General features: G+C 68.6%; 54 protein-coding genes and 3 pseudogenes. 17 read left to right on the plus strand and 40 right to left on the minus strand.

The window, feature by feature from the left end; all coding sequences use genetic code 11:
* Window positions 1-485: 485 nt before the first annotated feature.
* A complete protein-coding gene (gene hemC / locus FHS42_RS27280) occupies window positions 486-1,421 on the plus strand; it encodes a hydroxymethylbilane synthase (protein ID WP_184576507.1) in 936 nt (311 codons plus the stop codon).
* A gap of 63 nt (window positions 1,422-1,484) precedes the next feature.
* On the opposite strand, the gene FHS42_RS27285 is transcribed toward hemC, so the two are convergent.
* Window positions 1,485-3,191 carry an AMP-binding protein gene (locus FHS42_RS27285; RefSeq protein ID WP_184576509.1) on the minus strand — a complete coding sequence of 569 codons (1,707 nt, stop codon included), beginning with the start codon at window positions 3,189-3,191 and terminating at the stop codon, window positions 1,485-1,487.
* Between the two features lie 193 nt (window positions 3,192-3,384).
* On the opposite strand from FHS42_RS27285, the gene FHS42_RS27290 reads away from it, so the two are divergent.
* Together FHS42_RS27290 and FHS42_RS27295 are read left to right on the plus strand one after the other, a co-directional pair.
* The gene (locus tag FHS42_RS27290) at window positions 3,385-3,666 is read left to right on the plus strand and encodes a hypothetical protein (RefSeq protein WP_246495470.1); all 282 of its coding nucleotides are present in this window, start codon (window positions 3,385-3,387) and stop codon (window positions 3,664-3,666) included.
* 397 nt (window positions 3,667-4,063) lie between these two features.
* A complete protein-coding gene (locus FHS42_RS27295; RefSeq protein WP_184576513.1) occupies window positions 4,064-4,252 on the plus strand; it encodes a hypothetical protein in 189 nt (62 codons plus the stop codon).
* On the opposite strand, the gene FHS42_RS27300 is transcribed toward FHS42_RS27295, so the two are convergent.
* Entirely contained in the window at window positions 4,209-6,074 is a 1,866-nt protein-coding gene (locus FHS42_RS27300; protein WP_184576515.1) for a hypothetical protein, read from the minus strand. The genes FHS42_RS27295 and FHS42_RS27300 overlap by 44 nt on opposite strands.
* Window positions 6,075-6,804: 730 nt before the next feature.
* Here FHS42_RS27300 and FHS42_RS27305 point away from each other — a divergent pair.
* Both FHS42_RS27305 and FHS42_RS27310 read left to right on the plus strand, forming a co-directional pair.
* Entirely contained in the window at window positions 6,805-7,701 is an 897-nt protein-coding gene (locus FHS42_RS27305) for a DUF5655 domain-containing protein (RefSeq protein ID WP_184576518.1), read from the plus strand.
* Between the two features lie 262 nt (window positions 7,702-7,963).
* Window positions 7,964-8,146 (plus strand): hypothetical protein, encoded by a 183-nt coding sequence (locus FHS42_RS27310; RefSeq protein WP_184576520.1) that lies wholly within the window; start codon window positions 7,964-7,966, stop codon window positions 8,144-8,146.
* Window positions 8,147-8,494: 348 nt separating this feature from the next.
* On the opposite strand, the gene FHS42_RS27315 is transcribed toward FHS42_RS27310, so the two are convergent.
* From FHS42_RS27315 to FHS42_RS27330, 4 genes are all read right to left on the minus strand, one after another.
* A complete protein-coding gene (locus FHS42_RS27315; RefSeq protein ID WP_184576522.1) occupies window positions 8,495-9,613 on the minus strand; it encodes a DnaB-like helicase N-terminal domain-containing protein in 1,119 nt (372 codons plus the stop codon).
* Entirely contained in the window at window positions 9,613-10,884 is a 1,272-nt protein-coding gene (locus FHS42_RS27320; protein WP_246495494.1) for a DNA cytosine methyltransferase, read from the minus strand. Before FHS42_RS27320 ends, FHS42_RS27315 begins: the two co-directional genes overlap by 1 nt.
* Window positions 10,881-11,741 carry an adenine nucleotide alpha hydrolase family protein gene (locus tag FHS42_RS27325; RefSeq protein ID WP_184576527.1) on the minus strand — a complete coding sequence of 287 codons (861 nt, stop codon included), beginning with the start codon at window positions 11,739-11,741 and terminating at the stop codon, window positions 10,881-10,883. The genes FHS42_RS27320 and FHS42_RS27325 overlap by 4 nt, the downstream gene beginning before the upstream one ends.
* Before the next feature lie 253 nt (window positions 11,742-11,994).
* Window positions 11,995-12,417: a hypothetical protein gene (locus FHS42_RS27330; RefSeq protein ID WP_184576529.1), complete on the minus strand. Its 423-nt coding sequence runs from the start codon at window positions 12,415-12,417 to the stop codon at window positions 11,995-11,997.
* Between the two features lie 292 nt (window positions 12,418-12,709).
* Here FHS42_RS27330 and FHS42_RS27335 point away from each other — a divergent pair, with 292 nt between their 5' ends.
* The 3 genes from FHS42_RS27335 (at window position 12,710) to FHS42_RS27345 (ending at window position 16,592) form a co-directional block, all read left to right on the plus strand.
* Window positions 12,710-15,049 carry a hypothetical protein gene (locus FHS42_RS27335; RefSeq protein ID WP_184576530.1) on the plus strand — a complete coding sequence of 780 codons (2,340 nt, stop codon included), beginning with the start codon at window positions 12,710-12,712 and terminating at the stop codon, window positions 15,047-15,049.
* Complete coding sequence (locus FHS42_RS27340; RefSeq protein WP_184576532.1) at window positions 15,046-15,999, plus strand: hypothetical protein; 954 nt, start codon at window positions 15,046-15,048, stop codon at window positions 15,997-15,999. Before FHS42_RS27335 ends, FHS42_RS27340 begins: the two co-directional genes overlap by 4 nt.
* A 77-nt stretch (window positions 16,000-16,076) precedes the next feature.
* Complete coding sequence (locus tag FHS42_RS27345) at window positions 16,077-16,592, plus strand: hypothetical protein (protein ID WP_184576534.1); 516 nt, start codon at window positions 16,077-16,079, stop codon at window positions 16,590-16,592.
* Between the two features lie 451 nt (window positions 16,593-17,043).
* Here FHS42_RS27345 and FHS42_RS27350 read toward each other — a convergent pair whose 3' ends face one another.
* On the minus strand, window positions 17,044-18,045 hold the full coding sequence (locus FHS42_RS27350) for an esterase/lipase family protein (RefSeq protein WP_184576536.1): 1,002 nt from the start codon (window positions 18,043-18,045) through the stop codon (window positions 17,044-17,046).
* A 1,260-nt stretch (window positions 18,046-19,305) separates the two neighbouring features.
* Between FHS42_RS27350 and FHS42_RS27355 the strand changes: the two genes are divergently transcribed.
* On the plus strand, window positions 19,306-19,548 hold the full coding sequence (locus FHS42_RS27355; RefSeq protein ID WP_184576538.1) for a hypothetical protein: 243 nt from the start codon (window positions 19,306-19,308) through the stop codon (window positions 19,546-19,548).
* Between the two features lie 422 nt (window positions 19,549-19,970).
* Here the strand turns inward: FHS42_RS27355 and FHS42_RS27360 are convergent.
* Both FHS42_RS27360 and FHS42_RS27365 read right to left on the minus strand, forming a co-directional pair.
* A pseudogene (locus tag FHS42_RS27360) lies at window positions 19,971-20,111 on the minus strand (DUF6192 family protein); the annotation flags it as partial.
* Window positions 20,112-20,169: 58 nt separating this feature from the next.
* Complete coding sequence (locus FHS42_RS27365; RefSeq protein WP_246495472.1) at window positions 20,170-20,532, minus strand: hypothetical protein; 363 nt, start codon at window positions 20,530-20,532, stop codon at window positions 20,170-20,172.
* 233 nt (window positions 20,533-20,765) lie between these two features.
* On the opposite strand from FHS42_RS27365, the gene FHS42_RS27370 reads away from it, so the two are divergent.
* The 4 genes from FHS42_RS27370 (at window position 20,766) to FHS42_RS37525 (ending at window position 22,903) form a co-directional block, all read left to right on the plus strand.
* Window positions 20,766-21,134 (plus strand): SPDY domain-containing protein, encoded by a 369-nt coding sequence (locus tag FHS42_RS27370; RefSeq protein ID WP_184576540.1) that lies wholly within the window; start codon window positions 20,766-20,768, stop codon window positions 21,132-21,134.
* Between the two features lie 85 nt (window positions 21,135-21,219).
* Window positions 21,220-21,510, plus strand: coding sequence for a hypothetical protein (locus FHS42_RS27375; protein ID WP_184576542.1), 291 nt, complete (start codon window positions 21,220-21,222; stop codon window positions 21,508-21,510).
* A 15-nt stretch (window positions 21,511-21,525) separates the two neighbouring features.
* Window positions 21,526-22,347, plus strand: a complete 822-nt coding sequence (locus FHS42_RS27380; protein ID WP_184576544.1) for an SPDY domain-containing protein — start codon at window positions 21,526-21,528, stop codon at window positions 22,345-22,347.
* A 196-nt stretch (window positions 22,348-22,543) separates the two neighbouring features.
* Window positions 22,544-22,903 carry a hypothetical protein gene (locus FHS42_RS37525; protein ID WP_246495474.1) on the plus strand — a complete coding sequence of 120 codons (360 nt, stop codon included), beginning with the start codon at window positions 22,544-22,546 and terminating at the stop codon, window positions 22,901-22,903.
* Window positions 22,904-22,964: 61 nt separating this feature from the next.
* On the opposite strand, the pseudogene FHS42_RS27385 reads toward FHS42_RS37525, so the two are convergent.
* From FHS42_RS27385 to FHS42_RS27425, 10 genes and pseudogenes are all read right to left on the minus strand, one after another.
* Window positions 22,965-23,653: pseudogene (locus FHS42_RS27385) on the minus strand (hypothetical protein).
* A 79-nt stretch (window positions 23,654-23,732) separates the two neighbouring features.
* Window positions 23,733-24,221, minus strand: coding sequence for a hypothetical protein (locus tag FHS42_RS27390; RefSeq protein WP_221476922.1), 489 nt, complete (start codon window positions 24,219-24,221; stop codon window positions 23,733-23,735).
* A gap of 376 nt (window positions 24,222-24,597) precedes the next feature.
* Window positions 24,598-26,331, minus strand: a complete 1,734-nt coding sequence (locus tag FHS42_RS27395; RefSeq protein WP_184576548.1) for a relaxase/mobilization nuclease domain-containing protein — start codon at window positions 26,329-26,331, stop codon at window positions 24,598-24,600.
* Window positions 26,328-26,678, minus strand: coding sequence for a plasmid mobilization protein (locus FHS42_RS27400; RefSeq protein WP_246495476.1), 351 nt, complete (start codon window positions 26,676-26,678; stop codon window positions 26,328-26,330). The genes FHS42_RS27395 and FHS42_RS27400 overlap by 4 nt, the downstream gene beginning before the upstream one ends.
* 263 nt (window positions 26,679-26,941) lie before the next feature.
* Window positions 26,942-27,178, minus strand: a complete 237-nt coding sequence (locus FHS42_RS27405) for a hypothetical protein (RefSeq protein ID WP_184576550.1) — start codon at window positions 27,176-27,178, stop codon at window positions 26,942-26,944.
* An 87-nt stretch (window positions 27,179-27,265) separates the two neighbouring features.
* Window positions 27,266-27,457: a hypothetical protein gene (locus FHS42_RS37530; protein ID WP_246495478.1), complete on the minus strand. Its 192-nt coding sequence runs from the start codon at window positions 27,455-27,457 to the stop codon at window positions 27,266-27,268.
* Complete coding sequence (locus tag FHS42_RS27410) at window positions 27,454-29,049, minus strand: hypothetical protein (RefSeq protein ID WP_184576552.1); 1,596 nt, start codon at window positions 29,047-29,049, stop codon at window positions 27,454-27,456. Before FHS42_RS27410 ends, FHS42_RS37530 begins: the two co-directional genes overlap by 4 nt.
* Window positions 29,046-29,678 (minus strand): WhiB family transcriptional regulator, encoded by a 633-nt coding sequence (locus tag FHS42_RS27415; RefSeq protein ID WP_184576554.1) that lies wholly within the window; start codon window positions 29,676-29,678, stop codon window positions 29,046-29,048. Before FHS42_RS27415 ends, FHS42_RS27410 begins: the two co-directional genes overlap by 4 nt.
* Window positions 29,679-29,840: 162 nt before the next feature.
* Window positions 29,841-30,554: a zinc finger domain-containing protein gene (locus tag FHS42_RS27420; protein WP_184576556.1), complete on the minus strand. Its 714-nt coding sequence runs from the start codon at window positions 30,552-30,554 to the stop codon at window positions 29,841-29,843.
* A 2-nt stretch (window positions 30,555-30,556) separates the two neighbouring features.
* The gene (locus tag FHS42_RS27425; RefSeq protein WP_184576558.1) at window positions 30,557-31,450 is read right to left on the minus strand and encodes a helix-turn-helix domain-containing protein; all 894 of its coding nucleotides are present in this window, start codon (window positions 31,448-31,450) and stop codon (window positions 30,557-30,559) included.
* Between the two features lie 686 nt (window positions 31,451-32,136).
* Here FHS42_RS27425 and FHS42_RS27430 point away from each other — a divergent pair.
* Window positions 32,137-33,024, plus strand: a complete 888-nt coding sequence (locus FHS42_RS27430; RefSeq protein WP_184576560.1) for a helix-turn-helix domain-containing protein — start codon at window positions 32,137-32,139, stop codon at window positions 33,022-33,024.
* 38 nt (window positions 33,025-33,062) lie between these two features.
* Here FHS42_RS27430 and FHS42_RS27435 read toward each other — a convergent pair whose 3' ends face one another.
* From FHS42_RS27435 to FHS42_RS27450, 4 genes and pseudogenes are all read right to left on the minus strand, one after another.
* Window positions 33,063-33,533, minus strand: coding sequence for an NUDIX domain-containing protein (locus FHS42_RS27435; RefSeq protein ID WP_281392875.1), 471 nt, complete (start codon window positions 33,531-33,533; stop codon window positions 33,063-33,065).
* Window positions 33,530-33,916: pseudogene (locus FHS42_RS27440) on the minus strand (DUF6545 domain-containing protein); the annotation flags it as partial. The pseudogene FHS42_RS27440 and the gene FHS42_RS27435, both read right to left, overlap by 4 nt.
* Before the next feature lie 22 nt (window positions 33,917-33,938).
* Window positions 33,939-34,838 (minus strand): hypothetical protein, encoded by a 900-nt coding sequence (locus FHS42_RS27445; protein ID WP_184576564.1) that lies wholly within the window; start codon window positions 34,836-34,838, stop codon window positions 33,939-33,941.
* The gene (locus FHS42_RS27450; RefSeq protein WP_184576566.1) at window positions 34,831-35,340 is read right to left on the minus strand and encodes a toxin; all 510 of its coding nucleotides are present in this window, start codon (window positions 35,338-35,340) and stop codon (window positions 34,831-34,833) included. Before FHS42_RS27450 ends, FHS42_RS27445 begins: the two co-directional genes overlap by 8 nt.
* A gap of 471 nt (window positions 35,341-35,811) precedes the next feature.
* Here FHS42_RS27450 and FHS42_RS27455 point away from each other — a divergent pair, with 471 nt between their 5' ends.
* The gene (locus FHS42_RS27455) at window positions 35,812-36,564 is read left to right on the plus strand and encodes an MmyB family transcriptional regulator (RefSeq protein ID WP_184576568.1); all 753 of its coding nucleotides are present in this window, start codon (window positions 35,812-35,814) and stop codon (window positions 36,562-36,564) included.
* Between the two features lie 134 nt (window positions 36,565-36,698).
* On the opposite strand, the gene FHS42_RS27460 is transcribed toward FHS42_RS27455, so the two are convergent.
* Window positions 36,699-36,905 (minus strand): hypothetical protein, encoded by a 207-nt coding sequence (locus tag FHS42_RS27460; RefSeq protein ID WP_184576570.1) that lies wholly within the window; start codon window positions 36,903-36,905, stop codon window positions 36,699-36,701.
* A gap of 142 nt (window positions 36,906-37,047) precedes the next feature.
* Here FHS42_RS27460 and FHS42_RS27465 point away from each other — a divergent pair, with 142 nt between their 5' ends.
* A complete protein-coding gene (locus tag FHS42_RS27465) occupies window positions 37,048-37,578 on the plus strand; it encodes an NUDIX domain-containing protein (RefSeq protein WP_312867056.1) in 531 nt (176 codons plus the stop codon).
* A gap of 560 nt (window positions 37,579-38,138) precedes the next feature.
* On the opposite strand, the gene FHS42_RS27475 is transcribed toward FHS42_RS27465, so the two are convergent.
* From FHS42_RS27475 to FHS42_RS27510, 9 genes are read right to left on the minus strand one after another with little or no spacing between them, the layout of a single operon-like run.
* Window positions 38,139-39,005, minus strand: a complete 867-nt coding sequence (locus FHS42_RS27475) for a class I SAM-dependent methyltransferase (protein ID WP_312867057.1) — start codon at window positions 39,003-39,005, stop codon at window positions 38,139-38,141.
* A 41-nt stretch (window positions 39,006-39,046) separates the two neighbouring features.
* Window positions 39,047-39,970 carry a DUF2797 domain-containing protein gene (locus tag FHS42_RS27480; RefSeq protein WP_184576572.1) on the minus strand — a complete coding sequence of 308 codons (924 nt, stop codon included), beginning with the start codon at window positions 39,968-39,970 and terminating at the stop codon, window positions 39,047-39,049.
* Window positions 39,971-40,011: 41 nt separating this feature from the next.
* Window positions 40,012-40,704 (minus strand): dTMP kinase, encoded by a 693-nt coding sequence (locus FHS42_RS27485; protein WP_184576574.1) that lies wholly within the window; start codon window positions 40,702-40,704, stop codon window positions 40,012-40,014.
* Window positions 40,701-41,105: an exonuclease/endonuclease/phosphatase family protein gene (locus FHS42_RS37535; RefSeq protein WP_246495480.1), complete on the minus strand. Its 405-nt coding sequence runs from the start codon at window positions 41,103-41,105 to the stop codon at window positions 40,701-40,703. Before FHS42_RS37535 ends, FHS42_RS27485 begins: the two co-directional genes overlap by 4 nt.
* Window positions 41,063-41,779 (minus strand): hypothetical protein, encoded by a 717-nt coding sequence (locus FHS42_RS37540; protein ID WP_246495482.1) that lies wholly within the window; start codon window positions 41,777-41,779, stop codon window positions 41,063-41,065. The genes FHS42_RS37535 and FHS42_RS37540 overlap by 43 nt, the downstream gene beginning before the upstream one ends.
* Entirely contained in the window at window positions 41,776-42,603 is an 828-nt protein-coding gene (locus tag FHS42_RS27495; RefSeq protein ID WP_184576576.1) for a hypothetical protein, read from the minus strand. The genes FHS42_RS37540 and FHS42_RS27495 overlap by 4 nt, the downstream gene beginning before the upstream one ends.
* Window positions 42,600-43,229 carry a GTP cyclohydrolase I gene (gene folE, locus FHS42_RS27500; protein ID WP_184576578.1) on the minus strand — a complete coding sequence of 210 codons (630 nt, stop codon included), beginning with the start codon at window positions 43,227-43,229 and terminating at the stop codon, window positions 42,600-42,602. Before folE ends, FHS42_RS27495 begins: the two co-directional genes overlap by 4 nt.
* 56 nt (window positions 43,230-43,285) lie before the next feature.
* Complete coding sequence (locus FHS42_RS27505; RefSeq protein ID WP_184576580.1) at window positions 43,286-44,032, minus strand: 7-carboxy-7-deazaguanine synthase QueE; 747 nt, start codon at window positions 44,030-44,032, stop codon at window positions 43,286-43,288.
* Window positions 44,029-44,439, minus strand: a complete 411-nt coding sequence (locus FHS42_RS27510; RefSeq protein ID WP_184576582.1) for a 6-pyruvoyl trahydropterin synthase family protein — start codon at window positions 44,437-44,439, stop codon at window positions 44,029-44,031. Before FHS42_RS27510 ends, FHS42_RS27505 begins: the two co-directional genes overlap by 4 nt.
* A gap of 309 nt (window positions 44,440-44,748) precedes the next feature.
* Between FHS42_RS27510 and FHS42_RS27515 the strand changes: the two genes are divergently transcribed.
* Window positions 44,749-46,059 carry a helix-turn-helix domain-containing protein gene (locus FHS42_RS27515; protein ID WP_312867059.1) on the plus strand — a complete coding sequence of 437 codons (1,311 nt, stop codon included), beginning with the start codon at window positions 44,749-44,751 and terminating at the stop codon, window positions 46,057-46,059.
* Window positions 46,060-46,714: 655 nt separating this feature from the next.
* On the opposite strand, the gene FHS42_RS27520 is transcribed toward FHS42_RS27515, so the two are convergent.
* From FHS42_RS27520 to FHS42_RS27550, 7 genes are all read right to left on the minus strand, one after another.
* Entirely contained in the window at window positions 46,715-49,858 is a 3,144-nt protein-coding gene (locus FHS42_RS27520; protein WP_184576584.1) for a lantibiotic dehydratase, read from the minus strand.
* A gap of 49 nt (window positions 49,859-49,907) precedes the next feature.
* The gene (locus FHS42_RS27525) at window positions 49,908-50,114 is read right to left on the minus strand and encodes a hypothetical protein (RefSeq protein ID WP_184576586.1); all 207 of its coding nucleotides are present in this window, start codon (window positions 50,112-50,114) and stop codon (window positions 49,908-49,910) included.
* Between the two features lie 94 nt (window positions 50,115-50,208).
* A complete protein-coding gene (locus tag FHS42_RS27530; protein ID WP_184576588.1) occupies window positions 50,209-51,096 on the minus strand; it encodes an endonuclease/exonuclease/phosphatase family protein in 888 nt (295 codons plus the stop codon).
* A gap of 26 nt (window positions 51,097-51,122) precedes the next feature.
* Window positions 51,123-51,755, minus strand: a complete 633-nt coding sequence (locus tag FHS42_RS27535) for a hypothetical protein (RefSeq protein WP_184576590.1) — start codon at window positions 51,753-51,755, stop codon at window positions 51,123-51,125.
* A 35-nt stretch (window positions 51,756-51,790) separates the two neighbouring features.
* Window positions 51,791-52,783, minus strand: coding sequence for a threonine ammonia-lyase (locus FHS42_RS27540; protein ID WP_184576592.1), 993 nt, complete (start codon window positions 52,781-52,783; stop codon window positions 51,791-51,793).
* Between the two features lie 171 nt (window positions 52,784-52,954).
* Window positions 52,955-55,075, minus strand: a complete 2,121-nt coding sequence (locus FHS42_RS27545; RefSeq protein WP_184576594.1) for a tetratricopeptide repeat protein — start codon at window positions 55,073-55,075, stop codon at window positions 52,955-52,957.
* Window positions 55,072-55,884 (minus strand): zinc-dependent metalloprotease, encoded by an 813-nt coding sequence (locus tag FHS42_RS27550; protein ID WP_184576596.1) that lies wholly within the window; start codon window positions 55,882-55,884, stop codon window positions 55,072-55,074. The genes FHS42_RS27545 and FHS42_RS27550 overlap by 4 nt, the downstream gene beginning before the upstream one ends.
* Window positions 55,885-56,155 lie beyond the last annotated feature (271 nt).

Raw genomic sequence — 56,155 nt, forward strand, 5'->3', positions numbered from 1 at the left:
GCGACGTAGCGGCAATCCGATTGCACCAACCCGGCGGAGATCACAGCTCTGACCGACCTCGCCGCCGAATGCACAGATGAAGGCCTCACCGTGGAACTCGCCCGCTAAGTCACCGGACCCGCCCTCGCTCGCCCGGGCCGGGAGCACTCGTTGACTGGTGGCAGCGGTGGCAGCGGTGGCAGCGGTGGCAGACGCGGTAGTCCACGGCGAAGGGGTGGTCCTCCTCGCTCTCCAGGTTCGCCGCGCGCTGGCGCCAGCCGTCCCGCGGGTAGGGGTGCTGGGCATTGGGCTTGCAGCCCAGGACGTTGCCTTTGGTCGGGTGGTTGCGGGTGGCGAGCGGTTCGGTGACGTCGGCCGTGGCGGGGTGAGCCGTGGCGAGGAAAAGTACAGTCGCGAGTGCCCCAACGCCCCTCTGTCGGAGACCACCCGAATGACTGTCTGGTTTTGCCGCTTACATGCGACTATCCATCTTTATGGTGAGTGCTATGGCAACCCTTGAGCTCATCCGCATCGCTACCCGTGACTCGCCGATGGCCCTGGCTCAGGCAGAGCGTGTACGTACCGAACTGGGCGTGCTGGCCCCTCATCTGGTGACCGAACTGGTCCCGGTCACCACGACCGGCGACACCTGGCTCGGCGACCTTTCCGAGGTCGAGGGCAAGGGCGCGTTCACCAAGGAAGTCGACGCGGCCGTGCTGGCCGGCAAGGCGGACCTGGCGGTGCACTGCGCCAAGGACATCCCCGCCGACCGGCCGCTTCCCGAGGGCACCGTCATCGCCGGGTTCCTCAAGCGCGATGACATGCGCGACGCCCTCATCCACCCCGACGGCCGCACCTTGAACGACCTCCCCCCGGGCACCAGGATCGGGACCTCCTCGGTCCGTCGCATCGCCCAACTCGCGGCATCTCACCCCCACCTGCACTGCGTACCGCTGCGCGGCAACGCCAACCGCCGCCTGGACAAACTCGCGGCGGGCGAGGCAGACGCGCTGCTGCTGTCCGTCTGCGGCCTGCAACGCATCAACCACACGGAGGTGATCACCGAAATCCTCTCCCCCGAGACGATGGCCCCGCCCATCGGCGCGGGCGTCTTGGCCCTACAGTGCCGCGAGGACGACACCGCCACCCTCACGGCCGTCAGCAGCCTCAACGACCCCGACACCTTCCGCGAGACCACGGCCGAACGCACGCTCCTGCACGTCCTACGCGGACACTGCAACAGCCCCGTGGCCGGCTACGCCACCTCCCACCGCAACGGAGACCTCTCCCTGCGCGCCAGCGTCTTCACCCCGGACGGCAAGACCGTCCTCAACGCCCACGAGTGGGCCGGCCAACTCGATCCGGCCACCTTGGGCACGTCCGTCGCCGTCGCGCTGCTGCGCCAGGGCGCCAGAGAACTGATCGACAACATCGCCCACTGAGCCCCCGACCACCGCACACGGGCACACGGGCACACGCTGTCAGGCCCGCCTGGCGGCGTGCGCCTATTGCGTCGTGCGCAGCCGGTCCGCCAGCACACGCCGGCGCACCTTGCCCAGTTCGGTCAGGGGAAAGGCATCGACCCTCGCCACCCTGACGGGCAGGTACGACTCGTGAAAGCCGTATCGGGCCCTTAGATGGGCGCGTAGGGCGGGCAGATGGGGGAGGGTGGTGGAGATGACGATGGCGCACGGAACCTCGTGGCCGTCGGGATCGGTCCACGGCACGAGCACCGCGTCGCGAATGCCGGGGTAGGTGAGCAGCGCGTGCTCCACGTCGGCCACCGGGATCAGCCACCGGTCGCCGATGCGTTCGGCCACCCGCCCCACGAAGCGCAGCCCGCCACTACCGTCGTGGCTCACCAGGTCGCCGGTGTCCAGCCAGCCATCGTCGTGCGCCGGCGACCAAAGAACCCGTCCGGTATCGCGGTCCAAGGTGGCCAGGCACACCTGCGGCCCGCGCACCCATAACCGCAAGACCTCGCCTGATCGCTCGGCCGCCGCCCCGACCCCCGCCTCGGCCCGCGGCCTGCTCCCGGCGCTGGCCTTGGTCTGCGTCTCGGCGTCGGTCTCGGTCTCGGGTAGCAGCCGGGTCTGCGCGCAGATGTGCGGCAGACCTATGCTGTGCCCCGCCCAGTGCGCGGGATCGGCTGGGCCGGTGGAGATCAGGCTGCTGGTCTCCGTCATCCCCCAGGTGTTGAGTACCACCGGACACAGCGTCTCTTGCACCGCCGTCAGGAGCACAGGTGGCAGCGGGCCGGCCAGACTGTGCACGACGCGCAACCGGGACAGATCTCGCGGGCGGCGGCGCTGCTCGTCGGTGAGGGTGCGCAGCTTGCGAGGAGAGGTCCGCACGTCGGTGACGCCCGTGTCGGCGATGAGGTCCAGCCACCGGCCCGGGTCCCGGCAGTCGCTGTAGAGGGCGGGCACCCGCAGCTCGAGGATGCGCATGAGTTGGCGCAACCCGCTGGAGTAGTTCAGCCCGCCGGTCGTCGCACATACGCGACCATCGGAACCGAGGGTTTGCGCCCGGTCATCCAAACCAGCCAGCAGCGTGTTCGAACTGTGCGCGACGATGTGGCTGCGGCCGGTGGTTCCCGAGCTGAACAGCAGCGCGCACACCGCATCGGGGCCAAGCGGTTCGCCGCGCTCGGCCGCCACCCGCTCGCCGTTGAAACTCGCCCGCAGGCTCACCCCGCCGGTATCACTCGCGTCGCCGATGATGATGCGATGGCGCAGCCGTGGCAGTCGGCTCGCCTGTTCGGCCAACACGCGCGCATGGGGCACGCCGCCCCACTCGTCGGGTACGGCACACGCCACCGCACCGGTAGTGGCCAGAGCGCGCTCGGTCTCATACGGACCGAACAACAGCGGCAGCGGGGCCACCACCGCGCCCGCCCGCAGGCAGGCGACCATCAACACAGCCGTCTCCCACCACGATGGAAGCCGACAGGCCACCACCTCACCACGACGCACTCCAAGCCCGCGCAGCGCCTCGGCGACCGCATCGGCCCGAAGGTCGAGCTCGGCGAACGACAGTCGCACCAGCCGGTTCTCACGCCGTCGCCAGGTGAGCAGGGCGGTGCTTTTGGGCTCCTGTCGGGCGGCGCAGCGCAAGCTGTCAGAAAACGTCGTATCGCGCCACCAGCCCTGTTCCCGGTAGCGGCGGGCAGCCTCCGGGGCCGGCCCCACCGCATCCAGCGCACCTGTCACAAAACGACCCTAGCGGTGCCACTCGCTCACGACACCACTCATCCACTCACGCCGCGACCCACGCCGACTGCGCCGTCCAGGATCTAATCACGTAAGAGGGCCGGGGCGGAGCCTTGTTCGTCCCCGGGTTTCGACCGGACAGCACCGGTGCCCCGGTCGAAACCCGCACGGTCCGGCAATGGACACTGACCCGGTGACTACCGCACCGTCCTCACGTGCCCTCGGCCGGGGAGTCAGTCAGCTCATCCCGTCCTCCACCGTGACCACTCCGGCGAACCAAGCATCCGCAGCCCTGGCCGCACTACGCCCGGTCCCCGTACACATCGGAGTCCTACAGGCCGCCGTGGTGCTCTTGGAAGACACCGAGCAAAGGGCCGAAGACGAAGGGACTCTGGCCGCGACGCGCGAAACGGTGACACTGCTACGCGCCGCGATGGACCGCGGCGTCGAATCAGTGGAGGACGACACGAGATAGCCCGCTCGCGTGGACACCACGGTAGGAATGGTTGCCGGCGCCTGCCACGTCCCCGCCTCGGCCCCCGCCCTCGCGACGTCGTCGGCGGGCGCCAGCTCGGTCCTGGTCGATGGTGGGCCAGCCCCTCAGCGAGCGTCAGCCCCGCGCCGACCGACGCTCTGGTCGGCGGTGGGCCCGCACCGACTTTGGCTGTGCCGGCCGTGCCGGAGCGTTCGGCGGATGAGTCGGCTGGCCCCGCGCGCGGCAGGAGGCCAAGGAAGCGGCGCGCCGCGCACGCCAGGCGCAGGAAGCGGCGGAGTGCGACCGGCGCGGTTTCAGCACCTCGTCGTTCAGAGAGACGGCCGGTTGACCCCTGTTAGAGGCTCAACTCGCCCTCATACGCTTCAGGTTGCGACCCATGCGCCTGTTTCAGGAGGTTGTCGTGCCACCAGGCATCAAGTTCTGTTACACCTGCGACACCGACGAACCGCACCGGCCTCTCACCGACAACGAGAAGATCTGGCTCAAGAACCAAACGGGCCACAAGAACGTCGATGGGTACTTCATGTGCGAGGCACCGAAGTGCCAAAGTGCGCACCGGATTTAACAAACACCTGTTGAAGACCTGACAGATGACTCTCTAGGTGGGCACCAACCGGGCCCGCCGTTGAGAGGGCAATCAGTTGGGCGAGTAGGGACAGTTGGCTTTCCGTAAGGGGAGCGGCGACGGGAGCCCGCGCTGCCGGCGAAAGGCGCTCGTCCTGAATCAACTGAAGCACCAGGGCCCGGATGTCCGCGTTCACCCTGCCCGAGACGGCGGCGGCGAGTTCCTCGCGTCGGGTGGGATCAGCGGCGCCGGGCTCGGTGTTCCGTCGCTCCGCGTACGGATCGCGAAGCTGCGCAGCGATCAACTCGTCGGCCAGGTGCCTCATGTCCGTGCTCGAGGGATTCTCCGGCACGGAGAGGCGCAGTCTTTTCGCCAGGTCGTACCGGTACACGTCGATCGCGTCCGCCTTGGCCTCGTACACCTCGACGAGCGACCTGCGCGCCTGCGCCAACGCCAGGGCCGCCACCGCCAGGGGTCCCACGACGGGCAGTACGGCCACCCCCTGCTCAACGGGAATACCGCCAAGGCCGGTGAGCGCGACGAGCAGCCAGACCTCCGTCGTGCACACGGCGCTCGCGACGGTGATCCGGCAGACGAGCACGCCCCGTTCCTTGCGCCCTACCCGACGATTGACCTCGTCGGGTGCGACAAGTTCGATGCGGGGCCAGATGTCGTCGACAGCGAGCCCGGTGGCCACAGCTGTACGCCGGTGGAGGGCATACAGGGCGGTGGACCTAAGAGGGTTCATGAAGCGTTGCAGGACGGTGAGCTGGGTAAGATCGTCCATCGCCCGGATGTTGCCATGTGGCGTGCGGGCCACGCGGGCCAATCTAGACGCCCGGTCCGCCGACGGCACCGTGCTCATCCAGACCAGCACTCCGTACTGCGTCATCAGCAGCACAGCCCCGCCCCCGCTAGCCAGCCGGCCGGCCTCCAGCAGCCGGTCACCCGGGTCCGGCCCGCTCCACGGCTTCCCGTTCCATATCGCCCACGCGAGGCTGCTCAGCGGGACGAGGACCCCGGCCATCTGTGCCCCGGGTGAAGCTGTCGCACTACGACTGGCCCCGAGTCGCCGCAGCGCCGATGCAACGACGACGAGCAGCGAGCCCCCCACTGCCACTCCGCCCACCCACCATGCGGCCGACGTTTCGCCCCGCACCGCCGAACGCGCCACCACACCGGCCGCACCCAGCAACACGGCGGAACCGAACACCTTCAGGTACGTGGACCCGGCATCCCGGGACTGGGATTCGGACAGCCAAAAGCCCGCCGCCAGCACCGCCATAGCGCAGCCCAGTGCCCAAGCCGCCCACAGCGGCCCCTCCACGGCGAAGCGGGCGGTGAGCCAGCCGCCGCACGCCTCGGCCAGGGCGAAGGCGACGGCGCTGGGGAGGCTGTCGGACGGCGTGTGGCCACTACTGCTGGCGCTGACGCGGGAGATGCGCCGGGAGACGCCGACAAGCAGCATGAGAAATACAACCCCGGACGCCCAGGCCATCGCGTACTCGTGATGGCGAGCCAACCGGGCCGCGATGAGAGTCAGTTCGGCCACCAGGGCAGTCGCCAGGATGGCGATCGACTTCAGTCGCAGCTTCCGCAAGTGACTCGCTCCGGTGGACGCGCTGCTTCGCCGAAGCGCCAGTTCGGCACACCACCCGGCGACCCCGGCAAGCACCAGCCAACCCGCGAGCAACCACAGTCCACCCAGCGCGACGTCGCGCACGGGAACCAATACGGCACCCGCGCTTCCCGCCGCGACCGCGACCGCGGCGGCGGTGCCGAAGAGGGCGCCGCCCAGCGTCTTACCTGTGTTCGCCGTCATCGCATCCCAGTCAGTGTCCAATATGCCGCAATTCACTGAAGAGTATGGCCAGTTCGTGTGCCGACCGGGAGAATTCAGAAAGCTGGCGCGGCTCCTTCACAACTGCCACGATCCTCGCCCCTACGATCACCGACCCGGCGACCGGCTCCCCGGAAAGAAGCTCCGTCGCGTCCGGCGCCACCGACACCTCCGCCGTGGGCCCTTGGGCCCGCTGTGCTTGATCGTGAAGATGTAGTCGGCGTCGATCGACGGCACCTCGTCGCAGATGCGCCGTAAAAGGTATTCGAGTGTCCCCGGTCCGGATGGGTGGCCACCTGCCGAGAGTGACGTTGGCACGAGTTGCGCGTACCTCAGGTACCCCGCTCGGCGGCCTGTCAGAATAGGACGCCACCGTCTCCGCACCCGCCCCAACCAGAGCCTGGCCGTAGCCTCTCCGCTCAGCTCGATCGACTCGCCCGGCAGCAACGCAAACAGCTCGTAACGTCCGCCTCAAGCTCAAGCGGCCGGTCAAGCGCGGGACCCTGATCGAGACCGAGCAGGGGGTGTTCACCTGGCTGCGGTCATAACCGTCCAGCGAGCCCGCGACCGGGCCCCTCCCCCCAGCCCAAGGGCAAAGCGGACGCCAACTAACGTACCGCCCTCTTATGTGATCTCCACGCCTCCGTAGCCTCTCGCGGAAACAATTCCGCACCTCGTCGGCGTTGGTGATATCCGAGCCGAGGAGAGGAAGGTGTCGGGCCTGAAGCTGTTCCGTACGGATATGACGAATGGCGGCATGACCGAGGTCGTGCCGCGTTTTGCTGAGGTTGAGGCAGATGTGCAGGGACTCGTCGAGGCGTCTATGAAGACGCTGTTGGGCGTCCGGTTTATAGCGAGCGAGTACGGCACTGGGCCGGTGCACGGGGGCCGGATCGACTCGCTCGGGTTGGACGAGAACGGCTCGCCGGTCATCGTGGAGTACAAGCGCGGTGTCGATGCCGGCGTCATCAACCAGGGGCTGTTCTACCTAGCGTGGCTGATGGACCATCGGGCTGAGTTTGAGCGCCTTGTCCGGGACCGGCTCGGGGTGACGGCCGCGTCCCAGGTGCTGTGGAGCGGTCCGCGGTTGATCTGCGTGGCCGGGGACTTCACGCGGTACGACGTGCATGCTGTGCGTGAGCACCGGCGGTCGATCGACCTGGTCCGTTACCGGCTTTTCGGCAGCGATTTGCTCGGGCTTGAGACCGTGGCGTCCGTGAGCGGTGGCGTGCAGGCGGCCCGCCGGGCACGGCGCGGAACGGTTGCCCGGGCGGGGGCCGACATCCAGGGGACGGCGATGGTGGAGTTGGCGGGCGCGGTCGACGAGGTTTTGCTCGGGCTGGGGGACGGCGTGAATCGGGTGGAGCGTAAGACCTACCGGGCGTATCAGCGGCTGCGGAACTTTGCTTGCCTGTGTCCGCCGCAGCGCAGCAAGCTGCTGGTCTACCTGAAGGTCGATCCGACGGATGTCGATCTCGTTTCGGGCTTCACCCGTAATGTGTCCGGTCTCGGTCACCACGGGACGGGCGACTTGGAGGTCCAGCTTCGTACGCCGAGGGACGTGGAGCGGGCGCGGGAGCTGTTCCGGGCGAGCTACGCGGCGGCGTGAATCGATGCCGCTGTCGGTCTCGTGGCTGGTTGTGCTTCGTGTCGTGTGTCGGCATCGACCAAGTAGACGGGGACGGTCGCCAGCTCCGCGCGGGCAGGTCGCACCTGGCCGTGGTGACGCCGAAGCCCGAGCGGGCTTCGATGGCGGCGCGTTCGGTGTCGGTCCAGGGCGCCGGTCCGGGGCGCATCTCGGCCGCGTGGACACTTTCGAAGGCCAGCAGGGCCTTGGCGGATGAGTCGAAGGTGTCGGCGACCTGGCGCAGGTGATCCTCGCCGTGCAGGTAGACGGACTTGCCGCCTTGGTGGAGGTAGGTGCCGACCGCGGTGGTGGTGTGGCCATTGTGGGCGTCGGTGAGGAGATGGCCGTGGTGGATGTCGTCGTGGATCTTCTGCGCCTGGTGGGAGACCTCGCGGATTCGCTGCGGGTACACCACAGCATCGGGTAGTTGGGCCAGGTCCATTCCTCGTTCATGGCTTCCTGTAGCTGTTGGGTGATCTCGACGTTGATGCCTTCGGCGATCAGATGCTTGGCTGCGTCCTTGGCCCAGTAGGGCTGCTGGTGATCGATGCGGGCCAGGGCCAGGACGTTGGTGGCGGCGACGGTCCAGTCGGTTGCTTCCAGAGCCATGAGGGCGACGCGGGCCTAGGTGCCGGTCAGGACGGCCTGCACGGCACTGGGATAAGCGGGGTGGGTGTCGAGGCGGACGTGGGCGTCGATGGCGCAAGTGAGGTGGGGTCTCGTCTGTTTGGCCGGTGGCCGGGTCTTCGGGTCCGGCCACCGGCGTACGCGGGGGTTATCGGGTTGCTCGCGCGGCGCGGGTGGTGTGCGCGGCCGTGGTGGTCGGCGGGCCGGCGCGTGTGGCGGGTGCCGGTCGCCGCGGCTGTGGCGGGACCGCTTTGGTGGCGTGTTGCCAGCGGGTGCGGATGGCGTTGATGTCGGCGAGGGCGCGGCGGGTGCCGACGACGAGTTGGAACGGGGTGTTCGCCGGGTCGCCTGTGTACGCCTTGATGCGCTGGCCGGTGTGGTCGGCGGTGGCCAGGAGGGAGCGTTGTAGGGCGCGTTCGCTCCAGTGCTCCACGGAACCGGCTGGTTCGGCCAGCAGGCGGAGCACTTCGCCTGGTTCGATTCCGTGGTCCAGTAGGCCGCGTTGTTGGGCCTCCCACAGGACCGTGACGGGGTCGATGGGCTCGCGGCGGCGGGTGAGGGCGGTCAGGCACTGCCACAGGCCGGCGTGCAGGGGCCGGATGAGATCGTCCGGCAGTAGCCAGCGAACGGAGTCGATGTCGGCGGGGTGGGCGGTGGCGGTGGCGAGCAGTAGCTGCTCCTCCTGGACCGCCTCGGTGTGGTCGGGGGTGATGGTCGATGGCGGTGCCGGGGTGCGGGGTAGTGCTCCGGCGCGGGGCGGAAAGCGGAGCGCGATGTCGTCCACGACCACGGTGAGTGCGTCGGTCTCGTCGAGCACCGTGTGCACCGGGTGCGGGAGGGAGGCGTCGTGCACGGTTTGGATGAGGTGTTCGGCGGCGGCGTGGAGTCGGTGGCGGGCGTGTTCGGCCTCGACCAGTCGTGCGTAGGCCGGTAGGTGGCGGGGTCGGGGGCAGGCTTGGATGAGGGTGTGCAGGTAGGAGGCGGTGAGTCCGGGTGCCTGGTCGCGTCCCGTGGTGAGCACGTGGTTGAGCCATGTGGTGTTCTTCGCGTGCTGGGCGGGGTCGGGTGGTGGCAGGGTGCTGATCGCGGTGAACAGGGCGGCGTGCGCGGCGGTGGAGAAGGAATCGGGGGCGATGCCGCTCACGTCGCCGGTACGGTGCGGTTCGAGGAGGAGGGCGCCAAGGAGGGCCTGCTCGACGTGGAATACCGGTGGCGGCGGGGCGAAGGTGTCGAGGTCGTCTTCGTAGGCTTGGTTGGTGTTGGGCATCAGGCGGCGAGGGTGAAGTCGTCGGGGTTGAGGGTGACGCCGAGGTGCGGGGCGAGAAGGTGGCCAGCCAGCAACGGCGGTACGGCGTTGCCGATCTGTGAGAACTGCTGGCTCTTGTTGCCGGCCCAGGGGTAGGTGCCGGGGAAGGTCTGCAGGAGGCTGGCCTCGCGGGCGGCGATCCGGATCGGCTCCGGCACCGCCGACGTGCCTGTGTCCTTCGTCGGCGCCGGGGCCGGCTCGGCGACCCAGGTGCACTCGTTTGCCCGGTGACCGAAGAACAGCGTGCCTGCCGGCTCGGACACCGGGCGGACGGTGGCGTTGGCCTGGTTGTTGCTGCGCAGAGACCAGGACCAACGGTGCGCCTGGGCGGTGTGCGTCAAAGCCGGAGCGTCGGCGGCCCGGTTCCCGCGTGTGCCGTACCGGGCGGCCCATCCAGCGCCCTCACCGCGGGACTGCCAGACCGCTCCGCCCGGCCGGGGCGCCCAGGTGCCGCGCTCCCGGGCGTCGGACAGTGTCTTGCGGGAGCCCGACGGAAACGGCTCTGGCCCGCCGCCGGGCCCACCACCGGCACAGACGGTAGGAACGGGCCGCTCGGTCGCGCCCCACCCCAGTGCCTCGGCCATGCTCACCCAGCGGGCCCGGCCCGGACCGAACAGCGATTCAGCCTCGACGACTTGGCAGTGCGTGGGCGTGGGCGGTTGCGCTGTGCGGACTCGCGAGGCGAGGAGGATCGCCCGCCTCCTGGTCTGCGGAACGCCGAAGTCGGCGGCGTTGAGGACCCCGCACCAGACGGAGAACCCCCAGCGGCGCAGGATGGCCGCGTACTGCTTCCACAGCGGCAGGACGTCCGGCACCTCCTCCAGGGCGACCCACTCGGGCTCGCCGACCGTGTTCAAAGCGTGCAGGTAACGCATCGGCTCGGCGGCGAGCAGGGAGCGCTCATCACGGCACGCGGCGAGGAGGCGCTCGCGGGTGTCACGTCCGGCGGACAGATCCTCGACCGCCGCGTGCACCAGCGGCTGGTCGAGGAGGCCAAGGCGCTTGCCGGCCATGCTCCACGCCTGGCACGGCGGGGAGGCGATCAGCCCGCGCGTGCGGCCGACGAAGGGCCACGTCGGATACCGCGCCACGTCGGTACGCACCGTCAACTGCCCCGCAGCGGCGCGCGTCTTGCAGACCCACTCGTCCCACTCCAGACCGACGTCGCGCAGGCCGAGAACATGCAGTGCTCTGCTCCAGCCGCCCGGGCCCGCGAAGAGGTCAAGTATCAACAAGCCAGCCCGAAGTCGTCCTGGGCCACATCGCCGCGGCACGCCCATGGCGAGCAGCCGTCCAGCACGCCGTTCTCCAACTCCTCCGCGCTGGCCCTCTCATTCTCGTCCTGGAGGGCAGCTCGCTCGGCGGTGGTGATGTGGTCGATGGGTGCTTGGTCAAGCGGTACGCGCGAGCGGTGGAGAAACGCCTGCCCAAGCAATCGGTTGCCGCCCGCGTTGGCGCGGGCGTTGCCTTTTCGTATCGCGGCGTCGAATTCCACAACGTCCTGCCACTCGGCGGGGCTATTGTCGCGGATGTCGCGCCACTGTGCGTTTCCGTGGAAAGGGCACCCAAGGCACGATGATTTGGGTGTATCGGCGAGGCCGAGTGAGGTCAGGTATTCGACGCAGTCGCGGCGCGACCAACCCATGTCGATGAGGGGGTGGATGTTGCGTATGTAGCGGATGTCGGCGTCCTTGGCGCGATGGAATTCGTCGGTTGATATACCAACCCATTGGTCAACGTAAACACCTTTGGGGATGCGTTGCGGGTAGGGATACCCGAGGATTTCGCGGACCTTCTTTTTGATTGGCTTGATCTTGTATTCGCCGGTGCACTGGCGCCGCGTCATGCCGGGTTTGCCATTCTGGTTGAGTATGTGGAGCGGCATGGAAGCGAAGCGGTGGTTGGGGTTGAGTGCGTCTTCGCGGATATTTCCTGAGGCTACGCGCAGTACAGGTATTCCGGCAGGTGCGGCGATCTTCTTTTCTAGCCGGTCCAGATGGGCGTAGACGGTGGCAGGCTCCCAGCCCGTGTCGGCGAGTATCGCGTAATCGACCCGAGGGAGAACTCCCTCGGCGGAGAGGGCGAGCATCGCGCTGGACTGGACTCCCGCGCCCAGCGATATGGACCGGAATACGGGGTTGTCGGAAATGTGGGCGTCCTAGTGGTGAATGGGGCGCTGGCGCTGTCCGTGGGCGGGGCGGTCAGCGGCGGGGAGCGGAGGCGTGCTGCGCGGCGGGTGCCGGCGGAGCCGGGGCCGTGGAGGGGGCGCGACTTCGGCGATCGGACGCGCTGCGAATTCCGGAGGGCCTGCGTGTCCGGGTTGGACCGGTTCTGGAGTCGGGTCAGCGGGCGCGCGGCGTGGCTGCAGTGGTGCTGGCGGGCGCCGGTACGGCCGGGCTCGTAGGGGTGCGGGTACGAGCGGGGGCGTCACGTAGGACTTTGAGTTGGGCGCCGGTTTCGGCAAGGCGCCAGAAACTCCATCCAGTACGGATGGGTGAGACCTGTGGGCGTAGTGCAGTGATGACAGCGCGCGAGGCGCCGCTGGGGGTCTTGTACTGCCCGGCTCCGGGACCTGTTGGGATGTTCAAGGCGCCGGTGGCGCGGTCGAAGTACCCCTCGATGCGCCTGTGGTCATAGATGGCGTAGACGGGGGTGAGCGTGCTTGTGCGGGCTGGTGTCTCGGACGAGGGTTGGGCGTAGAGGTGGAGCAGATATGCGATGCACTCACTGGCGGTGATCCCCAAAGCGCGGGCGAGGAGGGTCACTTGCTGGTGAACTTCGGCCTCTACACGGAGATGCTGGGGCGCGGATGTCAGGTTGTTCTCCTCGGTGATCGTAGAGCCGGAGCCTTACAAAGGCGTCCGGCTGCGGCTGTTTCGTACGTCCGAAGCCGCTTTGCGGCGGACGGCACGCATAGCTTCAGCAGCCGGGATATTGCGCTGACGTTTGCTGGTGGAGGCGGGCTAGGCCGGGTGCAACAGGCAGAACTCGGCACAGACCCGCGCCCAGGGAGATAGCGCGAAAGTGCGGGGGGACGGTAGGGGGCGGTGCGGGGACGTGGGTGGCTCCAGGCTTGCCGGGCTGGGGTTCGCCGAGGAGTGTCCATTTTACTTTCAGTGCCGTGCCGGTGCACAGGGGGCGCTGTCCCTCAACACCAAACAGAAACTGCACGACAGGCTGCTGGGCGAACTGCGTGGACAGCAACACACTTTGCTGTACTGGGCACAGCTGGCCGACCTCACCGCCCAAGGAGAGCCGGCTCCCTGGCAGTTCAACGGCCAGGCCAAAGAGCGACTCGCCAAGGCGACATCACAACTGCGCAGCACCGTCAACATCACGAGAAACTCGCTCAACACCACGCGTGAGGGGCTCCCCACAACCGATGCCGATACAGGCCCGGATGAAGGGAAGCTTCACGAAATCCTGCGCGGACGATGCGTATCCGCACCCCGCCCGCCCTACCACCGCACCGCCGATCCCGTCGTCCTGGTGCTCGGCACCAAGCCCGGCACCGCAGGATCCGCCACCACCATCCGCTGCCGCCTGCGCAGCGAACTGCCCCCACCGCAGGACGCACCGAAGTGGATCACCGCACTGCCCGAGGATCTGCTGCCCGCCCTGACAGAGTTCACCCAGCTCGACACGACCGGCGAGAGCAAAGCCACCGTGCCGCCCTTCTACGGTGCCGCGGCATGGAAGCAGCCCTGGCAGCCGCTGTTCGTCGAATGGGAGCTGGACTACACCCCCGTCCCCGCCCACGACGCCGACGGCACCCCCACCACACACTGGGAGTTCACCGGAAACGACTACCGGTGGAAGAAAACCGGCGCTCACACGGGCGCGCGCACCACCCTCAAGGGCCGGCAAGTCCTCGGCCCCCACCTGTCCCGCACCCTGCACGCCAACATCCAGCACTACCTGAGCACCCACCCAGCCCTGCCGCCCAAGACCGTCATCCTGCTGAAGTCCCTGTCCAAAGTGGTGACCGACCTCGACCCGCTCTCCCAGACCCTGGCCGGCCTAACCGACCAGCTCGCCGGCCGCCTCCCCCTGGCCGGCACCCCCCTGACGACCACTGGCGAAGCCCTGGACCGCCTGCCCTCCCACAACCTCACCCCCGGCCCCCTGCCCGACATCGGCGAAACCTGGCCCCCGTCACGCTTCCAGGACGTCCGCGCCGGCCACCTGGTCTTCACCGCCCTGACCGTCATCGACGTCTTCGGCCGGACCCTGGACGTCATCGACGACACCACCCGCGACTGGACGCCCCTGCTCCTCGCCCCCGACATGCGCCCCGACAAAACCCCGGTCGCATCCGGCTACGACCGCACCATCGAAGCCCGCCCCCGCCTGGTACAGCCCGCACGCCTGGCGATCGAACTGAGCGGCGCCGCCAACGACGACCTGGACTACGAACGCGACTGCCACAACCCCGGGGCCAACCCGCTGTGCGGATGGATCTTGCCCAACTACCTCGACGGCAGCCTCCTGTGCTTCGACCCCGACGGCGCCCCCCTGATCCAGTTACGCCCAGCAGCCAACAACACCATCGCCGCGCTGCCCCTGCCCGGCTTCGACCACGACGACATCACCCCGGTCACCGCCCTCCGCTCACGCCACATCAAAGCCCTCATCAAAGCCGCCTCCAGCGCCAACGGCGCCTTCCAGGCACTGAACACCGCCATCCACCGCCTGCTGCCCGACATCGACACCGGCCACCCCGACGGCACCCACCAGCACACAGCCCTCACCGGCCGCCCGCTGGCCCTGATCCGCGCCGCGGCATCCATCCAGACGAACGGCCCCCTGTGGACCGACCCGGCCTGGCAACAAGTCCACACCGACGTCAAGAACCTCCTCGACCCGCCGAAGGAACCACCCGCGCCAGCCCCCGCCCGCCCCTGGACCGTGCGCCTGGGCGAAACCAAGCGCCTTCACGACGGACTCATCGGCTTCTACACCTACACCGACCCCGCCGCCTTCCCCTCCCTCACCCCCACCAGCCCCACCTCCACCCTCCACCTCGCCCCCGGCGCAAAACCGGTGATGGTCACGCTGCTGATGGACCCCCACGCCGTCGTCCACGCCGCCAGCGGCATCCTGCCAGTCCACGAACTACGCCTGCCCGACCACCTCACCCGCACCCCCCTGTCCCGCCTGCGCATGTCCCACCGCGTAGGACCCCTGCCAGCCACCGAACGAGACAAACGCCTAGTCCTTCCCACCCCACCGGCCACCACCGGCACCTGGACCTTCGCCCACACCCACACCACCAACCACGACTGGACCTACACCCCCCTCATCCCCGCCGACACCACCACCCGCCTGCCCGACGGACCCCTCGCCCTCCACACCGGCTACCTGCACTGCACCACCCCCCAGGAGACCCAAACATGACCACCGCCCTGCACTACCAGGTACTCACCCACCCCCACCCCCTGCCCGCCTCCACCCCCACCACGCCAAGCACCGCCACCACCTACATCATCATCACCAACCACAATGCCGCCACCGTCACCTGGAAAAAGATCCTGGTCACCGTACCCACCGGCGACAAACCCAAAGACCTCACCAACAACCCCGACAGCATCCGCCCCGGCGTCCAGGGCGAAGCACACGGCGCTCAATTCTCCAGAACACGCAACAACAACATTTTCGAAGCCATCCCCGGAAAAGGCTTCGACAAGATGCTCCAAGGACAGGTCCTCGTCCTCCAACTGGGCAACATCTCCATCAACGCCAGCGACGGTCTTTCCGTCCTCACCATCGACGAACTTACAGAAGTCGCCACAACACGGCACGCCAGCCTCGGCATCCTCAAACTCCCCGCCGATGACATCCCCGCACCCCCCCAGCCCGACATCCCCCGCAACTTCCACCCCGAGAAGCAGCTCATCGACACCACCAGAAAACAGGAGCCCGAGAACGTCAAACTCCTGTGGAACGGGCCCCGCGACGCCGAGTACACCATCCTGCCCGACGGAGGAACGCCACAAGAGGGGGAGCAGTCCTGGTCACCGAAAATGCCGCCCGCACGGGACACCACCTACACCCTCAAAGCCACCCACAGAGACAAAACCTACTATCTCACCACCACCGTGCACATCCGGAAACCCACCTATGAGGAAGGTGTTTATGTGCCAGAACTGCAGTGGAAACCAGGGGAGCCGTGGATCCACTTCGCCGAAGACCGCGTAGAGATCCGAGTCGGACAAGGTTGGTCGAAACTGTCAGCGGGAACCGTGGACACGACGACCGTAATCGCCGAGGAGGAGATCCAGGCGTCGAAACTGTCAGCGACAACCGTCGCCACACAAAACCTCATGCCCCTGCAAGAAACGGAATGAGCAGTCGCCACCGGATTCGACCGTCACCGCAGTCACCCACCCGTCACACGATCAGTAGTCACGAAAGGGAACCAGCCATGGACGCTCGCATCAACCTCAGCGGCCCGGTATCCGCCCTCTGGAAGTCAGTGCAGCTCTGGGAAATCCGACTTGCCGACGCCGAAAACGTCACCTACTGCTTCCCCTATGGGCCGGTGTCAGTCGACGGATTCCTCACGAGCACTATCTATCTGGAGCCAGAAAGCGACGCAGGCGTCTTCGGAACGTGCTACGTCTACTACGACGGAAGGTACTTCGGCGCCCAGTGCCAAAGGCAGAAGAATTTGGACTGCTCGTCAGTCGCCACATTTACCATTCCGATCGCCGCAGGCAAGCCCTTTTATTTCGGATGCTATCTGGACAATAAGAGAGATGATGGCTCGTATCAGAGCGTGAAGTGGGGAGCGGAATACCGGTGGACATCCCTCGGAGACAGTCCTAGCCCATCACCCTATTACGGGTACAAGTATAAGGTAAAAGTGAAGATGTGGGACCAAAAGCCCCCAATGCAGATGGCAAGCGGGCCGTCGCGCGACGTAGCACCTCCAAACTGAACTGTCACCCGGCAAGGTCTGCTGCACACTCCTGAGCCGTCTCAGTGCCTGGCACTCAAGCAGGACAGCGCACGACGCAATGTTCCCAGCTCGGACGGCCGGTCGAGGTGGTCCCCCAAGGGGCGAGTGAGAGCCTGCGGGAGGACAGTTCACGGGCGGATCGCGTCGGGCGCCGGCCGGGTGGGCGGCGCGAAGGCACTTGGTGGCGGTGAGTGGGGAGATGGCGAAAAGCCACATGAGGTGGAGGGCGTCCGAGGTGCCGTACCTGCCGGCCCGTCGGCCGGTGACGAGGTATGCCAACACATCTCAAGCTCAGGACCTGCGCTTTTGTGCCGCTGCTACGGTGGGCAAGCCGTGGCAGCGAAGGCTCGGCAATCCTCGCCGTATCGGTCCCCGACCCTAAGCTGGCCTCACTCGTCCACGGCAGGGGTGCGCTCTTTAGCTACAGAGCTCAGCAAGGCCCCGGCTTTAGGCGCGGTCCGCAGTTGGTCAAACGGTTCCCTTCGGCCAAGAAGGGAAGGGTGTACTTCATCGCAGCTGCTGACTGTTTGACGCCTTCATGGTGGGGAAAATCCAGTCCCCGCCTTCGGCCGGTATCGTCGACCACGTAATTCCCTCGGACGTTGCTACCGCTGATTGCGACGCGATCTGGGGGGACGAGTTCATCGCGTTTGGCCGCGATAGTCATGTAGGTAATCGGCCAGGTTTCATTACCCTTCTTGCCGTTGAGGCCGTTGATAAACCGCGAGTTGGGCTTCATGTCTTCGATCTCCAAGGGGCACCCCTTGGGGCACAGCGCCGACCAGTTTGTTGCGCCGTGGTTCGGACCCCCGTACGAGATGAATTTGTCCACCTTCTGATCCACGCCCTTCCATCTGATGGCGTAGCGGGAGACGAGGGACCCCATCGAGTGGGTGACGACATCGATTCGCCGTCCTGAAAATTTCCCGTAGACCCATTGTTGGAAGTCCTCCGAATGAGCGGCGATTCCCTTGCCGGGGTATGGGAACCCGCTTCCGTAATCGTAGTTCACGAAGTCGCTGTCTTTGTAGTGCTTATCGTTCTTGAGTTTTTGCTTGAGATCACCCCAGCCGTTGTTGTCGCCTTTGTACCCGTGAACGAATACAACGGGACGTGCATGGCGTTCGCGAGATACCCCGTATGGCACCCACTTCGCATTAGGCTGGCCCTTGCGTATCTGGATTGCCCGGGCGTTGAGTGCCCCCCACAGGAACATGTAGTACTCATTTCCGTTGACGGTGGTGTAGACGTCGCTGTTTCCATTGACACTCCAGGTGAGCACATCTTTATGGTTGCAGGGTTCCATCATGGTCGCATACGCCCCGTTGTATTCCTTTCCTCTTATCAGGCACCTTCCGTTCCACTTACTGTCGGGGGCGTTGAACTTGAGCTTTCTGTCGCTGGTGTATGTCCAGAACTTCTGGTCGGGCATGTCTTCGCACTTATCGGGGCCCGCTACGTACCCGGCGCCGCCTACACAGAAGCGCTGACCTTCATAGGTGACGGTGATGTCACCCTTAGCGTCGGATGCGGCACGGGAACTTTGATTGCGGGAGGGTGTGGCCGTGCATGATGCCTGCAATGAAAGAGCTACGGCGCAGCCGATGAGTGCGGCTCGCCGGTTAACTGTCATGGCCATGGCGAGGTCCTTTCGTGCGTGTTCAGCACAGAGCCACTCTGAATCCCCCGCCAAGCCCCCCGAGCTTCCTTACCCTACGGTCACCTCGAAGGGCTAGATCCCGGATTTTGCAGTGCAGGCGTGGTTTCCTCGGAACTGCTTAGCGGTTTCCCGAAGGCAGTAGCCGAGGGCGCGCTGCCAGACGAAGTTAGGGTGCAGAAATCCTTGCACGTCTCCTTCTTTCGGCGTGTTGCCGCTTCGATACCCGGGCTTGATGTACGGGTATCCGCAGCTTGCTACGTCCGGAGCCCCTTACTTGGGTTTCGTTCTTTTCCGCATGCCTGTGCCTTTACCCCCGTTCCGCTGGGCTCTTTCGTCACAGGCGGCAGGCCGCACCAGGCCAGACTCACAGGGCGTACCTGTACTGCCACGAGTTGTCCGCACCGGGCCGGTTGTCCGACAGCGGGGGCAGTGTGAGTGGCTGGCACGCGATCTACCGCGCCTCTCGTCTGGACCGCAGCAGTGGCTACCGGAAACTGACAGCCACGGCCAACGGCCATCGCGCACGGCAACCCCTTCGTGAGAAAGGATGTCGCGGCACCTTTGACGGTCTGTCCGACCGCTGGACCGTACGTTCGCTCTCACTACAGCGGCTCTGGCCAGCCTTCGCCTGATACTGGTGCGTACAAGCCCCCCAAACAGGTGTACACGCGCCCCGGCGCGACGGCATACGGCCAGGTCAAGTCCTGTAAAAGCTGCTAGGCCCGAAGCTTCACCCGAACAGTCGCCCTTCAGCTCGCCACGTATGTTGCTCCAGCGCGGGGTAGTCGGCTGGCCGCGCATCGACTTCGAAACGCTCAGTTACCCATCCCCAGATCACCCAGATCTGGGCGGATGCCGCCTACGCCGGCAACCTCCTGCCCCGGCGTCCACGACCCGACCCAGGCCACGGCGTTCGACGGTCTGCTTCAGGGCTGGCGCCTTGGAACACCGGGCCCGGCCGCCCCCGGTCGGATGAACACGCGTGTGCGACGGGTTCCCGGCTGAGACAGCAGACTCTGCCTAAAGAGCGGGGTGCTGCGGCTGCACCGCCGCACCCCGCCCGAGCTGGCCGCCGTCATCCGGCTGCGGGCCATCGCGCACCTGGGCATCGACGCACGCCTGGAAGTCGCCCCCAACTGGAAGCTGGCCGCCACCGCCTCTGCCCGCACGCCACGCACCAGCATCCGCCTGGTGCCGAACGACCCGGCCGCCGTCGCCGCCTCCTGCACCCATTGCCCATCGACGTCCTGCACGGCATCGGCCGCCGCCTCCTGACCGAGATGCTGCGCCTCTACAGCGTGCGCACCATCGGTGCGCTGACCCGCATCCGGCCGCCACCGCCCAGTGCCTCCCGGGCCGCGCCGACCGCACCTGCAGGAGCGCGCCGGCGGCGCAGACCCGCGCCCCATCCCCGCACCGGGCCCAGCACAACGAGCGCGGCTCGTCGAGATCCGCGACAACCTCATCGCGCGGATCGCCGAGGCCGAGCGCGAAGGCTGGCTGGGCGAAATGGGCGGTTTGCAGGTCAGCCTCACCGGTGCCCAGGAGAGCTGGCCCAACTCGATGCCGAAACAGCCCGCCGATCCACCGCCGTCGACCCCGACATGCCGACCTTCGGCCAGATCGCCGTACGCACGGAGGAGGCGAACAAACCATCTGCGGACGGCTGATCAGGCGCCGATCGATAGTTCAGAGAACGTCGCCCGAACGCGGGCGACGTTCTCGTGCACGATGGCCCGCTCGTCGTCGCCGGGCTGGCGGTCGCGCATGCCCGGGACACCCCGACCGACAGCCGCGACGAACGCGTGGGAGGCGGTGACCAGGTCCAAGAACTCCACCTACCGGCGGCGACTTTGGCGCTGCGCTCGGTGCCGTGCGCGTGGACCGGGTTCCAGGTCAGACGTCGGCCCCCTTCGCGCCGTCCGCGGGCTGCCGGGGCGTCACGGGGTGCGCGCCGAGGTAGGCGTACAGCGGGGAGACCCGGGCGACGAGTTCCCCATGGGCGTAGCGCGGCTGGTTCTGCAGGTCCGGGGTGACGTCGCGGCCGACTTCGGTGGCGGCCTTGATGATCTCCCGTGGTGGTCGGCGCGTACCGGCCGTCGGCCGCCGGGAACCCGTCCGATCCGGTCCACGCCGTGTGCTTGGCCGTCCGCCACTGCTACCGGGGCTCTTCGTGGGCCCGCTACGGAACAGGACCGGTATGTCGAAGCTGTCGGCGTAAGTCAGCAGCGGCTCGTCGGGGACTCGTGCGGGGATCATGCGGATCACTCTGGCACGGCCCCGGGCCGCTCCCGGTGCCGTGTACCGAGCCGTCTGTTTGGCCCCGGCGGGGGCGTCCCGGCCATCTGAATGGCGCGCTTCCGAGGTGGTGATGCTCGGGCAGTTCGCCCGGGGCAGATAGGAAAGGCCGCGGAAAGACTGGCCAACGGGTGCGAGGTCATGTCAACGTAGACGACCTTGCAAGAAACCCCAGGTCAGAGAGGTAATTGCCCGTGACCGTAGCCCCTGCGGGCCCCGGTTTCTCCACCACCGTCGAAGCCCTGCGACTGCGGGAGTGGCAGCTCGGTCCCGGCCAGCCGACCCTGGTGATGGACCAGTTCTCCGCCGAGGACTTCCACCTGATCGTCGATGACCGCGCGGACGTGCACGTCAGCAGCAAGGACGGCCGCTTCTACCTCGGCTGGTTCCCGCTCGGCCGCCCCGGCACGGACGGCGAGGGATGGAAGATCACCGTCACCGGCACCGCCAGAGTCCGCGGCTACCACCTGTCGTTCGACACCCAGACGCCGGCCGACATCGTCGCCGCCGCCGTCGCGCGTGCTGGAGATCTCGCACCGTCTTTGACAGCGCGGACACCGTAGAGGCCGTGCCTGCATTCAGCGAGCTGGCCGCCCGAACGGCGGTCCGCTCCCACACACCCGTTTCCCGCTCCCCAGGAGGTTGTTCGTGACGTTCCCGGAGATGACCGTCGGCGATCTCATCGACCTGTTGTCCGCCTGTGACCCGAACGCTCCGGTCCGCCAGGCCATGAACCCGTTCTTCCCGATGGCCCACCGCTTGGAGCGGGTCCTGCAGTCGGTGGACGAGACCGGCCGGACCGTCGTCTACCTCGCCGAAGGGCGGGACGAGGACGCACAGCTCGGTCACCTGCCACCGGAGGTCGCCATCGAGTTGACGTGGCAGGGGACCGTTTATGCACCTCCGCGCCGCCCCCGCCGCCGTGCCGGCGGCAACTAGATACGCACCGAGCCTTTGGAGGCGCCCCTGTACCCCGACTTCCCGCCCGACTCGTCCACCCCGTGCGGCGGCCAGCCCGCGTTCTGGGTCGGTCCCCGGCACCTGGCCGGTGACGACGGGTGCCTCTACGACGTGGTCGCCGACACGCTGGCCGGCCTGGGTTGGACGAGCCTGACGATCGTGCGCGGACGGCATGAGCCCCACGAGGCACCGGAGGACTGCCAGGTCCTGCGCAGCACCGTCCTGCACATCAGCCCCGACGCACTGCGCTGGGCCCAGTGGTGCCTGGCGGATGAGCCGTTCCACCTCGGCGAGCTGCCGATCGCCTGGCAGGTCTCCGCCCGGGCCGAGGCGAGCAGCCCGCTCGCCCAGTGGTCGGCCTACTTCACCCGCGACGTCCCGGGCGAGGCGGTCGCCGACTTTCTCCTCGCGCTCGACGCGAGCGACCAGCCCGCCGTGCTGTACGCCGGTCCCGAGCTGGTCCTCGATGCCGTCTGCGCCCACGGATGGTTCCGCGACACCGACCAACCCCAAGTGGCAGCGACGGACCCGACATTCACCTCGCACATCAGCCTCGGCGAGGTCCCGCCCCTCATCCAGGACGCCGACCCGCGTGCCCTCATCGCCGAGGAGGATGAGAGGGGGCTGGCCGGATGGCAGGCGTGGGCCGAGCCCGTGCTCGGCGCACCGTATCTGTGGGCGGCATCGTTCGCCGCCAGCATCCCGCACGATCTCGTCGCCACCTTCGCGGCCTCCCTCAGCTCGACCGCACCGGTCCTGCGGCGGGTACTGCCCGAGGCTACCCAGGAGCGCCTTTTGCGCGCGCCCGCCACCTAGCGTCCCGCACGTGTCCCTCGACGATCGCAGTCCGGCACCCCCGAGGTTGAGGGGTGCCGGACTTTCTTGCTTCCCGGGTAGCAGCCGTTGAGTCTTCAACGCCCAGGAGGGTTTGCCGACCCGTGACGGAACGATGCAGGATGCGGCAATACACCCCAGCGTTGGCGCCTTTTTGGTCATTGCTCTCATCGTCGCCGTGACGATCGCGTCGACGGTCCGTTCACGCCGCAAGCGCACGGTTGCCCTCGCGGCGCAGTGGCAGGCATTCCAGCAGCACCGCGGCTCCGGCCAAGGGCAACTCCTCCAGATCACGCGGGTCTACCAGCACGGACGCCGTGGCTCAAAGGCCGTCGTGACCTGGTGCGACACCGGGCGGCAGCAGGACGCCTGGTTCTGGGACTGGCACGTTCCAGCGGGTGCGTACCTGCTCGTGAACGCGTCCAGCGGCTACGGGCCGCACAGTCACAACCCGAACGTGCTCTACGTCCAGCCAAACCAGGTCCATGCCTGGGTGCCGGGCCAAGCCGCTCGCGCCGCGCAGCGCATCAGCCAATAACGCGATGCTGCCCCCGACCATGGCGGTCGAGGGCAGCATCGCAGGTTGCGGGCGTGCGGGATCAGCTCGTTGCCGTGGCCTTGGCGAGGGCCTGTCGAGGTGGCGGTCGACGAGGGCGGGGAAGCCGGAGACGACCACCAGCAGGTTGCCGTCGCGGACCGCGGTCTGCTTGACCACGCTGCTTCGCCCCGCGGCGGTGAACGTCAGGAGCTGGCTCCACTGCTGGTCACCGCCGGCGTCGGGAGCCGTCAGCTTCTGCGAGGTGACGTCTACCAGGGTGCCGCCGGAGATGACCTGATAGGTCGGGCAGCCGGTCATGGCGTCGAAGATCCTGCCGGTGCCGTCGGAGAGCTTCTTCGCGCTGTCGCTGTACAGCTCCTCGGAGATCGCCGAGGAGGTGCCGCCGTAGGTAAAGTCCGCCTTCGCCCTGCGCGGGAAGGCGAGCGGGCCGCCGGTCGCCGCGTCGCCGCCCAGCTCGCTCAGGGCCGGGCAGCCGAGGACGGTGACGTCGTCATGCTGGGCCGGGCGCTCCGGCTCGGGCAGGTAGCCGCTGCCGAGGTCGCTCGGGTCGAGCAGGCGGGACTCAAGCGCGGACGAGGAGAGCACGGCCGTCTCCTGGACGCTGCCGGACGGCGTTCCCGCCCGGGCCGCGGAAGGGTGCTGGTCCCCGGCAGATTCGGTGGAGCAGGCGGGCAGGGCGAGGAGGGCGGAGGTGATGCCGAGGGCGGTGGTGGCGACGCGAACGCGCATGACGGAACTGACCCCTTGGTGCTAGGCGACGGGTGGTCAGCGCGGGCCCGTGGGCCCGGTGGGGTCGTAGGAGTGGTGGTCAGTGCCCGAGGTGGCGCAGGCAGTCCTCGAACGTGGCGTGCGTCGCGTCCGCCGGCGCGGAGTGCCGGTTGTACCAGGCGGTGTCGATGCGGGTCTCCTGCTGCTGGTGGCCTGCCCGGCAGCGCAACCAGATCTCGCCGCGGGTGGAGAGGATGAGCCAGTCCCGGTAGGCGCCGCACTCGACACAGGCGACCATCTCACCGTCCAGGACGAGTGGCTGCGCCCAGGGCATCATCTTGCCGTCGACTTGGTCGTGGCTCGGTACGCGCAGTTCCGGCGGAAGGAAGTCGTCCACGACGTCCACCGGGGCGGCGGGCTCCGGCTCAGGCGCCGGCACCCCGAAGCCGGGCGGTACCTGGCCCTGCAGCTGTGCGTGCAACTCGGCGAACTGCCGCTGAGCTTCGCTTGGCTCCTTGGCCCGGCGGCGTATCCGGTGAAACACCCTGGCGTCCTCCTCTACCTCGTCACCTCGTCCTGCGCGCTTCATGATCGTGCCCCACACCTTCGGCGGTCTCAATTCACAAAGTCCACAGTGCTTTCGGTCAGGCCAGCAGGGACGATCGGCTTCTCGGTTGCCCCAATGACGAGTTGGCCACGATGCGCGTATCGGTGCCGCGCGGCGACGTTGCCACGGTGTGCCCGACCACATGTGATCGTCTCCAGCTTGACCGCCCAACTGCGCGGCGCCTGCTGGCTCGACTCACCCCCGCCTGCGCCATACCCGTCCGTCCTGTGGGTGCACGGACGCCGACAGGCGCCACATCGGACCTGGCCCACCACCGAGATCCGGTGTGGCGCACGACCATGCTGTGGATCGCTGGTGGAGCGGTGGCGCTGAGGGCGAGTGCTGGCATCCGGCGCGCTTACCGGCTCTGGCGCGAGGTCTCCTCACCGCTGCGCCGCGTGCCGGGGGCGGAGGGCGTGGTGGTCGTCCCGCGCGTCGCGGAACGCTTCCCCGCGGTGCTGGTCTCGGACAGGTGGGAGGCGTCGGCTGGCAGGTCTGCGGCTCGCCGCATCCGCCACACGAGCACGTCGCTGACGGAGCCTGCGGTGCCAAGTTCGCGCCGTGCGGCAACGTCGGACAGCAAAGCGGCCGGGTCGTGGCCGGCGGCTTCGACTTCCGCGACGGTGGCGGCCAGGGCGTACCAGCCGGGCTCGGCGAGGATCTGCTCAGCCAGATCCGGCAGGGCCTCGCGCAGCAGCACGGTCTGCCGCTGGAGCATCGGCCGGCTCAGGCGCCGGCCGCGCTGGTAGAGGACACCGAGGGGCTGTGCGGCGGCGGCCTGGTAGGCGGTGCGCAGATGTTCGGCGGCCCGGGAGGCGGCCTCGGCTTGTTGGACGTGGCCCTTGCGGGCGTGCCAGTGCGCGGCGGCGGTGATCAGGAAGAACAACATGTCGATCGCCATCGCTGTGGTGGCTCCGTCCTCGCCGCGGCCCAGGGCCGGGCCGCCCTGGACGAGGTCGCGGGCGGCCTGCCGCAGGGCGCGATCGTGCCCGCGTACGGCGCGGACGTGCGAGCGCGAGGCCCGTTCGAAAGCCGTAGCGGCGTCGCGCAGTTCGCGGCGGGTGTGGGCGGCGGAGGTCTTCGCGAGGGCGTCCAGTACCTCACCGGCCGCGGCGATGTGGGCGGAGGCGACCGCGTCCTCGCCGTGCTCGAAGACGAGCATGGCCTGCCACACGGCCGAGGCCGTTCCGCGGCGCGCGGCGGCCGGACTGCCCTGCCCCGTACTGATCGCATTCTCCTGCGGGGAAGCTTGGGCGTCGCTGGACCAGCGCTCGCGGATGCGGGGCAGCGACAGGTCGGGTGCCAAGCGGGCGCCGGGGTAGAACACGGGCTCGCCGTCCTTGTTCAGGTCGTCGGGCAGGGCGACCTTGTATCCGAGCAGGTCACCGGAGGGCGCGGCGCGCTTGCGAATCAGGAGGCCGGCAGCAGCGAGCCGGTCGAAGAACTCCTCGTCGCTACTAGCCCCGCTCACCGCGCGTCGTACGGTTTCGCGCAATTCCTCGCGGGCGGTGCGCTCGCGACCCTGCCGCTCGGCCTTGTGGCGCTCGGCGCGGGTAGGCCGCCTGGCTGCGGTGCCATCACCGGCTGCGACCTGGCGGAGGCCGAGTTCCTTCTCGATGAGCCGGGCTTCGGCCTGGGCGCGGGCGCCGGAGCGGTAGTCGTCGGGGCGGTGGCCGTCCTCGGTGACGAGCGTGGCGACGATGTGGATGTGGTCGTCGGCGTGGCGCACGGCGGCCCAGCGGCAGCCGGACTGTCCCTCACCCGGGTCGATGCCCGTGGCGGCGACAATGCGGCGGGCGATGCCGGCCCACTCCTCGTCCGACAGAATCCGGTCGCCTGGGTCGGCGCGTACGGAGGTGTGCCAGACGTGCTTGGCCGGGCGGGCGTGCTTGGCGAGGGCCATCACCGGTTGGTCCAAGAGCCGCTGGAGGTCGGTGAGGGTGGCGTTCGGATCGCGGCCTGGGTCCGGGGACATGCCGTCGAAGGAGGCGACGAGGTGGGGGTCGGTGTGATCCTCGTACTTGCCGGTCTCGTAGAGGTAGTAGAGGAGACCTCTGGTGTCCGACCCGGACAGGTTGACGCTGGGGATCATGGGCCGTGGTGCTCGATCAGCCGCGTGGCGGCCTCGTGGGCGGCGTCGGCGGCACGCCGTACGGCGGCGACGGCCGCTTCGAGGTGAGGAACCTCTGCACCGGAGTTGAGTGCTTTGACTGCCTGGTTGAGGTTGCTGCCGGCCCAGCCGAGCCGGCGCCGGCTGTCGAACAGGGCTGTGATCACTTCGCGTTCGTCGGCGATCTCGGCGCTAGTGCGGCTGAGGTCGCGGGCGGCGGCGAGCGCGGAGCGGGCGAGGAACCCGGCGACGGACAGATTGCACTGGGCGGCGGCGGATGTGATCAGGGCGTACTCGTCTTCGTTGAATCGTGTGGCGGGCTGGCGCAAGCGCTTCTTTGCGGGCGGCTGGCGTGGTCGCTGACGAGCGCGCTGTCGGCGGGCACGCGGCTTTGTCTGCTTCTCCTGCGGTCCCGACTTCGATCCGCCCTCGGTCGAAGCCCGACGGACCTGCGCCCCCCGGTGCAGGTCCTCTCCCGCCCCCTGGGGGGCGGGTTCGGCGGAAGCTATGCTTCCGCCCCAACTTGCTCGCCCTATCACCGAGTTGGAGTCGGGGGCAGGTTTCGGGGTAGTGCCGTTCTTGCGTGTGTTTGTCATCGGGACTCGGGCCTCGTGGAACGGGTGTGCTGCTGGATGGTCGCGGTCAGCGCGAGGACATCGGCTGGCAGGGCAAGGACGCGGACGGGTCCGTTGGGGCGCTCTTGGACGAGCCACTGCCCGGTCGGCGTGCGGACGACGGCGTGTAGGAGTTGCCTGCGGACCAGGACGTCCGCCCAGGCTTCGGCCTCGGCGGTGGTGGGCTGGAATGGGCGAGGGGAACGTGGATTCACGGCGTACTGCCTCAAGCGGGGCGGTGGACCGGGGTGAAGCCGGGGCCACCGCTACGGACACGGGCTTTGAGCTGGATTTTTGCCGGTTCAGCCGCACTCGGGGCAACGCCCGACGTGGCTGTTGAGCGCGCGAGCCATCCGCTGCTTCGCCGAGGCAGCCTGCTTCGCACTGGACTTCGCTGCCGGCCTGCCCGCGTGCCGCTGAGAGTGAGCGAGCATGAAACCGATCTCTCGCTCATACTCCGTGCGGACGGTGTCGAACTGGCGGCAGGTCTTCATCGAGCGGCGCTCCTCGTCGTCGTTTCGTCCTCGCTCCGCAGCTCCTGGAGGACGAGGCCGAGTCGGTCGTTCCCGACGCCCGTCAGGCCCTGGCGGCGGATGATCTCGCGTAGCTGCACCCGGGTGATCGCTCCGTTGCCGTCCCGTTCGAGCAGGGCACGAACATGGGGGCGTACCTCAAGGACAAGCTGGCGCTCCAACTCGCCCAGCTCGCGCGCCGGGCGCTGCGTCTGCGAAGAGCGGGACCGGGCACGCTTGTCCTTGTTCTTCGTCCGGGTCCTCCTGGCCGGCTTTCGACGAAGTGGGACCTTGTGTCCTTGCTCCTGGGTGGTCTCGGTCCCGGACTCGGTGGCGGTCGGTCCTCGCTCCTCAGTGCTCCCGGTCCCCGACTTCCCGAGGCCCGGTCCCTGACGAAAAATAGGGCTCTGAGCTGGGAACTCTTGCGCGTTGCGGTCGGTCCTTCTGGCCGCTTCGTCGCGCGCTACAGCTTCTGGATCGCTGGGACCGGTCCCCGCAACCGCGCCGTTTTCACGGGGCTTGCTCCCCGCGAACGTTCTCGTTTTGTCGCCCTCGGTCCGGGCACCGACCTTGGCTTTCGGGTGCGCCTCCTGCGGGACCGGTCCCCGAGAAGTCATTGGTCCTTGGTCCGGGACCGGCTCGTTGGGACCGTCAGGACCGGGGACGGGGACCAGCACATTGGATGTCGGCTGCGCGGGGACCGTGGCCGCCGATGTGCTGCTGTGCGCCGGGGACCAGGGAGAAGGGAGCGGGACCGTGGCGAGCGCGAGCGCGTGTCGTCGGGCGGCGAGCTGGTCGAGCAGCTGTGCCCGCTGGAGAGGGTCGGTGCCGACCGCGGCCCTGCCGACCGCCTTCGACAGGCGTCGGGTCAGCCGTCGGCCTCGGCGGTTTCGCTGCTGCTGGGGTGTGCGCTCGGCGAGGCGGGCGGCGAGGGTGACCGCACGGGTGGTCGCTCGGTCCCGGGTGATCTGTGCGGCGTCGCGGTCTCGCGCGGCGACGCCAAGGCGGGACAGCAGCCTTTCGCGTGCCTCTCGGCCCAGGACGGCGATCAGCCCCCTTGAGGCGGCGCCGGGGGTACGTAGGCGCAGTTCGATGCCCATGGCGAGGTGCCACAGCATCGCCGCCATGACCGGTCCGACGAAGGCGCGCACCGTGCCGCCGACGGGGCCGCTCTCGGCGTAGGCGGGGATCACCTGCACGCCGGTGATCACCCAGACCAGCGTGCCCGGCAGACCGGGGGCACCCTGGACGACGAGGTTTTGCCGTGCCATCAGCGCGGTGGCAAATAGCGCGAGTTCGGCGGCGGCGAACATGCCTGCCCGCTCGGTGGTACCGGCCATATCGAGGTAGTCGGCGGCGAAGCGCCAAGAGGTGTCGGCACTGTAGGCAGTACAGCCCAGGGCGGCAACGGCAGCGACCTTGACCGCCGGACCACCGAGACGCTCCTGCGAGCGGGTTCCCCGACGCCGGATGGTCCAGGTGGTCAGCACGAGCGCGAGGGCGGCGGGCACGACGGCGGCCAGGAGGAGAGGGAGGTCCGAAGCAGCACCGAAGGGGAGGACGGGGTGGGTCATGCGGCCTTTCCAAGAAGGGCGGGCGCCGGAGTCGACGCTGCCGGGCGGGCTACCGGCTGCTGTGTAGCGGGCGCGGGGCTGCCTGCTGCCGGGGTGTTCTTCTTCCGCTTCTTTTTGGGCCTGGGCACGCCGTAGGTGCGGTCGCGGTCGAAGACCTTGTTGGCGGCCTGGCGGAGCAGGTCACGGGCGTGCTTGTGGCTGATCTGCAGGGCGGCGGCGAGCCGGTCGGGCCGCCAGCCCCGGACATAGGCGTGGTCGATGGCGACCTGCCGCTCGGCCTCGGTCAGGTGCACATCGCGTCCGGCGAAGAAGGCGGTCACGCGCCGGTAGTCCAGGCGCTGGTGCAGGTTGTTGTGCAGCGGGCGCCGCTCGGCTGCGGTGAGGCCGCCCCAGATGCCTTCCTTGAGGACGTTCTCCAGGGCGAAGTCCAAGCACTCGCGGCGTACCGGGCACCAGCCGCACAGCTCCTTCGCCTCTGCGATCTCCTCGTGGCCCCGGGGGCCGGGGAAGAACACGGCGTCGGCATCCTCGACGTCCATGCCGTGGCACGCTGCGCGGGTGTGCCAGCTGGTGTCTGCGATGCCGCGCAGGCCCATGGCCGGCGCGTCGTGGGTGGTGATGTGGCGCAAGAGGGTCTCCGGTGTGCTGCCGCGTCGGCCGGGCTGGGGCGGTGCTAGACGGACGCGTCGTCGGGTACTGGCTGCGGCGCGAGAGCGTGCGCCGCAGCCAGGGCGGGACGGTGGTGTTAGGGCGCGGTGCACCGGGCGGGGTGCACGTGCTGGATGCGCCGGTCAGGCCATGGCGGGTTGCTGGACCTGCTCGCTGGGCTGGGCCTGTTGGGCGGCGGCGAGGTCGCAGCGGCTGGGATGCGTGGCGCACGGGGCGGTTCCGCGTGCTCCGTCGTCGGGGTCGATCCGGCGGCGACGGCACGGCTCGCCGGGCTGGGCCAGGCACCACTCGCACCTCACGCTCAAAGCGTCGGGCTGCCCGCGCGCGAGGGCGGCTTCGCGTGCTGCTCGGGCGGGACGGTAGGGCGCCAGGGCGGCACGGGCGGCGGGCGGTATGCAGGAGCCGATCTCCCGCAGCCGGGCTTTGAGCCTTGGGTCGATCCCGTCCCGGCCGGTGGTGATCGCTCGGGCTTGAGCGGGCTGCGCGGTGCCGGTGGCGACGGCGCGGCGGGTGCCGACCAGCTCGGCGGTCCAGGCGGCCTGGTCGTCCGGGTCGGCGGACGGCGTGGGGTCGGTGTGCCGGGCCAGGCGATCGCGCCGGTAGCTGCCCCAGGGCCGGGCTAGGTCCGCGGGCAGGATCTGGTAGGGCGAGGTGCGGATGTGCTGGCGGGCGGCGACGCGGGCGTCCCAGCCGTGCGGGGTGGCCATCGGCACGTCGCCGAGCAGCTCGTGCCACTGGGCGAGTTGGTCGCGGGCCTCACCTGGGTCGGTGCGGATGGTGCGGGGGTCGAGTCGGCCGATGTAGGCCAGCAGGGCGGCGATTTCGCGGCGGTCCACGGTCAGCCCTCCGTTCCGGTCGGCTCGTCCAGGGCGGCCAGCAGGGCGGCGGTGTGGGCCTCGGTCCGCGTCATGCCCCCCGGCGCGGCGGTGTTCTTGCCGGGCACGGCGTAGAGGTTCGGGCGAGTGGGGGCGTGTTCTCGGGCGACCCAGGAGCGCCAGTCGGCTGCCCAGGCTCCCGCCGGCCTCGGTGCGTGGCCCGCCCGGTGGGCGCGCCACTTCGCGTCGGCTGCCCGCAGGCCCTGCTCGCCGAGGCGGTCGAGGTGTCCTTGCTGGTGGGCCCAGGTGTGGGTGGCGGGGTCGAGTTGCCACTCGGCAGCCGAGAGGACGGCCGCACCAGCACTACTGCTGTACCTCCGGTTCCCATCAGGTTCACTACGGCTCTGTGTGCCGGTTTCCGGTACATCGCTGTGCCGGTTTCCGGTACGTCGAGGTACCGGTTTCCGTCGGGACCTGCCGGTTTCCGCTACTGCCGGTTTCCGGACCCCTGCGGGGGATATCGGCACCTCACGTGGACGGATTCCATACGGTCGAAGGGCCGAGATTCGCAGCGTTGGGGCGCTTTCGGGCGCCTCCTGTGACGCCGGGTCACCGTCCTCGTCGTTCTCGGCGGTCGCCGCCACAGCTTCGGCGGCGAGGGGAAGGCGGTAGACGGTGCTGCGCTGCGGGCCGGTGAGGTCGTCGAGCTGCTCCAGCTCACCAGCTTCGACCAGGCGGTCGATGGCTTCGCGCACCGTGGAGAGGGAGGCGCGCGTGCGTTTGGCCAAGCTGGACAGTGAGGCCCAGGACACGCACTGCTCGTCGGCCACCCGGTCGGCGATTGACAGCAGGACCAGGCGGGCGGTGCCTCGGCTGGAGCTGTGTTCCCACACCCAGTCGCGGGCTTCGCTGCTCATCGGCCGCTCCCGCTGACAGGGCTCGATGGTCGGTTCGCCGAGATCGTGGTGGCACGCTCACGCCGCGAGGGCATGGGGGTGAGGGCGGTTGCCGCGCAGGCCAAGAGCCTTTTGCTCAGGGCAGAGGGCATGGGAGAATCCCCTTGCTGTGTTGCCGCGCTGGTGAATCTTTGGCTGGATTCAGCGCGGTGATGGAGGGCACGTGTTCGCCGCTGCAGGCGGCGGGGTGTGTCGTCGTGGCGTTCGGCGTCCGTGAGTTGGCCCTCTCGGACGCCGTCGCTGCGTTAGCTGGTTGGGTGACCGTCCACGTCATTCCTTGCGTCGTCCGCCCGCGGGGCGGTCGGCCCCCGGGGGATGACGAACATGGCACAGCCTGCCGAGCATGATCCAGTGTTGGTTCTCATCCGCTGTACTAGTTGCACAGCGTGACGCGACAGAGTGCGGCAGGTGGCTGCCGAGGTGACCCTAGGGCGCTGTGGGCCTGGCGGACTCAGCCGGCGGTCGCCGCGACGCCACTGATGCGGGAGCCTGGACGTCGTTTCCCCTGCCCTGTCCGGGAGCGCGCACGGGTTGGGCACGGTGCCCGCGAGAATGTCGGTGTTCACGTCAGTGAACTTATCTCGCCCGACAAGGGTCGATCAAGGGGGTACGATTTTCTTTCCCATGACATTCGGCTGCTTAGGAGCATGATGCCTGCTCGTCACTTCGACGGCCGCCGCCTACGGGCAGCGCGCCGGGCCGCAGACCTGTCACAGATGGACATCGCACGGGCGATGGGATTCACCTCGACCGGCACCGTCGCCGCCTGGGAAGGGGGCAGCAAGCGGCCCGCCCCGGAGAAGCTGCCCGCACTCGCACGGGCACTGGGCAGTGACCTGGAAGTCCTCTTCCCTCGGGGCGGGCCGCCGGATTTGGCTGACCTGCGGTGTGACGCTGGGTACACGCAGGCTCAGACGCGGACCATCATGAGAACCAGGAGCGCGGGGCCGGTCGCCTACGCCGAGCGCGGGCAGCGCCCGCTGCCACAGCGCTTCGTCGAACCCCTGGCGCACGCCTACGGGGTCAGCGTCGAGCAGGTGCTCGCCGCCCAGGCGCGCAGCATGGGAAAGGTCGTGCCCGAGGAGGGACGGCCACTGTCGGCCGCGGTCGCCCACAAGATCAGCAATCTGCTCTCCGCGGGCGGTGGCCAAAAGACGGCGCCACGTACCGACGAGGAGATCGCGCGCGCGGTGAACAAGGCAGCCGGAGGGCAGGTGGTCACGGCTGCGGAGATCGCAGCGATGCGGACCGGGGAAGCGGGCCACCTGTCACCGCCCGTGCTGGACGGCCTCGCTGCGGCGTTCGGCATCCCACCGCGCTCACTGCGACCGGATGAAGAGGCAGTACGCGAGATTGCCCAGGAACTGCAAGCCATCGCCGAGCTGCGCGGACGCCCCGGCCCGATCTCGCACCTGGCCGCCCGCGGAGCAGGCGGCCAACTCAGCCCCCGCGTCGTGGCAGCCATCACCGACCTCCTGGAGGAGATCGAAGAGGGCGGCCTACCCGGCAGCAGCGACTTCACCGAACTGGACTGACACCTCGGGCAAGCGAGCGCCCGCACCTTCCGCGCGGGTCAGGCACTCACCTCGATGTAGGACGGACGCCCACTAGCCCGAGCGGCCAAGGCCAAGCGCAACACCTGAAGCAGCCCAGGGGGAGCGATCGTTGTGTCGATGTCCGCGATCGGGTAGAAGGCGTACGCGCCCAGCTCGCTGGCCTGCAGGCGGATCGACGCCTGCTGCCCAGCGGTGAGCTCTCCCGCGTCGAAGAGGAACAGCACCCGCGCCGAGGGGCCAGCAACCCAAGCCACCACCAACGGTTCGAGCCCGATCGACAAGTCCAGGTCCAGGCCCAGTTCCTCCCGCACTTCGCGCACCGCGGCCTGACGGGGCGCCTCACCTTGATCGACGCGCCCGCCCGGCAGGTTCCACCCCGGCTTGTAGGTCGGGTTCACCAGCAGCAGGTGCCCTACGGAGTTGAAGCACAGCACCCCGGCCGATGGCACAGGCGTGGCATGAGCCATCTGGGCAACGTTGTCGTTCATGGAGTCCTCATGTGCGAGACCGAAGGGCGGGCGGCGGGCGCTTGCGAGCCCGCGACAAGTAGTTCGCGGGCGAACTCGTCGCTGACGCGTCGATAGGCTTCGGTGACCAACACCAGCCGGGCAACGAAACCATCGAAGTCATCATCGGCACTGGGCGGCGCGTCCACCGGCGCACTGTGCGCCACCGCCCCGCCGGCCGCCGCCAGCAAAGCGCTCCGCCCCCAATAGGCGCTGGCCACCGCACGCGCCCGCAACCCCGTATACCCCTGGCGCTCGGCCACCTGCGCGGCCCGCGCGTACAAACCCGCGGGCACCAGATGGCTCAAGGTGCGCACCGCATCACTGATCTCGGTGACGAAGCGCTCCAGCAGCAGGTGCGGACTAGCGCGCGTGCAATCGCGAACGCTACCAACCCAACGACCCGCCCGCCCGCCCGCCCGGCAACGCCAGCGGAGCGTGCATCACCACGCTGGGCACGGCACGCGCCAAGTCGCGCCATATGGGATACAACGCCACCACCATGCGCCGAGCCCGCCAGCGAGCCGTCAGCGCGCTGATCGTCGGAGCGATGATGCCCAACAGCCACAAAACGAAGGCGAGATGGAGCAGCGTGTCCGTTGCCGCCTCCTGGGCGGTGACGAAGGCCGGGGAGACCTCGCGGACGGCGATGAGCACACCGTAGGCCGCGCGCGAGGTCGCGTAGAGCACGGCCAGGGCCATCGCGACGGCCATCATCGTCAGCCCCGCACGCAACATCGGGCGGTGGGCACGCCGCGCCGCGTGGGCCCACTGATAGCCGCACACGCACGTCGCCGCGGCCACGTACAGATAGATCAACCCCATGTACACCGCCAAGCTCACCGTCCCCGCATGGCGCGTCATGAAGTAGGGGCTGTCCGCCACCGGACGCGCACGATCCAAAAGAAGGAAGAACACCAAAACCAGGACGGTGATCGTGGCCAGCGATGTGCCGAGCGCGAGGCGGCGGACCGCCGCGGCGATCCGCACGTGCCGCGCGCTGGCCGCGTGGCCGGCGTCGGCGTACAAAGCGGTGACGTAGGCGAGCAACGCGCAGATGCCCACGATCGTCAGGACGTGCTTGACCAAGGTGGCCAGGTCCGTGACACCCACCATGTCGATCACGCCGCGTCCCGCATCCCAGCGCACCCACCACGCCCCAGCGAACGCCGCCAAGGCACCCGCCAGCGCCGGCTGGCCACCGCCACCCCGCAGCGCTGCGGGCAACCGCCACACCGCCTGAACTACCAGCGCCACCACGATCGCGAGCGCCACCTGGTCAAGCACCGGTGTGCACCTCGCGACGGGCCAGATCGCGACCGGGGCGCCCTAGGCTGGCATCGAGGGCTTGGACGATGGGGTCCACCGCCACGCGCGCTGCCAGTACGCGGTCGTGCAGCACATCAGCGACCAGCTCAGCACGCTTCTCGGCGAAGCAGTCATACCCACCGCGAGCCTGGACCTGCCCGCTGCCCAGCAGGCTCCGAGACAAGTCGGTGTCCATGCCCGGCAACAGGCGCGCCAGGTCAGCGCTGCCCACATCGGCCCCGTCCTCGCACCACAGGTGGCACAGCTCGTGCAAGATGATCTTGCGACGGTGGCTGAGCGTGACGCCGCGCACGTGCAAGATCAGATCCAACGGTTGATCGCGGTGCCGCCACCACACCCCACACGCCCCACCGGGGCCCGGCGCGTCCTCCTCCAGCCGCACCAGGCGAATGCGACGCCCGCGCGCGGCCTCCATCTTCGCCACCAGCCCCGAGACCGTGAACGGCACAGGCACCGGCATCCCATTCACCACGCGGGAACATTCGCGGCGCAGGGCGCGGGAACTGGTGTCCGTGCGACTCCACAGCATCATGCTCATCCTCACTGCACGGCGCCCACCAACCCAGCCGATGACCGGGAAGCCAGCCCCACGAAGGGCCAGTTCCCTTTACCGCCGGATGAACGCCACACGTTTGCCGGCAAACGAACGATCAACAATGACCATTCGATCCGTAGGCGGTCGATAACTCGACGCAAACCCTAATGCGCCCACACGCGGCACCGGTAAACAATGGCCCGGGATCGGGAACTGTCAGTTCCTGCCTCGGTGTATAGGAACTGGCAGTTCCACCACGCGTGGGCGAGGCGAAAGGCCGGCATATACTCCTGCCAGGAAAAAGACCACACGAAGGAAAGGGGCAAGTGAGCGTTTAGGGCCTAGGTCACATTCGGGGTGTGGCCTAAATCATAAACCCTCCGTTACGTCCTCGTTATGAACACCGAACCCCCTGAAACCCCGCACATGATCACCCGCGTACTGCGAGCGGCCCGCGAACGCCACGGCCTCTCCACGGACCAGGTCGCCGAACTCTGCGGCGTCACCGGCCGGTGGTACCGCGCACTGGAAAGCGGCCGGCCCCGCCGGCACTCGAACTCGCTGCTCACCACCGTCAGCAGGGTCCTGGACCTGAGCGAGGAGGAATACCTCGTCCTCTACCGCCTCGTCGGCACCCATGACCTTCCCGAAAAGGTCATGGCCCCTCAAACCGCCGATCCCGTGCCGCACCGCATCCGCACGTTCGTACAAGGCGTCGAACCCTGGGGCGCCTATCTATGTGACTACCGCTGGGACGTACTCGCACACAACGACGCGATCGTCCGCCATTTCCCGTGGATCAGCGAAGGGGTCAACGTCATGCAGTGGGCGTTGACCGACCCTGACGCCCCCGCATACCTCATAAACTGGGAAACGGATTGGGCGCTACCGATGATCGCCCAACTGCGCCTGCACGACGAGCAATGGAAGCACGATCCGCGCATGAGAGCCGTCACACAATCCGTGCTCTCGACAGCGGCCGGCCGACGCTTGTGGACCTCCCCGCAACTACCCACCCTGTCCTACCCGGCCGCCGAGACGACGCGTCAACTGCGGGGCCCCGACGCGCGACGCTACGAGGTCTCATTCGTGCCGCTGATGCCCTTGCAGCTCCCCTGGTACCGCTTCATGGCCGTCATGCCCGTGTGATGAAGCGCTATATGCATATCGCCTGCGGGCTGTTGGACGAAGAAATTGTCCAACGTCCGGCTCCCGACTTGGAGGGGCGCCTTTTTGGGGAGGGTAGCGGCTGGACGAGTCCCACGCGGGCCAGTCGTCGATTGTCAGGTGGCGCCGGAGCGTACCGCGAACTTCCGCAGGTCGGGCAGGCTTTCCGGGGTGTAGAGGAGATCGATGGTGCGCGTGCGGATCGCCGGGCGTCGGACTTCGTTGGGAGCGATGTGTTCGATGGCTCGCAGCGCGCTGAATGTGCGGTTGAGGAGGTGGGCGCCGCCGAGGATGATCCGGTCCGAGGGCTGCTCATCGTGCACGCTGGCTTTCTTTGTATGAAGCGGGCGCCACGGGTGATCGCCCTGCAACCCGAAAGGGCGACCGGGTTGGCCAGACACCCCTGGATGGCTGCCTGCTCGTCGCTGCGACGTCCGGCCGGTCCGTCGCCCTAGGGTGGGGCGGGTGAGTCATGGTGGAGTCGGTCAGGTGGTTTTGGACGAGGCCATTGCGGATGCCTGCCTCGCCGTATGGGAGTTTGACGGTGCACGGGCCTGGCTGGAGGAAGCCCGTCGGCATCCGATGGAGCCGCTAGCGGCCGAGGTGTGGGTCACTGACCCTGCTTTCGAGCACGTCTTGCTGGTCAAGCACCGCGTGCGCGGATGGGTGCCGCCCGGCGGCAAGGCGGAACCGGGTGAGGCGCCGCGTGCGGCGGCGGCACGAGAGCTGCTGGAGGAGACCGGCCTGCGCAGCGAGCTGCTGCCCGAGCCCGCAGCGGTGGCGGTGCGTTCCTACCGGGCCGACTGGTCACCGACGTTGGGCCTGTCCTATGCCGCGGTCGCCGGACGCGACGTACCGCTCGCCGGGGAGCGGAACCAACCTGCGGCATGGTTCCCTCTGGACACGGGCTGGGACAGCGTCTTCCCCGAGGACCGCGAGCGGATCCGTGCCCACGCTCGCCGTCTTGCGGCCGGCCGGGCGGTCGGCTCCCGCTGAGGTAGGCCAATGGCCGCCGTTCACAGGACGGCCTCGATCCGATCGAGGCCGACCGAGGCCAGGGTGACGAGCTCAAGGTCGTGAAGGAAACGGCACCGCACCGGCTCCAGGCCCTGCTCGCGCTCGAACACCTCACGGTTCAGGACCCGTTGGCGTACACCGCGTCCGCAACGCGTGCTGCCGCAGGTGGTCGGATCGGATCCAACGAGCGGCGCGCACCTCCCGGGGTGAGGGGCACAGCGACCCGGCAACCTCGGCTTGCAAGATCCACCAGTGGTGGACGACTGGACCGTTGGGCGTGCGGCGGCAGTTGGTTGGGTCGCCACTGGTCCAGCAGTGCGTACAGGTGGTTGACGGTGAGAGCGACCTTTTCGGTGACGTCGTCGCGGGTGGTCGGCTTGGGGCCGCCATGCTGGTCGAGGTGGCCGGTGACCGGGGCGATTTCGGCCGGACAGTCGCCCGCTCGAACATCAGGAGGCCGTTTGGGGAGGTGATCATTACCCCTATGCCTGCGTGGTCGCAGAGACGAAACCTGCCGCCGCGCGCCGGGACGGCCGGAGTCATGCGGTGGCCTTTGGCTGTTGGGCGACGACGACGAGCCAGCTCGTCACGGTCGGTGCGTCGGGGGTGGTCATGGCGTAGGCCGTGTCGAGGATCTGCATCCGTTGGGCGTGGGTGAAGTCGCCTTCGGGCCGCGCGAAGACGGGGATGGACAGCCACGCCTTCATCTCGGCCATGGTGCTGTGGTGGGCGGTGACGTCTGTGCCGACAACAGCCAGTCCCGCTGCTGTCAGATGCTCGGTGACTGTCCCCAGCGGCAGCTTCGGCGGCCTGTGCGCGTCCCGAGGTGGTGGGGTGTATCCGTGGGCGTCAGCGGCGACTTGGCGGATGAGGGCGTTCAGGGAAGGCCCGGTGCGGGTGGACAGTTCGTCGGGGTGCCGGACGCCGGCGAAGCCGCCGCCGATGTTGAAGACGAAGTGCCCGCCTGGGCGCAGGATGCGGGCGACGGCCGTGAACACTGCGGCGGTATCGGTCTTCCAGATTGCGGAGTTGCACACCACGGCATCGGCGCTGTCAGTGTGGAGGTGGTCGGCGAGACGTTCGGCCGGGGAGGTGATCCAGGTCAGGCGGGCGTCGTTCAGGGTGTGTCGGCCGACACGCTGCATCGCGGCGGCGTCGTCGATGGAGACGACCCGGGATCGGGCCGGGATGAGGTCGAGGATTGCGCGGGCGGTGGCACCGGCGCCGCCGCACAGGTCGACCACCAAGTTGGCGTTGGCCAGGTGGCCTCGGCGTGCGAGGTCGCGGCTGGTCGCGTCGTACATGGGGTGGGCGCGGGTGAAGGCGTTGTACGCCTCGGCGTTGGTGTCTTCGTTCCAGCCGAGGATGGCGTCCTGGGGTGCCATGTAGTCGTGGCCTCGCTTCACGGGGTGATGGCCCGGCAGTGCGGGCCGGGCGTTAGGACAGGTCAAAAGAGCGCGGACTGTACGACGGCGGGCGGTGAGGAGAACTGCGCGCCGAGGACGATGCGCCGGCCCTTGAGGGTGCCGAGGTCGAGCAGGTAGGGCAGTTGGTCGCCGTCGAGGGTGGCGAGGATCTGGGAGCCGAGGCAGGAGAGCACCGTCAGCCCGTGCTCACCGGAGCGTGGGTCGTGCGGGTACAAGGCGCGCCCGGTCTCCGGCGTCCGTAGCAGGTCGCCTTCGCCGGGCGGCGTCCACGGCTCCGGCGTGGCCGGGACGTTCAGGATGCTCAGGGCCTCGGTGGCGCGGTCGAGGTGCTGCTGGTGGGCGGCGCGGGCCGGGGCGAGGTCGCGCAACTCGGCCAGGGCCGTCAGCTTGGCTGCGGCTCGCACGGTCTGCGTGAGGTCGAGGCGGCGGGTGAGGGCATCCTCCAGGAACCGCACGGCGCGGCCGTCAGGACTTCGGGCGAGGTAGGTGGCGATCAGCGCGCCCTGTTCGTCGAGGCGGGAGCGCTTACGGGGTTCGGCCGCGGTGCCGATCTTGGTGGTGCCGTCGGCGAACGTCGCCAGGTACAGCCAGTGCGGCTGGGCCATGTACGCCGCCAGGGCGTCGGGAAGGTGCCCGCCGGAGTGGAACCGGTGGGCGAAGCGGAAGTCGTCCCGGCCGGCGCAGGCCGCGCACTGGCCGGCGGCCTCGGCCGGGGCCCGGACAGGACAGGCGACCGCCTCGACACGGACGCGGTCAGCGAAGCGGTAACGGCCGGTGCACCACCGGCCGTTACCGCTCACCTGGTAACCCAGGCGCCTGCCTGTAACCGGGGCGTAGACAAGCGGTCCGCCGGTCACGGGGGCGAGCACAAGACGGGGGTTTTCACTCGCCCAGGTGATGCCGTGGCAGACGTATGTCCCGCTGGCGGGCAGGGCCTGGTCCATGGTGCGTTCCTTGTCGATCGGGGCGGGGCGGGAGGTCCAGGTCAGGCGGTCAGGTGCAGTCGGTCGGCCAGGGCAGCGGAGGCGGCCTTGAAGACCTGGTCGCGGTCCAACTGGGCGACGTCCAGCGTCAGCCAGGCGCCGCGCTCCGCCTGTTCGCGCATCTGCTCCAGGACGGTGTCCTGGTAGCGGATGAAGTCCTCGTTACCGCCGCCGGCGTGGCCGGCCTCCAGGGAAGTGAACGAGCCCTTGCGAACGAGAGCCTCGCGGGCACCAATGTTCAGGAAGAACACCAGGTCCGGCTTTGTCAGGTGTGCGAAGACCTGCTCGTACAAGTGGGGGGAGACCTCGGGGTTGACCGCGTACCGGGCGAGGATCTTGTGATGCGCGTTGTCGAGGATCACGTGAGTGCCCGCGGCGAGGGCCGGCTGGATGACGAGCCGGTCCTGCAGGGTGTACCAGGAGGCCAGGGCGAGCAGCCAGTAGTGGTCGCCGCATGCCTGGGCGACGCGGGCGTCGCGCCGGTAGACCAGCTCGTTGAGGCGGTCGAGGTAGGCGGACAGCTCCGGGTCATGGGGGACGTCGGTGCAGTGCTTGCCGATGAGGATCGCCGTGTGGCCGGTGTCGGTCAGGGCCTGGTGCAGGCGGGCGGCGAGGGTGGACTTGCCGGCCCCGTCACCGCCGACGAAGGTGATCAGCTTCCCGGCTGCGGTGGTAGTCGCCGCGTTCGCCGTCATCGGGATTCTCCCAAGGTGTGGGTCGGGTTGGTGGTCAGGCGGCCGGTGATGATGGTGCGGATGCGGTCCACCAGGACGGCGCGCTGGCGCAGGACGTCGCTGTGACGCTCATTGGACAGGTCGGCGGGATAGTGGGTGGCGAGGTTGTTGGAAATGACGTGGAGGTAACCGAATCTGATCCCCGTCTGGCGCGCCGCCGCCCCCATAAATCCGATCTCCGGGTCGACGAAGGCGTACGAGGCGGTGTGCTGGAGGAGCCAGTCGCGGTTCTCCAGCAGGATCGACGGGGAGGAGACGTGCAGGCCGCTGCGCACCCCGTCGTGGGCGATGGCGTAGTCGCCGAAGAAGTCGTCCCAGCTCACCATCGCCCCGCGTACCAGGCTGGTGTTGCCGGTCGCCAACCAGGTGTTCGGTTCGACGCCGGGGTCAGCGAGCCGACCTTGCCGACGTAGACGACAGCGCCTGCGCCGAGTCTGGCAAGGCGCGCGACGACCCGTCCGGCCACATCCCCCCAGATGCTGTGGAGGAACCCGAGGTAGACCACGCGATGGCCGGCGACCTCGACGCCATGCCAGGCGTAGCCGGGCCCGCGGGTCCACACTGCGTTCTCGGGAGCGAGGTACTGCAGGCCCCAGCCGACGATCACCAGGTCGCCATCCAGATGCAGGTCAAGGGCGTTGAGCGCCGTTCGGCACTCCTCTTGCTCGGGCGGCTGATAGGTGACGGTGTCGGCCGGGCGGCCGGTCATGGCCAGGTACGTGGCGATGATCAGGGCGTAGTGCTGGACGTAGTCGGCTCCGGGGAACGCCTTGACGATGAGGTCACGGTCGTGCACCTCTGCGGTGGGCCGCTCGATGTTGAACAGCTTCCCGGTCTTCTCGTACCGGGAGACCACCGTCGTGCGGTCGTAGCCGCCGATGACGCGGATGCTGTCCCAGTCCTGGTCCTGGATGAGGTGGTGGACCTTGATCTCCAAGTAGCGCAGCAGCCTCGCGTGGGTCATGGTGTGCCCGGCCGGCTCGATCGGGGCGGCGCGCAGGAGCCCGGGGGCGGGGGCGGCCACTAAAGGGGTCACCGGTGCTCCTCAGCGATCGTCACGGTGCTGCCGGCCGCCGCGCGGACGACGCAGATGTTCTTCCGGATAAGGTCGAACCGGTCCTCGGGGATCGGGCCGAGCTTCTCGATCCGGGGCGTGGAGGGCTTCTCGTACGGCCCATCGGGCAGCAAGGCGACGCCCATCGCGCCGAGGATGACCGGGGCCGCGCCGTCCACGGAGGAGATCCACTCGTGCTCGCGCTGCTCGATCAGCTCCAGGTGCCCGGTCCGGCCCAGACCGAGCAGCCGATAGACGATCGAAGCGTCGAGCAGGCTGCGCTCCTGCAGGTAGGCCGTCGCCAACCAGCGGGTGCGGCACATCTGCCCGTCGGGATCTGGTCGGCGCGAGGCTGGCAGGGCGATGGCCCCGGCCCAGTCGCTGGTCACGAAGGCGTCGTAGGTGCGCAGCCACTCGTCATCGTTCGCGGCGTGTAGCACCGCGCACAGCCTGAAGGCATCACCGGACAGCTCCCGGATCTCTCGCGCGGCCTTCTCGCTCGCCTTCAAGGTCGCGGCCCCGTCCCGCATGACGTCCGGCAGGATGATCTCCCTCGCGGACACCGCCAGCGCGGCTTCGACGAGGCTTTCCGCCGGCAGGGCGTAGCCGAGGTCGAAGAGCCCGTTGTCGACGATCACCTCGGCGCCGCGCTCGGCCTCGCGAGCGAAGAAGCCCCGGTAGCTCTCGTCGGATAGCACGTGCTGGGCGGCCACGTGGTGGACGCGGGCCGGCTCTTGGGCGACGAAGTTTTCCAGGTAGGCAGGCGGAGCGATGACGGAGAAGTCGATGCCCGTGGTGCTGATCACGGCGCCCCCCACAGCCCGGTGGTGAGGGTGAGGAACTGCTGGGAAAGGACGGGGTCGGTACCGAAGCGCCCGCCCGAGTGCACCGTGGTGGTGCGAGCCTCCTCCATCCGTACGCCCCGCATGCTCATGCACAGGTGCACGCCGCGCACGACGACGGTGACGTCCTCGTGTCCGATCACGCCGCCCAGGCATTCGGCGACCTGGCGGGTGAAGCGTTCCTGGACCTGCAGTCGGCCGGCGAAGTGCTGGGCGATCCGCCCGAACTTCGACAGGCCCACCACCTCGCCATCCGGCACGTATCCGACTGTGACCCGCAAGTTCATGGGCAGCATGTGGTGCTCGCAGAGCGACCACACGCTCATGCCGCCCACGATGACCAGCTGACCACCCAGCTGGGACTCGGTGAAGCAGGTGGCCGTTGCGGCGCCGTCCGGGGACAGGAAGGCGTTCCACCAGGCCGCCACGCGGTCCGGGGTGCCGGTCAGCCCCTCGCGGGCGGGGTCCTCGCCCAGCTCGACCAAGAGCTGGTGGATCAGGCCGGCGACCCGGCCGGTGTCGATGACCGCAGCGGGCCCGGGGACGGCGGCGGTCGGCGCCACTGCCGGGCTGGCGATAAAGGTCGTCATGGGCGTCTCTCGTTTCCGGGGGCTGGGGAACGGATGGGGCATGGTGGCGCGTGCGGTCAGCGACCTCGGGCGTCCGCGAAGGCCAACACGTGAAGCCGGGTGGTGAAGTGCCAGTGCCGGGTCGCGACCGCGTCCGCGAGGACCCGTGTCGTGGCGGTGATCGCGTCCGCGGTGGTGCCCTCGGGCATCACCCACACCGGCGCCAGCCGGTGGGTGTCGGTCAGCTCGGCGATCCGGTCGAGGTCGGCCACCGTGGAAGCGACGAACTTGAACGCCGCCCGCCCGGAGGCCGCAAACGCCTCCAGCGCGGCGGGCACGATGCTCTTGTTCTCCCTCACGCCGAAGCTGGCGAGCTTGGGCGAGACGTTGAACCGGACCCCGTGAGCCACCAGTTCGGGAGCGGGCGCGATGGTGCCGTTCGTCTCGAACTCGACCCGCTTGCCGGCTGCTATCAGCCCCCGCACGACAGACACCAGCCGCGCCTGTTGGAGCAACGGTTCGCCGCCGGTGATCACGACCAGCTCGACCGGTGAGGACGTGGCCCAGGCCACCAGGTCCGCCGCCGTCCGCTTCGTTGACTCCTTGCGCGGATCGAACTGGGACCAGTCCCAGGTGTACTTCGTGTCGCACTTGGCGCAGGTGAGGTTGCACCGGGACAGACGGATGAACAGCGCCGGGTGTCCACAGCTCGGTCCCTCGCCCTGGAAGGTCGGCACCTCGACGCCGAAACACTCCGCGACGATCAGCCGCAATGCGGCATCGCTTGCCGCCGAGTTGATGTCGATCGGCTCGGAGGGGGTCACCGCTCCTCCACGTCGAAGCGGGCCCAGCTGCTCGCCGTCTCGCGGACCAGGACGGCGACCAGACGGCCAGGGATGGCGGGCTGCAGGTTTTGGATAAACCAGCCGGCCAGGAACTGGGCCAAGCGCTCCGAGGTCGGCTCGAAGGGAAGAATCTCGTGCAGGTTGTGATGGTCGAGTTCGGTGTTCAGGAACTCTTTGAACGGGGTGAGCGCGCCGAAGTCCGTGACGAAGCCGGGTTCCTCCAGGCAGAAAGCGGTCAAGATGACCTCGACCTCGTAGCTGTGGCCGTGTTGGCGGGCACACTTGTGCTCGGGTGCCAGCCCGGCAAGTCGGTGACCGGCCTCGAATCCGAACTTCTTGCCGATGGCGAAGGCCCCGGGCGGCAGCTGAACGGAATTGGGATGCATGATCTTCCTTCGTGGGTTGAGAGTTCGGAGACGGCGATCCGTGGGGAGTCCAGCGCGCGGTAGACGCTGCCCATCACGATGCAGTTGTGGCTGACTGACCGTCATTGCCGTTGTTGTGTAGGAACATTGACGGGCGTGCGCAATACCCGTCCGGTGCTCATGGGGACCGTGGCGGGCCAGGGCCGTGACGCAGGGGCGAAGGGGCGGGCAGTGGGCGGAGTCACCCGAGGTCGTCGCGCGGAGATCCAGCGGGAGGCATCCCGGATCCGCGCTCAATGCCAGCGTGACGGGCATACCCAGGAACGGATCGTGACCGCCCTGCGCAGGGCGTTGCCGGAGCTGACGGGCCTGGAGGCGTGGCGCCTCGCGCTGGGATGGTCCAGGCCCCAGGCGATCCGCGAGGTTGCCGCCGTCTACCGAACCGACGGGCTGCTGCCGGCGGGGCTGACGCCGGCCACGCTGTGCCGGTACGAGCACGGGCAGGAGGAGCCCGGGGACGAGTACCGCCTGATGATCTCCCGCGCGTACGGGGCCCGCCCCGACCAACTGGGGCTGGCAACACGCTGCCTGTGGTGCAGCACCTGCGCATCCCCGCCACCACTGCACTACGGTCAGCTCCAGCGCGAGCAGACGAACACCAGTCGAAGGGGATCCATGACGACCGCCAGCGGGCTGCCCGCCATCCGCGAATCCGTGCAGTGGGCCGTCTTGGACGCACCAGGAGGCTCCCGGGCCGTCGTCGCCCTGGCCGAGGCGGCCGTCGAGCACTACGCCCTCAACTACAGCAAGCATCCTGCGGCGGTCCTGCTCGAAGAGGTCCGAGGGAGCCGTAACCTGCTGTCCACCGCGGTGGCCGCGGCAGACCGCGAGACCGCTCAGGGTCTTCGGCGGCAGGTCGGATGGCTGTCGGCGCTTCTCGGCAACCTCGCCTACCACCTGGACGATCGCGCTGGTGCCCGAACCCATCTCACCCTGGCGGGCGCCCTCGGCGAATCCACCCAGGAGCCGGCGTTGACGGCCTGGGCCAGCGGGGCACTGGCCATGGTCGCCACCGCCCGCCAGGACTGGAACCACGCCCGCGGCCACGCCGAGTACGGCCTTCAACACGCCCCCCAGGGCCTGCGCCGCGCCCAGCTCCTGGGCTGGGCCCTGCTGCCCACGCTCGCTGCCCTGAAGCGGACCTCGGAAGTAGACGACGTCGTCAGCGAAAGCGACGAGATCATGCAGTCCGCCACGGAGTCGCCCGGCCGCTTCGGCTACGACCGCGCCGAGCACCGCCTCCACGTCGCCGAAGCCCATCTGACCCTGGAGCGCTACGATCGAGCCGCCGACGTGGCCCGCGAGTCCATCGCGTCCGCACCCGCCCACACACCCGGATGGGTAGCGGCGACCCTTGTCCTGGCTCTCGCCGAAGCCCGCGACACCCCCGATCAGGCGGCCGGCCGGGCGCTGGGCGTGCTCGACCTGATCCCGCCGTCGCGCCTGCGGGCGACCGCCCGGGGCCGCCTGACGCGGCTGGGGCGTCTCCTTGACGGTTCGACGCTCGCCCCGGCAACCGAACTCGCCGAACGCCTGCGAACCCTTCCCGCTCCCATCCGTCCCGATGGAACAGCCGCATAATTGCCATGGGGCCGATAGCGGCGCGCTGTGGGCCAGGACCTCACCTAGGCGACACACCACCCCGCCCGCACGGCATTTGACCACGGAGCTGGTGCCGTCGGAACAGGGCCGACAGCGGCGTTCGTCAGCCAAGTGGGTCCACTTTGACAGTCCGGTAAAACGCCGGCATGTGGCGCATCGGGGGGCGCAGGACACGGTGGGTCGCGTCGGCGCAGGACGGGGCTGTTTTGTAGTCACCATGAGAGTCGCCGGGAACGACACGGTTCGCCGCCGACCCACGAGCCCAGGTACGGGCCGTAGATCCGCATCACGTTCCTGCCGGCGCCCGGGCATCGTCCCGTCCGCACGTCGAATGTGCTGAACGTCGACCACCGTGAGCCCGGCCCTTGGCGATATCGGGTGTAGCGGATCAGCACGGTGATTGCCTGCCGCGCGCACGCTAGCCCGGCCCCCGGTTATCGAGAGGCGGCCGAGGGCGGGCTCCGTAGCCACCCATGTTGGGCTAGTTGGCATGGGAGTTTTGTGGGGTGGCGCATGCGGGGCGACCAGGCTTTTGACACGGTCGGCACGCGGTCCCATCCGTACGGCGATCATTCCTGCGCTCTCCTCTTGCTCTCGGCGGTGACCTCCCGCTGATGGGCACCTCCGCCGTTGCTCAGGGCGCGTCGGGACATGAGTCAAATGGCGGTAGCTGGTGAGCGGGGGCGGTGCGGTGTGGGTTTGTTCTCTTGGTCGCGGCGAGGGCGTGGCCGCGGGCGAGGCGTTGGCTGATCTGCTCGGCCTCTTGGTTTCGTCCGAAGGTTTGCAGGCAGTGGTTGTGCAGGAGGTTGTCCAGGGCGCGGTCGGTGTCGATGGTCTCCGCACGCAGGAGCTTTTTGTAGGCGGCGAGTGCATGGCGGCGCATGGCCCGGGGTGAACCGTCTTGGGCGTTGGTCAGGTTGTCGGCGAGGCGGGTGGTTTCTCGCTGAGTGTCGTGCGCCAGCGGCCCGCTGGCGGGTGTCTTTGGGCGGGACACCAGCCACGCCCGTCCCGCCTCCTGGCTTCCGAGGAAGCCGTCGGCGATGTCGAGGAGGTTGATGGCCGCTAAAACGTGCTGGTCTGTGTCGCGGGTGGTGGTGAGCTGGTGGGCGATGACGACGGAGTCGGCCGCCGCCACTTCCTCAGCGGCCTCCAGCACCGGGCCCTCACCCCATAGTCCGGTATGTGGCCGGTAGGGGATGAGTGTGATGTCGCGCAGGGCTCCGGTGGCGACGAGGTGTTCGGCCCATGTGCCGAGTTGCTGCACCGCGTGCCCGGCATAGGTGGGGTCGCACAGGCGAATGGTCAGCTCTAGGTGCGGGTCGCGCCCGTCGTGGGGGCGAGTCCACCACAGCGGTTGCCCGAGGTCGGCCAGCAGAGCGGGCAGGTGGTCGGTGATGATGTCTCGGCGGCCTTGGGCTGGACCGAAAAGGTGGGTATGGATATACCGGGAAGCCCCGGGCTGGTGCGCGGTGTGGTGGCTTGGCTGGGCCAGTGCCCGCACGTTGGGTGCGGTGCGGGCCGGGTGCGCCGGCCGTAGGAGTGTGACGATCTCGGCTGGTCTGCCGCACCAGCCGAAGGCGTCGCGTGCTGGAGCCTCCACGAAGTGCATCGGCCATGGGTTGTCGGTTGTTCGAGTCCGCAAAAGTGAGAGGTCGCCGGAGGAGTCGAGGTCCAGGCCGATGCGGTGGTCGAAGATTTCCAGCTGCACGTGTTGGGGGATATGCCGCTGGGTGCGCAGTGCCGCGAAGGCGTCGTGCCATTGGTCCATGCTGGCCCGGGGGCCGGGCAGATCGGTGGGAGTGATCTGCCACATCGCCGGGCTCAGCACGCTGCGCCCGGCCCGCAGGCGAGGTAGGACGGGAAGGCGGCCGGCGGCGCCCCAGTGCATGGGGCGCAGGGTTCCTGTGGGGCCGGTCATCTGCACCACCTGTCCGCGGACCAGCTCGTCCAAGAAGCGTGCAAGAACGGGTGTTTGGCACTCGATTTGCAGCGGTTGCATGCTGCTGGCTTCGATGATCTGCCCTCGGGAGCGGGAGAGTAGGTGGAGGACATGCCCATCGCACATCACGGCGAGGTCGGATAGTGCGATCAAGTCCGCGGCCGGATCGCGGTGCTCGGCAAGAGAGATGACCGCGGGCATCACCTGGGGGGTGCGGGCGATGTGCCCTGCGGAGGGGGTGAGCGCGGGGAAGGACAGCTGGGCGGGCAGCGCACCTTGGGTGCTTGTTGGGCGTTGGGCCAGCGTCCGCAGCAAAGGGCTGGTCGGCCGGGTCGTGAGCAGCGCGGCGAATCGACCCCCGCTCAGATGGCCCCATCCTCGCGACGTGCCGCGTACTGCGAGTTCGAAGTTGCCGTCCGTTAGGGCTTCGATGGTGGGGCTGTGCACTTCGGCGAGCAGCTCCAGGTGTGGGGGCAGCGTCATCTGGGACGGGTCGCCGACTGCGATGCGGTCGGCCAGCTGGTCGTCGAGGACGAGTTCGCCGCCGGTGAGCACGGCGTGCTGGGCGACTGTGAGGAGCACGGTGTCGCGGTGGCTCAGGGGGTGCGGGGCGGTGCCGGCCGTCGGGGTCCCGTGGTAGCCGCCGGGTAACCCTAAGCCGCAGGGGCTGGTCAGTTGGAGCAGCGGGACTTCCGCGTCAGGTCCGTACCGGTCTAGGAACCGGTCGCGGTAGGCGCGCCAGTGCCGCTGCCCGTAGGGCTCGGGGCTGATTCGAGCGAGCGTCTGCGCGGCTCGCTCCGCCTCCCAGGCCACCTCGCGGGGCAGCACCGCATCCACGTCCAGCACGGTGTCGAGCGCAATGGGCTGCGCCGCTACACCTCCGTGCGTGGCCATCCGTTCTTGGATGTGGGTACGCAGTGGCCCGCCGGATGCGGCGGGCGCTGTGTTGTGGTGGGCCATGAGCTGGTGGATGTCGTGGAGGTCGGCCACCAGCTCGGTGACCTCGGGCACCTGGTGTGCGCCCACGCGGACCAACTGGTCTAGGACGTAGCTGAGCGCGTCGGTTTCCGTGGCGGGCGGGTGCAGGCAGGTGGAGAGGACGCGGTGGGTGATCAGCTCGTCGAGCAGGCTCCGGACGGTGTCCGCCGTGTGCTCGGCGAACTGCGCCATGACTTCGTCGAAGAGGTCTGAGTAACGAACGGGGGAGGCGGCCAGGTCGATCAGCACGCGCACCTCTGGCTCCAGGCGCAGGGAGATTTCGTGCACCTCGGTGCCCGTCGCGTCCAGTTGGCGTGGTTGCCACGGCACGACGAGCCGCTCTGCGCGGCGCGTGGCGATGGTGGACGCTACGAGCCACAACTGTTCTCGGACGGGTGGGATCGACTCCAGTGTGCCGATGACCTCGGTCAGCCACCGGCTGTCCGCTCGCGCCACGGCCTGGTGCTCATCGCCCCACCGCACCTGCGGGTTCGGCCCGAATGCCGTTTCGGCAATTCCGGCGAACAGTCCGAATGGGGTCGCCCTGGTCGCCATGCGGTGGCAGTAGGCGGCGAGCGACAGCAGCATGCCGTGGGCGCGGTCCGCCTCGATGTCCTCGCCTGCGGTGAGGGCATCGAGGCTGTGAGCGAGCACCGGGCTGGCATGCCGCACCGCATCGCGTACGGCGGGCGACGCCCACGTGATCTGGGCCCACTGGCGCGCAGCACTGACACCCCACTGCGAGACATCGGCCAGGTCGGGCACCGGCGCGACACTCAGGCTTGAGGCGGGGTGGCACGTAGCCCGCAGCAGGGCGGGCTTGGCGCTGACGAAGCGCAGCCGACGACTGACGGCGTTCATGCTGTTCCTCCGCTCATGCACTGCTCGCCGCCCATGCTTTGACCGCTGCTCACGTCATCTCCCGGCTTGTGTCGAAGAAGGCTTCGAGAGCGTTGGCCGTTTTGGGCGCCACCACGTCGCGCACATCGACTCGTTGGAGAAGGCAAGGAGCCGTTTTGACCTTGCCTTCGGCCGCTTGTCGTGGATGCATTTCGTTCTGCGTGAGGGACCGAGGAAGGCTTGCTTGTTGGGGAGCTCGGTCAGGGTTGATGCTCATGGTCCTTGTCCGTTTTACGTTCTTGTCTTTTGTCGTGTGCCGATGCTTCGCGCTAGACGAGGCATCCACGCCGCGCGGGTGGGCAGAGGCCGCGTTAGGAGCGGGTGGTCAGTACGTGGTGAAGGCGGTCAGTGTCGAAGCGGTCGAGGAGCAGGCCGTGGTCGCTCGCGGTTTTGACGTCGTCGTCGGCGATCACTTCATGGCTGATGTGTGTGCTGGCCACGTCGTCGGTGGCATACGTGCGGTCCACCCGCGTACGCAGGCCCACGGGCGACCACCAGTTGGAGGTGGGAGCGTAAGGGTCGGGGGTGCTTTGTCCACGTGCGGCAGCGTGGTGTGCGAGCTCGCGAAATACGGTGCGCAAAATTTTGTCCGGGCGGGTGTCGGACACCCACTGGCCATCGCTCTCGATCGCACGGCACTGCCGCAGGCAGGGGTCTATCGCCGGGTCGGCCCAGTCGGTGTGCGGCACTTCGCCCTCAGCGGGGACAGGGTCACAGTTCGTGTCACCTCCGATGAGGGCCGACCAGCCCTTTTGCCCCAGTCGCAGGAGGTGACTGGCCTCGCGCCGCCGATCGATACTCGACCACGGGTCGAGATGGATGCTGGCGAGGGAGAGCTCGCGGCCGACGCCGCGCAGCCGGACCACGGGGTTGGCGATGGGGTGCCATGCGTGACGCTGCTCGTACTCGGCCTGGATCTCGAAGATGTTCGTATCGATGAGAACCGCGGTCGCGTGAGGGCTGTCATGGTGTGTGGAGGCCAGGCACGGTGTGAGGCCGAGGCGGTTAGCCTCGATCCGCAGCGCTCGATTCCCATCCTCGCTGGCACCTGTCTCCTCCTGCCTGAAGACAATGTGTGGGCGGTACTGAGCGAGAACCGAGCGCGCGAGGTCGCTGCGGTCGGGCCGACCGCGCCCGGGTCGGCCGTTGCGCGCCACATTCCACGTCAGGACACGGATCTCATCAGGTAACTGCTGCACATGTACTCCAAGGGGGGACGCGTGGGCTAACTAGCGAGGGCGCGGTGAAGCAGAGCAGGGGCGGTGCGGTGTCGGTGGGGGTGGAGGTGGAGGAGGTTGAGGCTGTAGCCGGTGGTGCAAGGGAGTAGGGCGTGGGCGGGCAGGGCGGCCGGGTCGGGGTGCGCGGGGTCGCACAGGGCGATCGAGCCGTCATCGCGCTGGCCGGTGAGCAAAAGGTAGTGAGCGCGGGTGGTTCGGGCGTGAGGGGCTTGGGTGATGACCAGGTGGCCTTCGCGTAGGAGGTGGGTGGTGGTGTCGGGGGTGAGGTCACTGTGGTCCAGGGTGGGTATGTGGTGGGTTTCGCGGATGTAGTCGGTCACGGCTGTGGGGTGGGGGCCGGTGGGTGCCGTGCTCGTGCCGGTGGTGAAGGCGTGGAATGCGCGGGCGCCGGTGAGCAGTGCCCACAGTGCGGGAGCGTGGCCGTCGCGGTGGAACACGGCCATGTGCAGGCAGGCCAGGAGGCTGAGATGGTCGTGCCATTTGCTGTAGGTGCGCTGGCCGGGGGCGCCTGCGGCCTTCCATTGGTCAATGGGGGGAAGGGTGAAGGGGGCGATGTTGTGGACGGGGCGGCGCGTTAGGGGGTTGGGCAGGCAGCACTGCCGCGGGGCCGGGAGGGGCATGGCGGTCTCCGAGAAGCAGGGGCGAGGCGGGTGGTTCACGCCGGGCTGAGGCAGGCGTGGTTGGTGGGGGCGCGGTGGGCCGGTGGGAAGCCGCCGTTCGCGCCGGTGCAAATCACGCCGATCAAGCCCGGAGGCAGGTCGTGGTCGTGGAGGACGGCTCCGGCCAGGGCTACGGCGCCTGCGGGCCCCGCGACGGTGAGGTAGTGCGTGTGGAGCCAACCCATGGCCTGGTGGATCGTGCGGGTGTCTGCGGTGACCACGGCCTGCAGCAGCCGGCGGTTGATCGTGAGGGCATTCCTGGCGGGTGGGCAGTCCAGCACCGTGGCCAGATCAGAGGGGGGTGTGATGGGCAGGAGGCGTTGGGCGTTGAGGGAGCGACTGGTGGCATCAGCGCTGACCGGCTCGACACCGAACACTGGAACGGGGTGAGGTCGGTGCGTGCTGGCGGCGATCACGGTTCCCGCGGCCAGGCTGCCGGTGCCGATGGGGACCACGATGGCGGCCAGGGACGGCATCGCCTGCAGCATCTCCCACGCTGCCGTGCCCGCCCCGTAGATGGCGTCCATGCCACCGGGTTCTACGGAGGTGAGTCCTCGCTGGACGCGCAGGTCGCGGGCCATGCGGGCACCGTTATGGGTGCGCGGATCGTAGGTGACGATGTGCGCACCCAGCTTGGCCAGGGCGTCTTTACAGTTTGTGAGATGCCAGGGAATGACGACCGTGGCGTGGACATCGAAATACAGGGCTGCCCATGCCACCGCCCGAGCCCAGTTGCCGCCGGTCGAATGGCAGATGACACCATCACGCCGTTTGGCAGGTGGCAGCCGCAGCAAGGCGGTGTACGCACTGCGTGCCGCGAAGCTGCCGCTCACCTGCATGTTCTCCGCCTTGACCACGAAACGACTTCCGAACGCTTCGTCATCGCAGCGCAGAAGCGGTGTGGTGCGCGTGACGGCCCGCAGGTCGAGCGCGGCTTCGCGGATCTGGAACTCGCTGAGGTCGCTGAGGTCGCTGGTGGGGTGGTCCATGGGTTCTCTCAATTTCCCCCGGCAGGCCGGAGGCTGGTGGGTTCTGGGCTCGGCGGCCTCGCCCGACCGACAGTGCCAGCAAATAGGGGAGTAGGCCGTCGAGGAGTTCGGTCCGCACGTGGCAGCGGGGCGCGGTGATGGTGCGCTTCGCACCCGCTGCGCGTGGGGGTTTCACCTCAAGGGGGCACCGCGGTCGGCCGCTTGGGCGGCGTCGCGGTGGCGTTGTGCCAGGGCCGGTTCGCCTATGTCCTCGGCGAGCGCGGCGAGCGCGCGGAGGATACGGGGGACCTCCGGGCGCACCAGTATCTGCTGCCCGGTGTGCCCGGTGTGCCCGGTGTGCCCGGTGTGCCCGGTGTGCGCGGTGTGCGCGGCTGCGAGGGCGGCGTTGAGACAGATACGGGCCTGTCCGACGGCGCCGGCGCGATGCTGGGCCTGACCGAGCAGACGCCACACCATCGCGCTGTACGCGGAACCCGCCCCGACTAGAGCGTCGCGTGCCCGCGTCAGGTGCTCCACCGCTACGTCGTGGTTACCGGCCAGGCTCTCGATCTCACCGAGAAGGGCGAACTCGCGGGCCGCCTGCCGCGCATCGCCGCCGCGCACCTCGATGGCCTCCCCCAGCAAGCGGCGGGCCTCGTGGTCATCGCCCAGCTCGTGGTGGACCAGGGCGCGCGAGCGCAGCACGCGTGCGATTCCAACCTGGTCCCCTTGCTCGACGCGCACTTCCAGGGCCTGGCCGAGCACCTCCAGCGCGCGGTGGCGGTCACCGCGCTGGCGCAAAACCTCACCCTGGCCGGTCAGCAGGCGCGCTTGGACGTAGCGGTCCTTGGCGCATACCGCGCTGTCGTAGCCCGACACTTGGCGGCGCCACCAATCCTCGGCGTACCCAAGGTGGGTGTACATGATCCAAGCGGCATCGGCGAGCTGCGCCGCCTGATGATGCAGGCCGCTCTCGGCGGCGACATCCTGAATGGCCAGCACAGTTTCCCGCTCCGCCTCCAGCCACGCCACGGCGGCGGCCGGACCAGCCACCTCGGGCTGGTAGGGGTTGGGGTAGGTGAAGGTCGGCGCCGGGCGCCGCCGCTGCGGGTAGAGCACGCGGTCGATGGTGTGGATGCCGGACAGGTAGTGATCCACCCAGATGGCTAAGATCTGCGCGCGCACAGCGGCGGACTGTTCACCGGCGAGGGTGCGCATGTGCTCGTGGACCGCGGTGTGCACCCGGTAACGCTGCCGGCCCGGCTGGCCGTCCGTGCTGAGCAGGTGATGCGACACCAAGGTCTGCAAGCCCTTGCGCAGTGCGAGATCGGGAAGAACGCGGGTGGCCACCGCGTGGATGGCCTCGTGATCGAGAACAGCGGTGGGGTGCAGGCCCAGGAGGCGGTACAGCCGCCGAACGTCCTCGGGCAGAGTGCCTACGGTTTGGGCGAGCTGGCCGGACAACAGATCATCATCTCCTGACAGTGCACGATCATCGGAGGGGACCGCGGCGGGTACCGTCTGGTCGGGGTGGGCGGCGGCGCGGGCGGCAGCCAATACCAAAGCCAGCGGCAGCCCCGCGCACTGATGCACCAGCGTGCAGGCCGCAGGAGCGGCTGTACGCAAACCCGGCGCCACACGAGTGATCAACTGGCTGGACGCCGAGGCGCTCAAAGGCTGCACAGGGGCCAGGTGTGCCCCATCGAGCACCAGGTCCGGTAGCGGGGCTCGGCTGGTGACCAGGCACAAACTTCCCGGCCCGGCTGGAATCAGGGGCCGCACCGCGCTGGCCGCCACAGCGTCATCCAGCAACAGCGCCAGGCAACGCTCGGCCGTGAACGTTCGGTACAAGGCGATCAGTTCGTCCACGGCGGTGGGCAGGGTGTGCGGTGGGGCGCCAAGCGCGCGCAGCAGTGAGGGCAAGATGTTGCGCGGTTCGCGGGTGGGTGCCGCGCTGTTCCCGCGCAGGTCTACGTGCAGCAGCCCGTTGGGGAAGGCGCCGGTGGCGTGGCGGGTGTGGAGCCAGTGCGCGGCCAGCGCGCTCTTTCCCACCCCGCTGGGCCCGGACAGGCCCACCACCGCGTAACCGTCGCGCAAGGCGGCATCGAGACACTCGTGCAAGTCCTCGCGGTCGGTGAAGTGAACGAAACGCGGCGGGAGTTGGCGGGGCACCGGCCACAGCGCGGGCGGCGCGGAGTGGATGGTAATACCACCGTGGACCGTGCCGGCCTGCACACTGGGCCCATACACAGCGCCCCCCGAGACGGTGTTGCTCACCGCCGTGCCCGTCTCACGCGCGTGCGCGGGGCTCATGAGGCGCCAACCCGGGCCAGCCACTGGTGCGGGTGCGCGATCTCCGCCTGGTTGGGACCGAGCTCAGGGCGACTCCAAATACGATTGACCTGGTGCAGCTCCGTGTCGACCTCGCGGAAGAAGGCGGCGCCTTCGCTATAAGCACGCTGTTTGTTCGCCCGAATCGCGCGAACAAGGGGAAACGCCGCGCGGCGCTTATAGCGATGGCTGCGCGGCGCCTGCGCATCGTCGATAACTGTTCCAAACACGATCTCGGTGACGCGCTGATCGGCCCACCTGGCATGGCCTTCGGCGATGTGATCGCGCGCCAGATCACCGATGCCGTGCAGGTGGGGCAGCAGCGTGACCCACCGGTGATCCCCACCGATGGCCACGTCCTGCGCGTGGTGCACTAGCTCATGCGCCACCATCTGTCCCATTACCTGGTGGTCCGCCAGCAGACCGGTGTGACGCAGGGCTTCCGCGCTCACCAGCGTCTCGCTCCTGCCGGTCGCCCCGGTGACCGTCAACCCCATCGCCATAATCCACATCGCCCGCAGCATCACCCGGTTGACCTTGGGGGCCGCACGCAGACGGGACGCCTCGGCAGGTGGGCATTCCGCCAGGTCATGAGCACACACCCGAGCCACGCTCGCGACAGCCTCCGCACGCCACACCGCGGGGGTAAGGATGCGAAAGACGGGCTCCACCGGCAAGGTCAGGCCAGTGATCTTCTCCACTAGTGGACCTGCGGTCTCGATGAGATCGTGCAGGCGAGCGGCCAGGTTTTCCTGCTGGTGCGTCTCATCACGGACAACCGGACGTATCATGACTCTCTTTTCGCGATTTCGAATGTTGATGAGTTGATCCAGGTAGGCAGGTAGGGCAGGGCCCTACCCACCGGAACTAGGGGAGCGCTGGCGTGCCGTGGGGGTCAGGGCCCCGGTCGGCGGCCCCTGGGCGGGGATGTAGTCGGCCTCCTGGGCCGCCTCGCACTCCACGAGACCACCGGGCGCAGCAGCCCAACTGTTCGGTCACGGGCCGCCTCCCAGCAGGTGCAGAGCCTCTGCGGCCTCACGACGGGCTGCGGGCGCCGGCTGC

The sequence above is a fragment of the Streptomyces zagrosensis genome (assembly GCF_014203645.1).
Classification (GTDB): domain Bacteria; phylum Actinomycetota; class Actinomycetes; order Streptomycetales; family Streptomycetaceae; genus Streptomyces; species Streptomyces zagrosensis.

Bases quoted from the DNA above. Each gene is read 5' to 3' on its own strand.
- hemC (WP_184576507.1), top strand. From the start codon at position 486: ATGGCAACCCTTGAGCTCATCCGCATCGCTACCCGTGACTCGCCGATG.
- FHS42_RS27295 (WP_184576513.1), top strand. From the start codon at position 4,064: ATGCGCCTGTTTCAGGAGGTTGTCGTGCCACCAGGCATCAAGTTCTGT.
- FHS42_RS27300 (WP_184576515.1), bottom strand. From the start codon at position 6,074: ATGACGGCGAACACAGGTAAGACGCTGGGCGGCGCCCTCTTCGGCACC.
- FHS42_RS27315 (WP_184576522.1), bottom strand. From the start codon at position 9,613: ATGCCCAACACCAACCAAGCCTACGAAGACGACCTCGACACCTTCGCC.
- FHS42_RS27325 (WP_184576527.1), bottom strand. From the start codon at position 11,741: ATGCTCGCCCTCTCCGCCGAGGGAGTTCTCCCTCGGGTCGATTACGCG.
- FHS42_RS27340 (WP_184576532.1), top strand. From the start codon at position 15,046: ATGACCACCGCCCTGCACTACCAGGTACTCACCCACCCCCACCCCCTG.
- FHS42_RS27345 (WP_184576534.1), top strand. From the start codon at position 16,077: ATGGACGCTCGCATCAACCTCAGCGGCCCGGTATCCGCCCTCTGGAAG.
- FHS42_RS27350 (WP_184576536.1), bottom strand. From the start codon at position 18,045: ATGCCCGACCAGAAGTTCTGGACATACACCAGCGACAGAAAGCTCAAG.
- FHS42_RS27365 (WP_246495472.1), bottom strand. From the start codon at position 20,532: ATGATCCCCGCACGAGTCCCCGACGAGCCGCTGCTGACTTACGCCGAC.
- FHS42_RS27390 (WP_221476922.1), bottom strand. From the start codon at position 24,221: ATGAAGCGCGCAGGACGAGGTGACGAGGTAGAGGAGGACGCCAGGGTG.
- FHS42_RS27395 (WP_184576548.1), bottom strand. From the start codon at position 26,331: ATGATCCCCAGCGTCAACCTGTCCGGGTCGGACACCAGAGGTCTCCTC.
- FHS42_RS37530 (WP_246495478.1), bottom strand. From the start codon at position 27,457: ATGAAGACCTGCCGCCAGTTCGACACCGTCCGCACGGAGTATGAGCGA.
- FHS42_RS27410 (WP_184576552.1), bottom strand. From the start codon at position 29,049: ATGACCCACCCCGTCCTCCCCTTCGGTGCTGCTTCGGACCTCCCTCTC.
- FHS42_RS27425 (WP_184576558.1), bottom strand. From the start codon at position 31,450: ATGAGCAGCGAAGCCCGCGACTGGGTGTGGGAACACAGCTCCAGCCGA.
- FHS42_RS27430 (WP_184576560.1), top strand. From the start codon at position 32,137: ATGATGCCTGCTCGTCACTTCGACGGCCGCCGCCTACGGGCAGCGCGC.
- FHS42_RS27435 (WP_281392875.1), bottom strand. From the start codon at position 33,533: ATGAACGACAACGTTGCCCAGATGGCTCATGCCACGCCTGTGCCATCG.
- FHS42_RS27450 (WP_184576566.1), bottom strand. From the start codon at position 35,340: ATGCCGGTGCCTGTGCCGTTCACGGTCTCGGGGCTGGTGGCGAAGATG.
- FHS42_RS27455 (WP_184576568.1), top strand. From the start codon at position 35,812: ATGAACACCGAACCCCCTGAAACCCCGCACATGATCACCCGCGTACTG.
- FHS42_RS27480 (WP_184576572.1), bottom strand. From the start codon at position 39,970: ATGGACCAGGCCCTGCCCGCCAGCGGGACATACGTCTGCCACGGCATC.
- FHS42_RS27485 (WP_184576574.1), bottom strand. From the start codon at position 40,704: ATGACGGCGAACGCGGCGACTACCACCGCAGCCGGGAAGCTGATCACC.
- folE (WP_184576578.1), bottom strand. From the start codon at position 43,229: ATGACGACCTTTATCGCCAGCCCGGCAGTGGCGCCGACCGCCGCCGTC.
- FHS42_RS27510 (WP_184576582.1), bottom strand. From the start codon at position 44,439: ATGCATCCCAATTCCGTTCAGCTGCCGCCCGGGGCCTTCGCCATCGGC.
- FHS42_RS27520 (WP_184576584.1), bottom strand. From the start codon at position 49,858: ATGAACGCCGTCAGTCGTCGGCTGCGCTTCGTCAGCGCCAAGCCCGCC.
- FHS42_RS27525 (WP_184576586.1), bottom strand. From the start codon at position 50,114: ATGAGCATCAACCCTGACCGAGCTCCCCAACAAGCAAGCCTTCCTCGG.
- FHS42_RS27535 (WP_184576590.1), bottom strand. From the start codon at position 51,755: ATGCCCCTCCCGGCCCCGCGGCAGTGCTGCCTGCCCAACCCCCTAACG.
- FHS42_RS27540 (WP_184576592.1), bottom strand. From the start codon at position 52,783: ATGGACCACCCCACCAGCGACCTCAGCGACCTCAGCGAGTTCCAGATC.
- FHS42_RS27545 (WP_184576594.1), bottom strand. From the start codon at position 55,075: ATGAGCCCCGCGCACGCGCGTGAGACGGGCACGGCGGTGAGCAACACC.
- FHS42_RS27550 (WP_184576596.1), bottom strand. From the start codon at position 55,884: ATGATACGTCCGGTTGTCCGTGATGAGACGCACCAGCAGGAAAACCTG.